Annotated in this window: 47 protein-coding genes and 1 other annotated feature (2 of these 48 running past the window's edge); of the genes, 40 read left to right on the top strand and 7 right to left on the bottom strand. The window is 29.0% G+C overall.

Annotated features, from left to right (window positions below; genetic code table 11):
* The 33 genes from ACK2WO_RS10100 to ACK2WO_RS09940 form a co-directional block, all read left to right on the top strand.
* On the top strand, window positions 1-515 hold the 3' portion of the coding sequence (locus tag ACK2WO_RS10100) for a purine-nucleoside phosphorylase (protein ID WP_414697743.1). Its footprint begins 298 nt before the window's first position; 515 of the gene's 813 nt are visible here — the last part of the coding sequence; its start codon lies off the left edge, out of view; its stop codon occupies window positions 513-515.
* A gap of 288 nt (window positions 516-803) precedes the next feature.
* A complete protein-coding gene (locus ACK2WO_RS10095; RefSeq protein ID WP_118548410.1) occupies window positions 804-1346 on the top strand; it encodes an NADH peroxidase in 543 nt (180 codons plus the stop codon).
* A 535-nt stretch (window positions 1347-1881) separates the two neighbouring features.
* Entirely contained in the window at window positions 1882-3282 is a 1401-nt protein-coding gene (locus tag ACK2WO_RS10090) for a peptide MFS transporter (RefSeq protein WP_329999495.1), read from the top strand.
* A 154-nt stretch (window positions 3283-3436) separates the two neighbouring features.
* A complete protein-coding gene (locus ACK2WO_RS10085; RefSeq protein WP_414697742.1) occupies window positions 3437-4141 on the top strand; it encodes an ABC transporter ATP-binding protein in 705 nt (234 codons plus the stop codon).
* Window positions 4141-7392 (top strand): FtsX-like permease family protein, encoded by a 3252-nt coding sequence (locus ACK2WO_RS10080; RefSeq protein ID WP_414697741.1) that lies wholly within the window; start codon window positions 4141-4143, stop codon window positions 7390-7392. Before ACK2WO_RS10085 ends, ACK2WO_RS10080 begins: the two co-directional genes overlap by 1 nt.
* A 174-nt stretch (window positions 7393-7566) precedes the next feature.
* Window positions 7567-7917 carry a DUF6483 family protein gene (locus ACK2WO_RS10075; protein WP_414697740.1) on the top strand — a complete coding sequence of 117 codons (351 nt, stop codon included), beginning with the start codon at window positions 7567-7569 and terminating at the stop codon, window positions 7915-7917.
* Window positions 7918-7938: 21 nt separating this feature from the next.
* Window positions 7939-9627, top strand: coding sequence for a phospho-sugar mutase (locus ACK2WO_RS10070; protein WP_414697739.1), 1689 nt, complete (start codon window positions 7939-7941; stop codon window positions 9625-9627).
* Between the two features lie 49 nt (window positions 9628-9676).
* Window positions 9677-10516 carry a YihY/virulence factor BrkB family protein gene (locus tag ACK2WO_RS10065; protein ID WP_414697738.1) on the top strand — a complete coding sequence of 280 codons (840 nt, stop codon included), beginning with the start codon at window positions 9677-9679 and terminating at the stop codon, window positions 10514-10516.
* A gap of 390 nt (window positions 10517-10906) precedes the next feature.
* On the top strand, window positions 10907-11548 hold the full coding sequence (locus ACK2WO_RS10060) for a YitT family protein (RefSeq protein ID WP_414697737.1): 642 nt from the start codon (window positions 10907-10909) through the stop codon (window positions 11546-11548).
* Between the two features lie 380 nt (window positions 11549-11928).
* On the top strand, window positions 11929-12942 hold the full coding sequence (gene gap, locus ACK2WO_RS10055) for a type I glyceraldehyde-3-phosphate dehydrogenase (protein WP_414697736.1): 1014 nt from the start codon (window positions 11929-11931) through the stop codon (window positions 12940-12942).
* A gap of 756 nt (window positions 12943-13698) precedes the next feature.
* A complete protein-coding gene (locus ACK2WO_RS10050; RefSeq protein ID WP_414697735.1) occupies window positions 13699-14850 on the top strand; it encodes a hypothetical protein in 1152 nt (383 codons plus the stop codon).
* Between the two features lie 285 nt (window positions 14851-15135).
* Window positions 15136-19392 carry an acyl-CoA dehydratase activase-related protein gene (locus ACK2WO_RS10045; RefSeq protein WP_414697734.1) on the top strand — a complete coding sequence of 1419 codons (4257 nt, stop codon included), beginning with the start codon at window positions 15136-15138 and terminating at the stop codon, window positions 19390-19392.
* Between the two features lie 75 nt (window positions 19393-19467).
* Window positions 19468-19836 (top strand): C-GCAxxG-C-C family (seleno)protein, encoded by a 369-nt coding sequence (locus tag ACK2WO_RS10040; RefSeq protein ID WP_040410213.1) that lies wholly within the window; start codon window positions 19468-19470, stop codon window positions 19834-19836.
* Between the two features lie 136 nt (window positions 19837-19972).
* A complete protein-coding gene (locus tag ACK2WO_RS10035) occupies window positions 19973-20689 on the top strand; it encodes a LytTR family DNA-binding domain-containing protein (RefSeq protein WP_330000287.1) in 717 nt (238 codons plus the stop codon).
* A complete protein-coding gene (locus ACK2WO_RS10030; RefSeq protein WP_414697733.1) occupies window positions 20689-21012 on the top strand; it encodes a hypothetical protein in 324 nt (107 codons plus the stop codon). The genes ACK2WO_RS10035 and ACK2WO_RS10030 overlap by 1 nt, the downstream gene beginning before the upstream one ends.
* Window positions 21013-21340: 328 nt before the next feature.
* Entirely contained in the window at window positions 21341-22135 is a 795-nt protein-coding gene (locus tag ACK2WO_RS10025) for an ATP-binding protein (protein ID WP_414697732.1), read from the top strand.
* Between the two features lie 237 nt (window positions 22136-22372).
* Window positions 22373-24976: an FtsX-like permease family protein gene (locus ACK2WO_RS10020; protein WP_414697731.1), complete on the top strand. Its 2604-nt coding sequence runs from the start codon at window positions 22373-22375 to the stop codon at window positions 24974-24976.
* A 13-nt stretch (window positions 24977-24989) separates the two neighbouring features.
* Complete coding sequence (locus tag ACK2WO_RS10015; protein ID WP_201416990.1) at window positions 24990-26234, top strand: radical SAM/SPASM domain-containing protein; 1245 nt, start codon at window positions 24990-24992, stop codon at window positions 26232-26234.
* A 276-nt stretch (window positions 26235-26510) separates the two neighbouring features.
* Window positions 26511-26687 carry a hypothetical protein gene (locus ACK2WO_RS10010; RefSeq protein ID WP_006439175.1) on the top strand — a complete coding sequence of 59 codons (177 nt, stop codon included), beginning with the start codon at window positions 26511-26513 and terminating at the stop codon, window positions 26685-26687.
* A gap of 100 nt (window positions 26688-26787) precedes the next feature.
* The gene (locus ACK2WO_RS10005) at window positions 26788-29397 is read left to right on the top strand and encodes an FtsX-like permease family protein (protein WP_414697730.1); all 2610 of its coding nucleotides are present in this window, start codon (window positions 26788-26790) and stop codon (window positions 29395-29397) included.
* An 86-nt stretch (window positions 29398-29483) separates the two neighbouring features.
* Window positions 29484-30779, top strand: coding sequence for a radical SAM protein (locus ACK2WO_RS10000; RefSeq protein ID WP_414697729.1), 1296 nt, complete (start codon window positions 29484-29486; stop codon window positions 30777-30779).
* A 4-nt stretch (window positions 30780-30783) separates the two neighbouring features.
* Entirely contained in the window at window positions 30784-31830 is a 1047-nt protein-coding gene (locus ACK2WO_RS09995; RefSeq protein ID WP_006439178.1) for a radical SAM/SPASM domain-containing protein, read from the top strand.
* Window positions 31831-33588, top strand: a complete 1758-nt coding sequence (locus ACK2WO_RS09990) for an ABC transporter ATP-binding protein (protein ID WP_414697728.1) — start codon at window positions 31831-31833, stop codon at window positions 33586-33588.
* A 12-nt stretch (window positions 33589-33600) separates the two neighbouring features.
* Window positions 33601-34578, top strand: coding sequence for a S8 family serine peptidase (locus ACK2WO_RS09985; protein WP_414697727.1), 978 nt, complete (start codon window positions 33601-33603; stop codon window positions 34576-34578).
* 88 nt (window positions 34579-34666) lie between these two features.
* On the top strand, window positions 34667-35383 hold the full coding sequence (locus ACK2WO_RS09980; protein WP_118548395.1) for a LytR/AlgR family response regulator transcription factor: 717 nt from the start codon (window positions 34667-34669) through the stop codon (window positions 35381-35383).
* Window positions 35383-36816, top strand: coding sequence for a GHKL domain-containing protein (locus ACK2WO_RS09975; RefSeq protein ID WP_414697726.1), 1434 nt, complete (start codon window positions 35383-35385; stop codon window positions 36814-36816). The genes ACK2WO_RS09980 and ACK2WO_RS09975 overlap by 1 nt, the downstream gene beginning before the upstream one ends.
* A gap of 186 nt (window positions 36817-37002) precedes the next feature.
* The gene (locus ACK2WO_RS09970; protein WP_414697725.1) at window positions 37003-39612 is read left to right on the top strand and encodes an ABC transporter permease; all 2610 of its coding nucleotides are present in this window, start codon (window positions 37003-37005) and stop codon (window positions 39610-39612) included.
* A gap of 125 nt (window positions 39613-39737) precedes the next feature.
* A complete protein-coding gene (locus ACK2WO_RS09965; protein WP_006439186.1) occupies window positions 39738-40448 on the top strand; it encodes an ABC transporter ATP-binding protein in 711 nt (236 codons plus the stop codon).
* 224 nt (window positions 40449-40672) lie between these two features.
* Window positions 40673-41977: a hypothetical protein gene (locus ACK2WO_RS09960; RefSeq protein ID WP_414697724.1), complete on the top strand. Its 1305-nt coding sequence runs from the start codon at window positions 40673-40675 to the stop codon at window positions 41975-41977.
* A gap of 133 nt (window positions 41978-42110) precedes the next feature.
* Window positions 42111-42367 (top strand) — a binding site (T-box leader).
* A 150-nt stretch (window positions 42368-42517) separates the two neighbouring features.
* Window positions 42518-43297: an amino acid ABC transporter substrate-binding protein gene (locus ACK2WO_RS09955; RefSeq protein ID WP_414697723.1), complete on the top strand. Its 780-nt coding sequence runs from the start codon at window positions 42518-42520 to the stop codon at window positions 43295-43297.
* A gap of 106 nt (window positions 43298-43403) precedes the next feature.
* On the top strand, window positions 43404-44015 hold the full coding sequence (locus tag ACK2WO_RS09950) for an amino acid ABC transporter permease (protein WP_040410219.1): 612 nt from the start codon (window positions 43404-43406) through the stop codon (window positions 44013-44015).
* Between the two features lie 57 nt (window positions 44016-44072).
* Entirely contained in the window at window positions 44073-44735 is a 663-nt protein-coding gene (locus ACK2WO_RS09945) for an amino acid ABC transporter ATP-binding protein (RefSeq protein ID WP_414697722.1), read from the top strand.
* Window positions 44736-44936: 201 nt separating this feature from the next.
* Window positions 44937-45794, top strand: a complete 858-nt coding sequence (locus tag ACK2WO_RS09940; protein WP_178411291.1) for a DegV family protein — start codon at window positions 44937-44939, stop codon at window positions 45792-45794.
* Between the two features lie 419 nt (window positions 45795-46213).
* Here ACK2WO_RS09940 and ACK2WO_RS09935 read toward each other — a convergent pair whose 3' ends face one another.
* From ACK2WO_RS09935 to ACK2WO_RS09925, 3 genes are all read right to left on the bottom strand, one after another.
* Window positions 46214-46996, bottom strand: a complete 783-nt coding sequence (locus ACK2WO_RS09935; RefSeq protein ID WP_414697721.1) for a peptidylprolyl isomerase — start codon at window positions 46994-46996, stop codon at window positions 46214-46216.
* 93 nt (window positions 46997-47089) lie between these two features.
* Complete coding sequence (locus ACK2WO_RS09930; protein WP_414697720.1) at window positions 47090-47524, bottom strand: hypothetical protein; 435 nt, start codon at window positions 47522-47524, stop codon at window positions 47090-47092.
* Window positions 47525-47616: 92 nt separating this feature from the next.
* On the bottom strand, window positions 47617-48078 hold the full coding sequence (locus ACK2WO_RS09925; protein ID WP_414697719.1) for a hypothetical protein: 462 nt from the start codon (window positions 48076-48078) through the stop codon (window positions 47617-47619).
* A 265-nt stretch (window positions 48079-48343) separates the two neighbouring features.
* Here ACK2WO_RS09925 and ACK2WO_RS09920 point away from each other — a divergent pair, with 265 nt between their 5' ends.
* The 7 genes from ACK2WO_RS09920 to ACK2WO_RS09890 all read left to right on the top strand — a co-directional run bounded on the left by ACK2WO_RS09920 (window position 48344) and on the right by ACK2WO_RS09890 (window position 56363).
* On the top strand, window positions 48344-48910 hold the full coding sequence (locus ACK2WO_RS09920) for a beta-class carbonic anhydrase (RefSeq protein ID WP_414697718.1): 567 nt from the start codon (window positions 48344-48346) through the stop codon (window positions 48908-48910).
* Between the two features lie 21 nt (window positions 48911-48931).
* A complete protein-coding gene (locus ACK2WO_RS09915; protein WP_414697717.1) occupies window positions 48932-49285 on the top strand; it encodes a PTS lactose/cellobiose transporter subunit IIA in 354 nt (117 codons plus the stop codon).
* Between the two features lie 67 nt (window positions 49286-49352).
* Window positions 49353-49970, top strand: coding sequence for a GNAT family N-acetyltransferase (locus tag ACK2WO_RS09910; RefSeq protein ID WP_414697716.1), 618 nt, complete (start codon window positions 49353-49355; stop codon window positions 49968-49970).
* A 304-nt stretch (window positions 49971-50274) separates the two neighbouring features.
* Window positions 50275-50730 carry a MarR family transcriptional regulator gene (locus ACK2WO_RS09905; protein ID WP_178412975.1) on the top strand — a complete coding sequence of 152 codons (456 nt, stop codon included), beginning with the start codon at window positions 50275-50277 and terminating at the stop codon, window positions 50728-50730.
* Window positions 50731-50832: 102 nt separating this feature from the next.
* A complete protein-coding gene (locus tag ACK2WO_RS09900) occupies window positions 50833-53091 on the top strand; it encodes an ATP-binding cassette domain-containing protein (protein WP_178412974.1) in 2259 nt (752 codons plus the stop codon).
* On the top strand, window positions 53084-54952 hold the full coding sequence (locus ACK2WO_RS09895) for an ABC transporter ATP-binding protein (protein WP_414697715.1): 1869 nt from the start codon (window positions 53084-53086) through the stop codon (window positions 54950-54952). Before ACK2WO_RS09900 ends, ACK2WO_RS09895 begins: the two co-directional genes overlap by 8 nt.
* A 247-nt stretch (window positions 54953-55199) precedes the next feature.
* A complete protein-coding gene (locus ACK2WO_RS09890; RefSeq protein ID WP_414697714.1) occupies window positions 55200-56363 on the top strand; it encodes an AI-2E family transporter in 1164 nt (387 codons plus the stop codon).
* Window positions 56364-56513: 150 nt separating this feature from the next.
* Here the strand turns inward: ACK2WO_RS09890 and ACK2WO_RS09885 are convergent, their stop codons facing one another.
* The 4 genes from ACK2WO_RS09885 to ACK2WO_RS09870 form a co-directional block, all read right to left on the bottom strand.
* On the bottom strand, window positions 56514-56750 hold the full coding sequence (locus ACK2WO_RS09885) for a DUF3343 domain-containing protein (protein ID WP_414697713.1): 237 nt from the start codon (window positions 56748-56750) through the stop codon (window positions 56514-56516).
* Between the two features lies 1 nt (window position 56751).
* A complete protein-coding gene (locus ACK2WO_RS09880; RefSeq protein ID WP_006439202.1) occupies window positions 56752-56958 on the bottom strand; it encodes a sulfurtransferase TusA family protein in 207 nt (68 codons plus the stop codon).
* Window positions 56959-57037: 79 nt separating this feature from the next.
* The gene (locus ACK2WO_RS09875) at window positions 57038-57196 is read right to left on the bottom strand and encodes a hypothetical protein (RefSeq protein WP_414697712.1); all 159 of its coding nucleotides are present in this window, start codon (window positions 57194-57196) and stop codon (window positions 57038-57040) included.
* On the bottom strand, window positions 57197-57671 hold the final stretch of the coding sequence (locus tag ACK2WO_RS09870) for a recombinase family protein (protein ID WP_414697711.1). Its footprint extends 899 nt past the window's final position; 475 of the gene's 1374 nt are visible here — the last part of the coding sequence; the start codon falls outside the window, past its right edge; it ends in the stop codon at window positions 57197-57199. It lies immediately after the preceding gene.

Genomic DNA, 57671 nt, shown 5'->3' with positions numbered 1-57671 from the left:
TGTTAGGTGCAAAGACTCTTATTGTAACAAATGCAGCTGGAGGGGCAAATAAAGATTTTAATGCAGGTGATTTAATGATTATAAAAGATCATATAAATCTAAGTGGCTCAAATCCACTTATAGGCAAAAATGACGATAGAATAGGTCCTAGATTCCCTGACATGTCAGATGCATACAATAAAGAATATAGAGACTTAGTAAAAAAATCTGCAAAAGAAGAGGGAATAGAAGTAAGAGAGGGTGTTTATACATTCTTCTCAGGACCAAACTATGAAACACCTGCTGAAATAAGAATGGTTCAAGTATTAGGTGGGGATGCTGTTGGAATGTCTACAGTTCCAGAAGTTATAGCAGCGGCTCATTGTGGAATGAAAGTAATAGGTGTTTCTTGCATAACAAATATGGCAGCTGGAATATCAGAAACTAAGCTAAATCATAAGGAAGTAATAGAGACAACTGAAAGAGTAAAAGTTAATTTTTCTAAGCTAATAAGTAGGGTTATAAAAAATCTTTAGTAGTAAGTATTTAGAGAAAATATCCGATATACAGATATAAATTTATAAAACTCATAAAAACGGAATATAATTAAGTAATATAATCCAATATAAAGACTAATTTAAAAATACGATTAATAGAGAAAATCTTCAATAAAAAAATATTTGAAAAAAATGAAAAAATTTTAAAAAAATGTGTTTAAGCTATTTATCGCAGGGTATATAAATACCATAAGAGATAAGACAAAACTCTTTAAAAAGAATTTGAATATAATGATTAAAAAGTAAAGATTATGGAGGATTAAGATTATGAAAAAATGGGTTTGTACAGTATGCGGATATATACATGAAGGAGAAACTGCACCAGCAGAATGTCCAGTTTGTAAAGTAGGTCCAGAAAAATTCGAAGAAATGGGCGGAGAAAGAGTATGGGCTGACGAACATAGAATAGGTGTTGCTAAAGGTGTAGATGAAGAAGTTGTTGAAGGATTAAGAGCTAACTTCACTGGTGAATGTACAGAAGTTGGTATGTACTTAGCAATGTCAAGACAGGCTGATAGAGAAGGATATCCAGAAGTAGCAGAAGCTTACAAAAGAATAGCTTTCGAAGAAGCAGAACACGCTGCTAAATTCGCTGAATTATTAGGAGAAGTAGTTGAAACTTCAACTAAGAAAAACTTAGAATTAAGAGTTGACGCTGAATACGGAGCAACTGATGGTAAATTAAAATTAGCTAAGAGAGCTAAAGAATTAGGATTAGATGCTATACATGATACAGTTCATGAAATGTGTAAAGATGAAGCTAGACATGGTAAAGCATTCTTAGGATTATTAAACAGATATTTCAAATAAGATTGATAAATATTATATAAAGAAACTGGTGTAACTAATTTGTTGCACCAGTTTTTTGTTTTTTTATACTATATTTAATTATTTGTATATAGAAAATTTTAATAATAATTAATATTTTTAAAAGTATATTTTGAAATAATAACAAAAAATTATAGGAAAAATTTTCTTAAAAAATAAAAGAAGTTTATATTTTTTTAATGATATTAAATTAATTTTTAAATGATAATTTTCGAAAAAATTTAAAATATTAGAAAAAATATCAGCATTTTAACTTAGAACATAATTAAAATGTTGGAATAGAGTAGATTTATAATAAAAAAATATTAAATAAAACAAATAAAAATATAGACATAGTTTCACAAGAATGATATTATTATAACGATGAAAGAAAACATTTTCTTTTCAGTATTTAATGAAAATTATGCATAATTATGAAATACAATTGAATAAATTTTAAGAAGAGTTTTGCTTAATCATCAAATAGGGTTTTTGTAATCGAAATAAAAAGAAAATTTGGAAAATGTGAGGGGTTAATATGGAAAATGCAGGAAAACAGAAACATCCAAAAGGATTGTGGTTAGTAAATACAGCAATGACATTGCAGGGATATTGTGGATACGCATTTGGATCTATATTCATACTATTTTTAACTGCGGATGTATCACAAAATGGGCTTGGTCTTAGTGTTGCTAAGGCATCATCTATGATAGCTATATACAGTTCTATTTGTTATTTAAGTTCAATAGTTGGTGGTTGGATAACAGATAATTATTTAGGTATTCAAAAGTCTTTAATATTAGCATGTTTTGTAAATGCAATAGGTGATATTGCCTTATTCGTTGTTAAACCATCTGTACCTAATTTATGGGGATGTTTTTCAATACTTGTTATATCAAGTGCATTCTTTAAAAGTCAGATAAGTCAGCTAGTAGGTTCGTTATATGATAAAGACGACTTAACAAGAAAAGATGCGGCTTATGCGTTATTCTATAGTGCTATAAATATAGGTGCATTCTTTGGTCCAATAATGGCGGGTCTTATAACTGATAAATGGTGTGCTGAAATATCAGCATCAGGACAGATATTATCTTATGGATATAGATATATATTCCTTATAAATGCGGTTGTAATAGGAATTGTAGGATTAATAGTTTTATTCGGTTCTCCTAAATTATTAGGAGATGTTGGAAAATATCCTGTAAATGATAGAAGAAAAAAAGCTAAAGAGAAAAAATCAGAAAAATTAGCTCATCAGCCATTAACAAAATTAGAAAAAAACAGAATATTTGCTATGGCTATATTATTTGTATTTGTTGTTTTATTCTGGGCTGCATGGTTCCAAACTCAGATGTCATTCTCTATACTTATGAAGGACTTAGTTAATAGAACAGTTGGTGGATTTACAATACCTGTTCCTTGGTTTGTAGCATACAACTCTATCCTTTGTGTAGTATTCGGTCCTATAATGGCAAAACTTTGGATAAAATTAGGAAATAGAAAACAAGGAGACCTTTCTATACCTACAAAAATGGCTTTAGGTATGATATTAACAGCATCTGCATTTATACTATTAATAGTAGGATTAAAAACTCTTAATGGTGTATTTGATGGAAGTGCTAAAATGAATATAGTATTCGTATTAATAGCTTATATAGCACTTACAGTTGGAGAACTTTGTATATCTCCAATAGGTATGGCTATGTTTAATAAATTAGCTCCTGTAAGATACGGATCACTTGCAATGGGTGCTTGGTATTTAAGCAACTGCTTTGCAAACTTAATATCTGGTAAAATAGCAGGTCTTACTGAAAGTATGGGATATATTCAGATATTCGCAACAATATCAATAGTATTAATAGTATTCGCTTTAATGTTATTCGTATTAAGAAAAGGTATTGTTAAATTAATGGCTCTTGATGAAATAGGAGAAGCCTAAAATATAAATAGTTTATATAAAGTTTATTAATAGAAGGAATTACAGAATCAATGTGTAATTCCTTCTATTTTTTTGTAAAGTAACGTTGTATTATTTATATTTGCTTTATGATATAATTATTTTAAAGGTAAATTTTATAAAAGAGGTATTAATTATGAGTAAATATATAGAATTTAAAGACGTTAAAAAAATATATAAAATGGGTGAAGTTGAGATTGCAGCTCTAAATGGTGTAAATTTCTCTGTTGATAAAGGGGAATGCGTTATAATTGTTGGAGCAAGTGGAGCTGGTAAAAGTACAATTTTAAATATTTTAGGTGGTATGGACACAGCTACATCGGGTCAAATTATTGTAGATGGTAAAAGAATAGATAATTACAATGATAGAGATTTAATAACATACAGAAGATATGACATTGGCTTTGTTTTTCAGTTTTATAATTTAGTACAGAATCTTACAGCTAAAGAAAATGTTGAACTTGCTACTCAAATATGTAAAAATCCTCTTGATATAGACGAAATAATGAAAGAAGTTGGGCTTGAAGATAGAAAAGCAAACTTTCCAGCACAATTATCAGGTGGAGAGCAGCAGAGGGTTGCAATAGCTAGAGCACTTGCAAAAAATCCTAAGCTACTACTTTGCGATGAACCTACTGGAGCTCTAGACTATAACACAGGTAAAGCAATATTGAAACTATTACAGAGAACTTGCAGAGAAATGGGGATGACAGTTATTATTATTACTCACAACTCGGCGATAACTCCTATGGGGGATAAAGTAATAAAAGTTAAAAATGGAATGATTGAAAGTATTACTACAAATGAAAATCCTGTTCCAATAGAAAGGATTGAATGGTAATGAAAAAGGCACTTAATAAAGATACGCTAAGAGATATTTTAAAATCTAAGGGAAGATATTTTTCAATAATGCTGATAGTAGCTTTAGGTGTTGCATTCTTCTCTGGGATAAAGGTATCCCCAATGGTAATGAGAAATACAGTTGATGATTATTATGATAAGTATAATTTTATGGATGTAGAAATTATATCTACATTAGGATTAACTGATGATGATGTAAAAGCTATAAAAAATTTGGATAATGTAGAAGGTGTGTTTCCGACATATTCTATGGATGTTATAACAAATGTAAAAGATCAGGATAGAGTATTAAAAGTACATGCATTGCCAACAGATGATTTATCAGATAACAATAAAGACTATGTAAATAGAGTAAAACTTATAAAAGGTAGATTACCTAAAAACTCTGGTGAATGTGTTGTATTAAAGCCGAAATACGACCATCTTAACTTAAAAATAGGAAAAACTTTAAAAATAGAATCTGGAACTGACGAAAAGTTAAGTGATGATTTAAAAACAGATAGCTACAAGATAGTTGGTTTGGTAGATACACCTTATTATCTATCTTATGAATTTGGAAACTCATCAATAGGTTCTGGTAGTGTCGATGGAGTGATGATGATTCCTCAAAAGGACTTCAAAACAGAAGCATATACAGAAATGTATATAACAGCGAAGGGAGCAAAGGAAAAAACATCATTCTATCAAGATTATAAAGATACTGTCAAAAAAGCAGAGGATCAAATTGATGATATAACAGATGAAAGAATTGAGCATAGATATGATGAAGTTGTTGGAGAAGCAACAGATGAATTAAATGATGCTAAAAAAGAATATAATAATAAGAAAAAAGAAACAGAAGATAAAATAAAAAAGGCTGAAAAAGAATTAAAAGATGGTAAACAAAAGATAAAAGACGGAAAAGAAGAATTAAAAGATAATAAAATAAAAGTTAGAAAACAGATAAAAGATGGATTTAAACAATTAGACAATGCAGAAGCTACATTAAAAAAAGGAAGAAAACAATACGAAGTTGCGAAAAGAGATTTTGAATCAAAAAAACAGCAGGCAAACTCACAAATAAATGCTGCTGAGAATAAACTAGAACCATTAAAAAGCAATATAAATTCATTGAAATCAAGTATTTCTGGATTAGAAAGTCAGTTGAGTAATCCAGAATTATCAGAAGATGAAAAAGCTAGTTTAAAACGGAACATTTCAAAGTATAAAGAAAATTTATCTGCATTAGAGTCTCAATATAATGCTGGATATGCTCAGATTCAGAGTATAAAAAATCAGTTAAGTTCTGCAGAAAAAAAATTAGCTCGGACAAAATCAGAATTAGATAGAAATCAGAGAAAAATAAAAACTGAAAGGTCTAAACTATATACTATGGAAGAAAAGGCCGAAAAAGAATTTAAAAAGGCTGAAAATGAAATAGTTAAAAATGAAAAGAAATTAAAAGATAGTGAAAAAGACCTAGAAAAAGCAAAAAATGAGGCAAAAGATGAATTTAAAAAAGCTGAAAAGGATTTAAAAGAAGCTGAAGATGAAATAAAGAAAATTGAAAAGCCAGAATGGTATGTTTTAAATAGAGATAAACAGTATTCTTCTGCTGAATATGCAGGTTGTGCGGATAGTATAGATGCATTGGCGGGGATATTCCCAGTATTCTTTGTACTAGTTGCAGCTCTTGTGGCTCTTACAACTATGACAAGAATGGTAGATGAGCAGAGAATAAACATTGGTACATTAAAGGCATTAGGATATACTCCTGGAATGATTGCCAAGAAGTACATAGTTTATGCTATGTCTGCTAGTGCAATAGGATCGGTAATAGGATTGATAGTTGGATATACTGCATTCCCTACAATAATATATAATGCCTATGCAATTATGTACACAGTGCCTAAAGTTGAGCTAAGAACAAACTTATTTATAACAGTTTTATCTATTGCTGCATCTATATTTGTAACATCGTTTACAGCATTTGCAGCTTGTAGAAAAGAATTAATAGAGGCACCAGCTATATTAATGAGACCTAAAGCACCTAAAAATGGTAAGAGAATTTTATTAGAAAGATTTGGATTTATCTGGAATAAGATAGGATTTATTTGGAAAGTAACTCTTAGAAATATATTCAGATATAAGAAGAGATTCTTGATGACAGTTTTAGGTATATCAGGATGTACATCTCTTTTACTTACAGGATTTGGAATAAGAGATTCAATACAGATGATAGTCGATGTACAGTTTGGAGAATTAAACAAATACAGTATGACTGTAAGCTATAATTCTGATGAAAAAACAGAAGAAATAAACAAGCTAAAATCATTTGTTTCTGCTGAAAAGGGCGTTAAGGAAATAGCTATGTTCAATAATCAGAATGCAAAAGTAATGATAAATAATAAAGAAAAGGAAGTTACAGTTGTAATTCCAGAAAATAAAAATACATTTAAAGAATTTATGAATTTAAGAGATAGAAAAACTCATGAGCCTATTAATTTAGGTGATAATGGAATTGTTATCTCAGAAAAAGCAGCTAGAAATATAGGTGCAAAAGTAGGAGATAAAGTAAAAATATTAAACGAAAATGATGTAAGTGCAGAGGCGGTTATTTCTGGAATAACTGAAAATTATGTAAATCATTATATCTATATGACTAATGACTATTACGAAAAATTATTCAATAGAAGAGCAGAAAGTAATAGAATATACGGTATATTAGACGATAGCATAACAGTAGGCGTAGAAGAAAAAATGGCAAGTAAAATAATAGATAATACTTGTGCTAATGGAACTGTATTTACAACAGGAATCAAAGATGGATTCTCAGATACTATAAAATCATTAAATTATGTAGTTCTTCTTATGATAGTATCTGCGGGGTCATTGGCTTTTGTAGTACTTTACAATTTAAGTAATGTAAATATTTCAGAAAGAATAAGAGAAATAGCTACTATAAAAGTATTAGGATTCTACGATAAAGAGGTTTCAGCTTATATTTATAGAGAAAATGTTATATTAACACTGATTGGAGCATTTGTAGGACTTGGATTAGGTACTATTTTACACCAGTTTATAATGGTAACAGTCGAGGTGGAAAATATGATGTTTGGACGACTTATAAACCCACTTAGTTATGTAGCATCATTTATTCTTACTATAGTTATGGGTGTAATAGTAAACTTAGTAATGAACAAAAAATTAAAGAAGGTTGAAATGGTTGAATCTTTAAAATCAGTTGACTAAAATGTCTCAATAACTTAAAGAATAAGTATTATAAAATTAGCTGTACTAGTCAAAATTAAAAAATATATAGACTAAGGAACAGATAAAAGTTACAATATAATAAAAAGAAGAAAAAAGTTGATTGCGTTATGTAGTCAACTTTATCTTTTATAATAGAAAAATGAGGTGATAAAAATGCCGATAATAGATGAAGTTATAAATACTATAAAAAAACAGATAGCAAAAATGTTGCTTGGTAAAAAGTATAGTGATTATGTAGATATGGATGTTGTATATAATCCAGATGAGGAGATTTTCCTTATAACTTTAAAAAGATTGGTTTTTGAAAATAAAATAAATGAAGCTGAGGAGTTTCTTTTTGATAGGGCAGAAAATAACCCTACAGAAAATTTACAGTATATAGCTATAGAGTTTTATACTATGGTTATGGAAAAATCTGATGATGAGTTAAAAGAAGCAGATTTTGATAGAAGTGAAGTAACGACAGGTATAATGGACTTTAGAGAAATAATGGGTATAAAATAGAAATTTATTTTGGAGGCGATTATGAAGTATAATGAAGTTTATGAGAATTGGCTGGGAAATAAATACTTTGATGATTTTACAAAGGCCGAACTTATAAATATAAAAGATGATGAAAAAGAAATAGAGGATAGATTTTATAAAGATTTAGAATTTGGAACAGCGGGACTAAGAGGTATTATAGCAGCTGGGACAAATAGAATGAATATATATACTGTTAGAAGGGCTACATTTGGATTAGCTAGATATATTCTAAAAAATGTAGAAAATGCAGCTAAAAGAGGCGTTGTAATTGCTCATGATAATAGACACAAATCTAGAGAATTCTGTCTAGAAACAGCTAAAACACTTGCAGCATGTGATATAAAAGCATATATATTTGAAGATTTAAGAACAACACCAGAGTTATCTTTTGCTGTTAGAAGTCTAAATTGTGCAGCAGGAGTTGTTATTACAGCTAGCCACAATCCATCTGAATATAATGGATACAAGGTATATGGAGAAGATGGCGCTCAGTTTATGCCTAAATATGCCGATATGATAACAGAAGAAGTAAATTCTGTTGAAGATTATAACATTATTCCTGAATATACAGATGAAAAATCTAATTTGATTGAAATATTAACGGATAAACAGGATAGAGATTTTATAGAAACTATAAAAAATATGACTGTAAGACAGGATGTTATCGATGAGGTAGGAAAAGATTTTAAAATAATATACACGCCTCTTTGTGGAACAGGTTCTAGGGTTGTAAAAGCAGTTTTAAATGAAGTTGGATTTGAAAATGTTGAGATAGTTCCTGAGGAAGAAAAACCAGATCCAGATTTTGCTGGTATAGAATACCCAAATCCTGAAGAAAAAAAGGCACTTAATAGAGGAATAGAGCTTGCTAGAAAAAGGGGAGCTGATTTACTAATTGCAACAGATCCAGACTGTGATAGAGTAGGAGTTGCTGTAAAAGATGTAAACGGAGATTATAAACTGCTTACTGGAAATCAGATTGGTGGTTTATTAGTGCAGTACGTTATAGAGTCTAGAAAAGAGAAGGGGATTTTAAAGGATAATTCTGCAATAATAAAATCAATAGTTACTTCTGAATTTGGTGCTGATATAGCTAGAAAAAACGGTGTTGAGGTAATAAACGTATTAACAGGATTTAAATTTATAGGTGATAAGATAAAATCCTTTGAAGAAGGTGTTGATAAAGAATACATATTTGGATATGAAGAAAGTTATGGATATTTGCCAGGAACACATGTTAGAGATAAGGATGGGGTATCGACATCTCTTTTAATAGCGGAAATGGCTGCATACTATAATAAGAATGGAATAAGCTTATACGAAGCCCTACAAAATACATATAAAAAATATGGATACTACATTGAAGAAAATGTATCTATGACTCTTAAGGGCAAAGATGGCTTAGAAAAAATACAGAGAATAATAAATAAATTTAGATATGAAAACACAATAGAAGGATTAGATATAAAAGAAAAACTAGATTTTGCAAAGGGTGTAGAGGAATATCCAAAAGCTAATGTACTGAAATATATATTCGAAGATGGCGATTGGCTTGCGATAAGACCTTCTGGAACAGAGCCTAAATTAAAATTCTATTTTGCTGTTTCTGATTGTACAGAAGAAAAAGCAACAGAAAAATTAGAAAAAATAAAAAAAGTTGTTTTAAATATACGGGAATCTGTGAAGTAGATGTATATTTATTACAAATTTAGTTTAAAACTGAATGGAGAGAGCATCTATGTTAGATAGAAAGAAAATAAATCATCTGTTTGGAAAAATAAATTACAGTAGACTGAGTTCAAAGGCTGCTGAGGTTGCATTTTTCCTTACGATGTCGATATTTCCATTTTTAATGTTTACAGTATCTATAGTAGCCTATGTTCCTATTCTGCAGATTACAAAATATGTCGATATGATAGAGCAGGTTGTGCCTGTTAAAGCTATCGGATTTGTTGACTTGGTTATAAAATCTGCTGTAGAAAAGAGAAACACACATTACATGATAGTCAGCTTTGGTTTGACAATGTGGACATTTTCTAGAGCAGTAAAGGCTCTTATAAAGGGCATGAATACAGCATTTTATTCACCAGAAACGAGATCTTTCTTAAAAGTAATGATGATATCTATGATATTTACTCTTATGCTTTTAGTACTTATATTTACATCTATGATATTACTGGTTTATGGTGAAAAGATAGGTATTGTAATATTTGGCTATTTGGGATTTGATAAGGTGTTCTTTAACCTCTGGAACATAACCAGATATGCTGTTGGTACAATTACAACAATAATAGTGTTTACTTTATTATATAAGTATACACCTAATATAAATCTATCTTCAAAAAGAGTAGCACCTGGAGCAATCTTTGCAACTTTTGGATGGTTCCTTATGTCTTATTTATATTCATACTATACTAATAACTTTTCTAACTATAGTGCCATATATGGAAGCTTCCGGGAGATAATAGTACTACTTACATGGCTGTATTTCAGTAGTTGGGTGATTGTTATAGGATACGAAATAAATGCAAGGCTATACAGAAGACGGAAGAGAAGATTAGAAATAGCCTCTGAGTAAGTAATTTCAATGCTTTGAAGGTGTTTTAGGGTATTTTTTATAAAAATAACTTAAGTTAATATAAAGATAAAAGTCAGTATAACTAAACAAAATACAAAAAATAGCGATTGGTTAGTATTTCTAAACTGAAAAAAAATTAATAAAAACTCTTCGTTTATTAATACTAAGAAAATACATAATTAATAAAAACAAAATGAAAGATTGAAAACGTTGCATATATTGAAATCACTATATTTTTGCTAAGGTATTAAAAAAATAAATAAAAAAATCGAAAAAGAGCTGCTTGAAATTTAACAAGTAGCTCTAAAATTTTAATTCGAAAAATTAAGCTTTACTTTACTTTTTTTATTGTTTATAATTGTGGTAACAAAAAGAAAAGGAAGGGATATTATGTACGACAGGCGATCTTTAAAGGACATATCTTTAATACTAATAGGATCGACAATATTAGCATTTGGAGTTTACAACTTCTATTATTTAAACAGTATTACAGAAGGAGGAGTATTAGGAATAATTTTACTATTAAAAAACATATTTGGATTTGATGTTTCTATAGCAGGAGCAATCCTTGATATAGCTTTACTAATAATGGGATTTAAAATGTTTGGTAAAAAATTCTTTGTATACTCAGTAGGCGCATCTGTAGGATTCTCAGTTTTATACGACATATTTGAAACTGTTGGGCCGTTAGTTCCACAGATGGGTATGTTTACATCTGCTGTTTTAGGAGGTTTATCAGTAGGTATAGGCTGCGGAATTATGATGAGAGTGGGTTGTGCTTCAGGAGGCGATGATGCCTTAGCAATGATAATTTCAAAAGTAACATCTTTAAAATTAAGTACAGTATACTTAATAACAGACGGTGTAGTACTTTTACTTTCAGTAAGTTATATACCAGCAGTTAAGCTAGTGTACTCTATAGTAGCTGTTCTAATAAGTGGTAAAACTATCGACTTTATATATGGATTAGGTAGAACTAATAGAGTTGAAGTTGAAAAAACAAAAGTACCAGCGGGAGTGCATGCTGTTTAAAGTACGAGTAATTAAGCTACTAAAACAAATTAAACGGATATAGTTTAATAGATTAAATATATATGAATTATAATACAAAAGAGGTTTTATTATAAAATAAAATCTCTTTTTTTGTTTCTAAATTAAAAATATTAAAAAATTATTGAGTATTTCTATAAAAAGTGTGGTATTTTTTGTAAAAATATATGTAATAATGCCTTTTATAAAGCAAAAATGTACATTAATATACAATAAATAAAACAATAGGACATAAATAATAAATTAACATTAAAAAATATTGAATAAATAGGATAAATAGTGTATACTAATTAATGTAATAAGACATAATAATTCAACATATTAAATTAAAAACTTTTATTGTATATAGGGAGGACGTATAAATGTCAATTAAAGTAGGTTTAAATGGATTTGGAAGAATAGGGAGAGCTGTTTTAAGATTAGCTCAGACTGAATTTGGGGACGATATAGAAGTAGTAGCATTAAATGCTAGAGCAAACACAGAAACATTAGTTCATTTATTTAAATACGATTCATGCTACGGTAAGTTTAATGGGGAAGCTTCTGTAGCTGGGGAAAACGTTATGAATGTAAATGGTAAGGAAATAAAAATATTTAGATGCAATGATCCAGAAGATATACCTTGGGGGGAATTAGGAGTTGATATAGTAGTAGAATCAACTGGTATATTTAGAGATAGAGAAAAAGCATCTAAACATATAAAAGCTGGAGCTAAAAAAGTAATAATAACTGCACCTGGTAAAAATGAAGATGTTACAATAGTTATGGGTGTTAATGAAGAAGATTACGACCCAGCAAATCATCACATAATATCTAATGCATCATGTACTACTAACTGCTTAGCACCATTTGCTAAAGTTCTTGATGACAAATTTGGTATAGAAAAAGGATTAATGACAACTGTACATGCTTACACAAATGACCAGAGAATATTAGATAAATCTCACAAAGACTTAAGAAGAGCAAGAGCAGCTGGAGAATCTATAATACCTACTACAACAGGAGCAGCTAAAGCTGTATCTAAAGTTTTACCACAGTTAGAAGGTAAATTAAACGGATTCGCACTTAGAGTGCCCACTCCAACAGTATCACTTGTAGATTTAGTTTGTGAGCTTAAAAAACCAGCTACAGTAGAAGAAATAAATGCAGCATTTAAAGAAGCTTCTGAAGGCTCTATGAAGGGCATATTAGGATACAGTGAAGAGCCACTAGTATCTGTAGACTATAAAGGTGATGAAAGATCTTCTATAGTAGATGGATTATCTACATTATCTATGGGAGATAAAATGTTTAAAATACTTTCTTGGTATGATAATGAATGGGGATATTCAGCAAGAATAGTAGATTTAGTAAAATATGTAGCTAAATCATTATAAGATTAATAACAAGTTTTATATTATAAAGTATAGTTTTATATCATAAATTAAAATTGTAAAAAAAATATCACATTATTTATAGATTGTGTTAAATAGGGGTTTAAAAAAATAACGAAACTTTGCAAGTTTCGTTATTTTTTATTTTTTTGTGAATAATTGAGAAAAAATTATTCAAATTATTTTTTTGTACTTGAAAAAGTATTAATAAAAAGTTAAATAATGAGAAATATGCTCTTAAAATAAGTTGTTGGTGTAGTTGTTAGTGTTTAATTATAAATTATAAGAAAAACATATAACAGAAAATAGTAAAATATGTTTAAAAATATCTTATAAAATAGTGAATAAAAGCTATATTAAAGATTAAAATAGTAAAAATATGAAATAAATATAGTGAATGAATATGAGAAAACATTTTCTGATGTTAAAAAATGAAAAAAAGATTAATATATTTTTTTTATAGATAAAAAGCGAAAAATGCATGATAAGGCACCAAAATCTTAAAAAATATACAAAAAAGTAACAACTTGAAACAATGTAAAAAGTCGCTTGTTGTAGGCAATTCAAGGATTTTATGTATATATGAAAAATGCATGAAGTTGTATGTTACGAGTTAAAAACTTGCAGTTGTCTAAAAAGACAGAATTTTACAATGATAAAAGTTAAACAATTTCTGTTGCAAAATATACAAAATGAAAGTATAATATATTTAAGAAATAAATAAAAATTTATATGGATTATCAGAAAGGAAGAGACAAAATGGAAGCAGCAGAAGGCAAAAAAAGAGTAAAAGCAGTCAGCACTGAAACATTTGTATTCTTAGCAGTTCTACTAATCGTATTTGGTGGAATTGGTAGAGTAATGGGAGTTGGGCTAATGTTCAAAACAATGATGGCAACAGCTCATGACTTATTACTACAGACAGTATTCTTAATAATGGCACTAGCAGTTTTAGCAGGAGCTCTAAGTGCATTATTATCAGAATTCGGTGTTATATCATTAATAAACAAGATATTCGCACCAATAATGAAACCAGTTTATGGTTTACCTGGAGCAAGTATAACTGGAGCAGTAGCTACTTATCTATCAGATAACCCAGCTATAATATCTTTCGCAAAAGATAAATCATTCACTCAGTACTTCAAAAAATATCAGACACCAGCTCTTTGTAACTTAGGTACAGCATTTGGTATGGGTCTTATAGTTACTACATTCATGATGGCACAGGGTGACGAATATATGTTACCAGCATTAATAGGTAACTTAGGAGCTATAATAGGATCTATAATATCTGTTAGACTTATGTTAATACAGACTAAAAAATATTATGGTGAACATGCAAATGACAGAGTTGGAGAAGCTTCAGATGATGAAGGTGAATTCAGAGAAATAAGAGAAGGTAACTTATTCCAGAGAGTATTAGACGCAATGCTTGAAGGTGGTAAACTTGGTGTTGATTTAGGTTTAGCTATAATACCAGGGGTATTAATAGTTTGTACAGGTGTTATGATGTTAACATTCGGACCATCAGCTGATGGTACTTACACAGGTGCAGCTTATGAAGGTATACGGTTATTACCATTAATAGGTGAAAAAATCAAATTCATAATAGAACCTCTATTTGGATTTAAATCAGCAGAAGCTATAGCATTCCCTATAACTTCATTAGGAGCAGTTGGTGCAGCAATGTCACTAGTTCCAGAATTTATAAAAACTGGTGTTGTAACACCTAACGATATAGCAGTATTCACAGCAATGGGTATGTGCTGGTCAGGATACTTAAGTACTCATATAGGTATGATGGATGCACTAGATGCTAGACCATTAGCAAGTAAAGCGATATTATCACATACAATCGGTGGTCTTTGCGCAGGTATATCTGCACATCTAATCTTCATGCTAGTAGGATAGTACAAGATTGATAAGTAAATAAAAGTTTATACTTTAATAGATAGAGCCTTAGATTTCTAAGGTTCTATCTTATTTTTTTAACAAAAATGCCTCCATTTACGGAGGCTATTTTTATAAAATAGTATAAAATAGATAGATTAAAAAATAAGAAAAATTATTGAGAATTGTAATTAATTTAACGTGATAAAATTTTTTTAATGTGTTAAAATGTAAAGCATAGTAAAAGTTTAGTTTTCAATATTTTAGAGTATGTTGATGAGTAATTTTAAACAAGGAGGAAGAGCAATGGATAGTGAATATAAGGTTGGTGTTGATGTTGGCTCGACAACAGTTAAAATTGTTCTCCTTGACGGGGAAAACAATATACTATTTAAAAAATATCAGAGACATTATTCAGATGTCAAAAAATCTATAGTAGAGGTTTTAAACGATGTATATGAAATAATAGGAGATGCATTTGTAAAAATAATAATAACTGGTTCAGGTGGAATCGGAGTATCTAAAAAATTAGGTGTTAAATTTGTTCAAGAGGTTATATCTAGTACAAAATCTATAGAATACTACCATCCAGAAACAGATGTTGTAATCGAGCTAGGTGGAGAGGATGCCAAGGTTACATACATAACAGGGGGAATAGATCAGAGGATGAATGGTATCTGTGCAGGTGGTACTGGAGCGTTTATAGACCAGATGGCAACTCTTTTAAAAACTGATGCAGCAGGTCTAAATGAACTTGCTAAGGATTATGATACTATATATCCTATTGCATCGAGATGTGGTGTCTTTGCTAAAACAGATATACAGCCGCTTATAAACGATGGAGCTAAAAAAACTAACATAGCAATGAGTATATTTAACGCTGTAGTTGTTCAGACGGTAAGTGTACTATCTTGTGGTAGAAAAATAGAAGGGAATGTAGCTTTTTTAGGAGGGCCATTATACTTCCTATCAGAGTTAAGACAGGCATTTAAAAATGTATTAAACTTAGATGACGAAAATATAATATTCCCAGAAAATGCTCAGCTTTATATAGCTATAGGGGCTGCACTATTAGCAGAGGAAGAGAAAGAAGTATCTTTAAAATCAATATTAGATAAATTAAATTCAATAAAAACAATAGACGATGGGAATGTAAATTTATTAGAGCCTTTATTTAAAGATGAAGAGGATTATAATGAATTTTTAAAAAGACATAATATAAATAACGTTGAAAAATACGATATAAATAAATACAGTGGAAACTGTTTCCTTGGGATAGATGCAGGTTCTACAACTACAAAGGCTACCCTTATAGGAGAAAATGGTGAATTGTTATATTCATACTACTCTAGTAATGAAGGAAACCCTTTAAAAACAACTGTAAAAATAGTTAAAGAAATATACAGCTTATTACCAGAGAACTGCAAAATAGTAGCATCTACTTCGACGGGATACGGAGAAGCGCTTATAAAAAGAGCATTAAAACTAGATTTTGGTGAAATAGAAACTATAGCGCACTACAAAGCAGCTAAATTCTTTAATAAAGATGTAGACTTCATACTTGATATCGGTGGTCAGGATATGAAATGTCTAAAAATAAAAAATGGAGTAATAGAAAGTATAATATTAAATGAAGCTTGTTCTTCTGGATGTGGATCATTCCTAGAAACATTCGCAAAATCACTATCAATGGATATAAAAGAATTTGCGAAAGAGGGAATATATTCTAAAAAACCAGTAGACTTAGGTTCAAGATGTACAGTATTTATGAACTCTAGAGTAAAACAGGCTCAAAAAGAAGGTGCTGAGGTAGCCGATATATCTGCAGGACTTTCTTATTCAGTAATAAAAAATGCACTATTTAAAGTTATAAAAATGAAAGACCTAAATGAAATAGGAGAACACATAGTAGTACAGGGTGGAACATTCTACAATGACTTAGTGCTTAGAGCATTTGAAAAGATGATTGGCAAGGAAGTAATAAGACCAAACATTGCGGGGCTAATGGGAGCTTTTGGTGCAGCATTAGTTGCTAAAGAAAAATACAACCCAGAAAAACCTACAAAAATGCTTAAAGCAGATGAATTAGACTTACTTCACGTTCAGGCTGAAGTAACTAGATGTAAAGGATGCTCAAACCATTGCCTACTTACAATAAACAGATTCTCAGAAGATGAAGCATTTGTATCTGGAAATAGATGTGAAAGAGGAGAAGCTCTTTACAGCGGAGTACAAAATGACGCAGAAAAAGAATCTATAAACCTATATAAATATAAATACGATAGAGTATTCAACTACAAGCCTTTATCAGAAGAAGAAGCAAAACGTGGAGAAATAGGTATACCTAGAGTACTTAATATGTACGAAGATTACCCATTTTGGTTTACATTCTTCAATAATCTAGGATTTAGAGTTGTACTATCACCTAGATCATCTAAAAAGCTATACGAAAGAGGGATAACTAGTATAGCATCTGATACAGTTTGCTACCCAGCAAAACTAGTACATGGACATATAGAGTCTTTAATAGATAAGGGAATAAAAACAATATTCTATCCATGTGTAACAAATGAAAATAAAGAAGATAACACAGCAGACAACTACTACAACTGTCCTGTTGTCGTATCTTACTCAGAAGTAATAAAAAACAACGTCGATAGTATAAGAGAAAACAACATAACATACATAAAACCATTTATAAGCATAAACGACAAAGAAAAACTTAAAAAGAGAATGTATGAAGTATTATCTAAATACTACAGCGATATAACAGTTAAAGAAATAAATGAAGCTGTGGATAAAGCTACATCAGAAGAAAAATCATTCAAAGATGAAATGAGAGAACATGGTGAAAAGGCATTAGAATACCTTGATAGAACTGGCAAAAAGGGAATAGTACTATCAGGTAGACCATACCACATAGATCCTGAAATAAATCATGGTATGCCAGAACTAATAAACTCTCTAAACATGGCTGTTTTAACAGAGGATTCAATATCTCACCTAGCTAAAGTTGAAAGACCGTTAAGAGTAGTAGACCAGTGGGTTTACCATTCAAGACTTTACAAAGCTGCTACATTTGTAAGAGAGCATGACAACCTTGAACTTGTACAGTTAAACTCATTTGGATGTGGACTTGATGCTGTAACAACAGACCAGGTAAAAGAAATACTAGATGAAAAAGATAAGATATACACTCTTCTAAAAATCGACGAGGGTAATAACTTAGGTGCAGCAAAAATAAGAATAAGATCTCTAAAAGCTGCGATGGAAGAAAGAGAAGCAAATGGAATAAAATCTAGTGAAATAGAACCAAAGAAAATACAATACGCTAAAAATAATAAAATAACTAAAGAAAGAACAATACTAGCTCCTCAAATGGCTCCAATGCAGTTTGACTTTATTGAAGCTGCTATGAACCAGAGTGGTATAAAAGTAGAAATACTAAAAGACTACAGTCAAGATATCATAGAAGAAGGGCTTAAATATGTAAACAACGATGCTTGTTTCCCTGCGATAATAGTTGTAGGTCAGCTTATACACGCATTAAAATCTGGAAAATATGATTTAGAAAACACATCTGTCGCAATTACTCAAACAGGTGGTGGATGTAGAGCGACAAATTACATAGGATTTTTAAGAAAAGGACTTCATGATGCAGGATTTGGAAATATACCAGTTATTGCACTTAGTGTAAACGGTATAGAACGGAGCGGTATCAAAGAAAGCATGAGTATAGCTATGGGACTAAGACTTCTAATGGGAGTTGTCTATGGTGACTTACTTATGAAAGTTGTTACAAGAGTTAGACCTTACGAAAAAGTAAAAGGAAGCACAAATGCACTTCATGAAAAATGGAAAAATAAATGTATAGAAGCTCTTAAAAAACCTAAGTTTAAAGAATTTAAACAGAATGTATACGATATAGTAGATGAATTTGATAATTTAGAGATAGTGGATGTTAAAAAGCCTAGAGTTGGATTAGTTGGGGAAATATTGGTTAAATTCCACCCTATAGCTAACAACGACTTAATAGGAATTCTTGAAAGAGAAGGAGCAGAAGCAGTAGTACCAGAACTTATGAACTTCTTCATGGCTTGTGCTCAGAACACTATATATAAACATAAAAACTTAGAAGGTAAAAAATCTACTGAATTTATGGGGAAATTATTCATAAAAATTGTAGAAAGATATCAGAGAGTTTACAATGATGCACTTACAAAGAGCAAAAGATTTAGTGGAATAAAACCGATTGGCGAAATGGCTAAGGACGTAGAAAGAGTAGTATCATCTGGAAATCAGACTGGAGAAGGTTGGCTACTACCTGCAGAAATGCTAGAGCTTATAGAAAATGGAGTAGACAATATAATCTGTATGCAGCCTTTTGGATGCTTACCTAACCACATAATAGGAAAGGGAGTTATAAAAGAAATGAAAAGACAATTCCCTAAGGCAAATATAATTCCAATAGACTACGATCCATCTGCAAGTGCTGTAAATCAGCTAAACAGAATAAAACTTATGCTTTCAAAAGCATTTACTGAAATCAAGCAGAGTAAATAAAACACACTTGATACTTACCTTTCCTTATAATATAATAAACTTTGGAAAAATTAAATTAGGGGAGAGGAAAGATAAATGAAACCATCAGAAATATATAAACAGGGATACAACTGTGCTGAATCACTTATAATAGCATATAACGAAGAATTTAACGCATCTATACCAGTAAGATTATGTACTGCTCTTGGCGGTGGATGTGGTGTTGGAAGCATATGTGGTGCTGTAAATGCAGCTGCTATAATAATCGGTGAAGTAAAAGGTAGAGATGACTCTACTGGGGATAAAATGATAGCAAAGAGATACGTTCAGGCATTTATGAAAGAAATAAATGGTAGATACGGAACACATATGTGCAAAGAATTAAAAGCAAACAAAGTTACTTGTGCTGAAATAATGGATGTAAGCTACGAAGTTGTTAAAGAAGTTTTAAAACAGGATTTATAAAATCGAATAAAGAATTGAGGGACTATTGCAATGATTTGCGGTAGTCCCTTTTTAAATAGTCTTTTACAAAAATAGTTTTATGTTACAATAGTAATGTAATTAAATAAGTATTAAAGGTTATGTGTGAGGTAATGAAATGGTAACAATTGGAATTTGTGATGATGAGTTAGATGTTAGAGATGCGATAAGAGAGTCTGTGATAGAAAGTATGAAGGAAGATAGTACAGAGTATGAGATAAGAGAGTTTTGTAAGGGTGAGGATGTTATAAAATATATATCATCTGATAATGAGATAGATATACTGTTTTTAGATATACAGATGGATGGATTAGATGGTATGGAAACAGCTCGTAAGCTTAGAGAGTATGATAGAACGACAGAGATACTTTTTGTAACGTCTATCGAAAATAAGATAAGTGAAGCTTTTGAAGTGAGGGCGTTTAGATTTATTAAAAAGCCCGTGCAGCATGAGGTTATAGAAAAGAATCTAAAAGAATGTGTAATAGAAATAGCGAGAAAGAGGGGTTGTTTCTTAAAGATAAAAACAGAAACAGGATTTAGAAAAATATATAGTAGAGATATTGTGTATATAGAGGTTCTCAATAGAATGGTAAAAATATACTCAAAAGAGGGCAATTTTGAATATAGAGGAACTTTAAAAGAAATAATGGATAATCTTGAAAAGCAGCTATTTGTACAATGCCATAGAAGCTATGTTGTAAATATAATATACATAAAAGAAATAGGAAACAAGGATATTATTATGAAGGATGGATCTATTGTTCCAATAAGTAGAAGCAAGTATAAAGAAGTGATGAATAGATACTTCTGGTCAGTAGGTGAGGATGTATAATGAGTGATATATTATTAGCGGAAATTATAAGATTGGTGAGTATAGTTTTATCTATCAGTATAGTTAATTTTGTAGTTGGATATAGGAAAAACTGTGATATAGATAAATGGAAGAACATAGCTATTCAATCAGTTATAGTAGTGATTATATTTATCATATCAAAATACATTGATGTAATGAATTTATCTATCATATATAACGAAAAAACAAATTATATAGAGAATTACTTTAGTCTATTTTCTATTATCAAAAATTTTGATTTTTCAATAATAAACTTAATCTGGATTACAGTAAACATAGTTATAATAGTTAGTATGAGTTAGTATGACCTTGATATACAATAAAATATATAAAGTTGAATGGAATAAATTTATATTTTTATATATTCTATCTGGACAATATACAAGTATATTTGCAGATATTATTATACCAAGAATATTATTTGCAATTCAAACTGGTAAAAGTTTATCAGATAATATAGTTCATAATTTAAATATACACGATTGGAATATATTTAATATAGAGGTATTAGCAATCTTATTTTTAGTATGTATATTAATTATTATTTTTATTAAGATTATAAATAAAATTTTAAAAAATAAAATATATGTATACGCATCATACATTATTCTTGTAAATAGTGTATTTATAATGCTAAAAATATTAGTAAGATTTGCAGAAATGCACGGTCCATTTCAAATTGAACAATATTTAATTATTATGGAAGTAGTACCACAATTAGCAATAATAGCCATTACAGTAACTATTTATATAGTTATTGAGATCAAAAAAGAAAACGAGGAAAGAATAAAAGAAAAACAGGCATACAATAGACTAGAAACTAAAAATGATTATTATGAAAAAGTTGAAGAATCTCAAAATCAAATAAGAAGATTATACCATGATATGAATAATCATCTATACAATATACAGATGATGAATAAAAGCTCAGAAGATGCGTCAGATTATATAGTAAGCTTACAAAATGAGCTAAAAGAAGCTCGTAAAACTAGAGTAAGCGGAAACTCTCTTTTTGATATAATTGTAGACGAAAAAATGAATATTTGCAAAAATAAAGGGATAGAGTTTGATATTGATGTTGACTCTAAAAACACAGGATTTATTAAAAATATGGATATGTCTAGTATATTAGCAAATATATTGGATAATGCTATAGAAGCCTGTGATAAAATGACAAGCAATAAAAAATATATAAAACTAACTTCTATGTGGGCAGATGATATGTTTGTAATAATCTGTGAAAATAGCAAAGAAAATGAGGTTAAAAAGATTGGAGATAGATTTATAACTGATAAGCTTAATAAATCTGAGCATGGAATAGGAATAAAAAGCGTCGAAAAATCTGTAAAAAATTATGATGGGAATATGATGATATTCTGCGACGATAATTTGTTTAAAGTTAAAATAATGATTCCTAAGAGATAAAATTTAATATAGAGTTTATAAATTTGAGAGTGTATACATTATGAAAATGATGTATACGCTCTTATTTTTTTGTTTGTAAAGATAAATTTTTACCGTTAAGGACGTTTTTTCTACCACTCGGGACAAATTGAGTATTTTTCAGATAAAAAATGTTATTCTATAAGCAAGAAAAAGTAATTACTTAAATAAAAAGATAATAATTATTATTTTGATTAATCAGGATAAAGGGGTGATATTATGAAAAAAATATATAGAAAACTTTCTTTACAATATATAAAAAAGAATAAATCAAGAAGTCTTATGATGCTTATTATGATAATAGCTACAGTAGCATTTATGATTTCTATAGACATGATAGATATATCTAGAGCATATGATAAAGCAGAAGTATATAAAAGAACGTATGGAGATTATCATTGTGAGTATGTAGATATAAGTAAAGAAAAAATGCAAAAAGTTGCTAAAGATAAAAGAGTAGGATATAACGATAATGTACAAAACTTAGGATATTTAATAAATAATAATAATGGAACTAGAGTTGAATTAAAATCATTTAATGGAGAAAATGATAATTCAATGAAATATTTCGATAGAAAAGGTCAAATTCTTAAAGGCAAAATACCTAAAAATAACAACGAAATAATAATAGATGAAATAAGTGTTAAAAACTTAGGTATAGAAGGAAATCCAATAGGAAAGAAAATATCTTTTGAACTTAGAAAAAGCTATAATCTTCCTAATGGAGAGGAAAAATTATATTCTGAAAGGAAAACTTTCAAAGTAGTTGGTGTGGTAAAAAGAGTATATTCAGGACTTAATTCAGAAATAACAGGTGCAGAACAAGAAAGAGGGATTAGTTATACATATGGAGATTTTAATGGACAAAACATAATACCACAGGAAGCATTAACATATGACATAATATTAAGATATGCTAATGTAAAAGAAGAAAAAGCCTCAAGTTTAGTGGAAAAGGTATCCGCTACTTATAATCTTGGAAGAATGGCATTTTACCCAAATGGAAATTATTTAGCAGCTTTAAGTGATGTTACATTTGCAAGAGAAATATCAAATACAAGAACAAGTAATTTAGTATTAATATTAACTGTTATACTTTTAGTATTTAATATGCTAAATATAATTTGGAGTGAATACTTAAAAGAAATAAGTATGTTAAGACTTATTGGAGCAAGAAAAAGGGATATAAGATTTATGGTAATATATCAATCTTTGCTACTTGCTGTAATAGGAATAGCTATAGGAGTTATAGTTGGAATTGGTATAACAGGAATAGGTGTTAATATACTTAAAGATAGTACTTTGGAAATAGCAAAAGTAAAACCAAAAATCCACATAGATTCAGGTGTAATGATAAAAACAATTATAATATCTGTTGTATCTATAGCATTAGCTACAATAGTTCCAGTTATAAAAATAGGAAGAGTAGGATGTATGGAAAGTATATCAAGTTCTTCAAAACATAAAAACAAAACTAAACAATCAAAAATAGGTAAATTTATACAGGATAAATTTGGTATTTACAGATATATGGGAGTAAGAAATCTTTGGCTTAAAAAAACTAGAACATTAATATCAATACTTACTGTTACACTTTGTGGATATTTAATTATGTACACATTTTCAGATATGGAAAATGAAGTAAATGATAAAATAAGGAGAATATACTATAAATATGATATAGAATCATCAATGGGTATAGCAAATGATCCAGAAACATATAAAATACCAGAAAATAAAATAGAAAAAATAAAAAATATGGATGCTGTGAAATGTGCAAATGCTAGATTCAATGGTGATGCAACCTTTATTGAAGATAAAAATAAAATAAATGACTACTATATAAAATACTTTGGAATAGATGGCAGTGAAAAAGTTGAATATCAAAATCATCTTAGATTTTTTGAAAATGATGATATAAAGAAAGTCGTAGAGCCATATATGTTAGATAATAAGACTACAAAAGATATAGAACAAAAAACAAATGGTTATATAAATGTAGCTGTATTTAATAGCTTTTATGATCCTACGACAACAGATACATATCATAAAATATATAAAAATCTAAAAGTAGGAGATATAATTACTCTTGGTGTAAAATGCCATAATGGAGATAAGATAGAAAAAAGAAATATAAAAGTTAGAGTAGGAGCTATTCTTAAAGATGATTGGCAGTCTTATGGAGATGCTCTTCAACCTTCAGGATTAGAGATAATAACATCTGATGATAATATGAAAGAATTGCTAGGATTTAAAGCATATAATAATCTAATTGTAGATTATAAGGATATAAATAATGTAGAAGAAAATAGAAAAGTAGAAAAATATGTTAAAGAAAATATACCTGCATCATTGAGTATAAAACAAGGATTTTATAATCAACAAAAGGAAGCAATGTCGCAAATATACAGAGAAAGCATTATAAATATAACTTTAGTACTTATGATTGCAGCTATAAGTATATTCTGTACAGTTAAATCTAATATTATGGAAAGAAGAAAAGAAATATTTACAATGAGAGCATTGGGAATGTCTGCTAAGGATATGAATAGTATGAATATGTATGAAGCTGTAACATACGCAGTATTAAGTATAATATCTGGAATAGCATTGGCAACATACAAACTTGTAAAATATGTTGAGTGGAACAATAATACTTATACAGATTTTGGAATAGAACATTTTATGGACTTTAGATTCCCTTATCCACAGGCGATAATATTCACTGTTGTTACACTAGCGACTTGTATAATAGCAGTAAAATTAGCAAACAGAGATTTTAAGAATAAAGAAATATCAGATGGTATGAGAGATATAGACTAGAGGAGGAAGTGTTATGAGTGGTTATTTTTATAATAAAAAAGCAAATATAATGAAAAAAGACAACGCTGTTATAATATCCAACCAATATAGTGGAAAATGGATAAAAATTCCTCTTGTATGTTATGAAGTGATAGAAGAGTCAGTTGAAAAACAACTGGCTCTTGAAAAAATGATTGATTTATTTAGTGAAGATGACAAAGACTACTTTAGAAAAATAATAAAATCATTAGAAGATTTAGATCTAGTAACAGATAATCCAAATGAAGAAATATATTATGGAATGGTTCCAAAAGTTTCAATAGCGATAACTAATAAATGTAACCTAAATTGTTGCTATTGTTGCAAAGAATCAAACATAAATCGGGAAGAAAGAATGAATTTGGAAGAACTAAAAAAAGTTGTAGACAATGTATTAAAATTAAACCCAATCAATCTTACAATATCAGGGGGAGAGCCACTTGTAAGAAAAGACTTTGTTGAGTTTATAGAATATATAAAATCAAAATACGACGAAAAGCTCATACTAAGCACAAATGCTACGCTAATAGATGAAAAAATGGCTAAATTTATAAGTGATAATTTTTACGCAGTAGAGATTAGCCTTGATGGATATGACGAAGAAACTTGTTCAGAAATAAGGGGAAAAGGTGTATTCAACAAGGTTATGAAGGCTATTGGATATCTTAAAGATAATGGTTGCGATAAGATAAGTATATCTATGGTAATGGGAAAATACAACGAAGGATATAAACAAAAGTTTGAAGAATTAAATGAAAAAATAGGTACAAAAGCGAGAATAAGATACTTCTGTAAATTTGGAAGAGGATTTAGTGGATGTGAAAAGTATGTTGAAAATGATGAGGTATTCTACACTCCTCAAGATTTATATACTTTAGATGAAAATAGCTATGACAATATAAATACAGGACATTGTAATGCTGGAAGAAATAGTATATTTATAGCAGACGATGGATATGTGTACTCTTGTCCAAATATAACAGATGATAAATTTAAGACATTTAATATATTAGATATGGACTTAGAAACAGAGGAAAAATTATATAAAAAGGATTTTGAAGGATTTAAAAACTTTGAAAACTTAGATCTAAAAAATCAGACTCGTTGCAGAGATTGTTCAGTAAATGCTTTTTGTAATACTTGCCCAGCGAAAAATCGGTTACTATATGAAAATGAAAAAGCATTTGAAAAATACTGTGAATTTAATAAAAAGCATTTGGAAAATATATTGTGGAAGTAGAATTTTACCATTCAGGTCATTTTTTCTACCATTCACACCAAATCTATTGTTTTTAATAATTAAAAATGTTATTTTAAAGACAAGAAGAGATAAGAAATTTAAATAAAAATTTCTTAAATTCGATATATTAGCTGAATTAAAGAAAATTGAAAATAGCAGCCTGTACACAGAATAAAATGAAAAAAGATAATAATAGAGTTTGGCAGAGGATACTATTTGAGACTCTACTTTAGTTTGGTTTTATATATAAATATTAAAACTTAGGAGGAACAAAAAATGTCTGAAGCAAAAGAAATTAAAAAAATAAAAATACAGGAAAAAATAGAATTAAAAGAGATAGAAGTGCAAGGAGATCAGTGTAAAAATAATGCTGGTGTATCTTGTAAGTATGACTGCTGTGAAGATTGTAAAACTAATGGTAAACCATCTTCATATCAATCATCAAAATATTAGATAGTAGAATATTGAAAAATAAAAATTAAATAAAAAAATTATATAAAAGGGAGATTTAATTTAATCTCCCTTTTGTATAAAAAGAAGGGAGGAAAATATTGTGAAAATATATAGAAAACTATCAGCTCTATATATGAAAAAGAATAAATCAAGAACGTTAATGATGTTCATAATGGTGATAGCTACAGTTGCATTTATGATTTCTATAGATATGATTAAAGTTTCTCAAACATATAATAGAATGGAAGCCTTTAAACTAGCTTATGGCGATTATCATAGTGAGTATGTAGATATTAGCAAAGAAAAATTGGAAAAAGTAGCAAATGATAATAGAGTGGAGTACAGGGATACTGTACAAAACTTAGGTTTTTTAATAAATAAAGATAATGGAACAATAGGAGAATTAAAATCATTTGATGGAGAAAATGATAATTCTAAAAATTATTTTGATAGAAAAGCACAGGTTCTCAAAGGAGAAGAACCTAAAAATAATAATGAAATAGTATTAGATGAAGAATGTATAAAAAATTTTGGAATAGTTGGAAGTCCAATAGGGCAGACAGTATCTTTAGAGCTTAGAAAAGAATATACTCTACCTAGTGGTGAGAAAAAATTATACTTAGAAAATAAGAAGTTTAAGGTAGTTGGAATAGTAAAAAGAACTTACAAAGATATAAAAAATATGAGTAGTAGTACAAATGTTGGAGCTGAACAAAAGAGAGGTATAGCTTATACATATGGAGATTTTAATGGACAGAGCATAATACCAAAAGAAGCATTGACATATGATATAATACTTAGATTTAAAGGAAATGAACTAGTTGCTAGCAATAAAATGGAGCAATTAGTAAATGATTATAGCTTAGGAAGAATGACTATAAATCCAAATTCAAATTATTTATCAGAATTACTTTCTATAAAAGATTTAAAAAGTGTAAAAGAGATAAATCCAAATAATATAGTTTTAATAATAACAGTTATACTTTTAGTATTTAACATGATGAATATAATCTGGAGTGAGTATCTTAGAGAGATAAGTATGCTAAGACTTATTGGAGCAAGAAAGAGAGATATAAGATTTATGGTTGTTTATCAATCTGTACTTCTTGCTGCATTTGGAACAATTATAGGAATTGTATTGGGACTTGGTATAACAAAATTAGGATTAGTTTCGTTTAAAGATGAAGTATTAGATGCAGTAGGAATTAGTCCTAGTATACATATTGATCAAGATGTAATTATGAAAACTATAAAGGTAGCGGTGTCAGCTATAGTATTAGCTACAATAGTTCCAGTTATAAAAATTGGTAAAATAGGTTGTATGGAAGCTATATCTAATGCTACAAAGCACAAAAAAAGAGAAAAACAATCTAAAATAGGTAAGCTTATTCAAGATAAATTTGGAATATTTAGATATATGGGAATTAGAAATCTTTGGATTAAAAAGACTAGAACTTTTGTATCAATACTTACAATAACACTTTGTGGATATTTAATAATATATACTTTTTCTGGTATGCAAAATGAAGTAAATGATAAAATAAGAAGAATATACTATAAGAATGATATAACAGTATGTGGTGGAATTGCAAACGATGAAGAAATATTTAAAATAGATGATAATAAAATAGATAAAATAAAAAATATGCAAGGTGTAAAATCAGTTAAAAGCACATATGAAGATACATCAACATTTGTGACAGATAAGAAAAATATTGAAAAAGCATTTATAGGCTATTACGGTTTAGAAGGTGATGGAAAAATAGAAACTGAAAATTATCTTAGATTTTATGATAATGAAGATTTAAAAAAATATGTTGAACCATATATGCTAGATGGAAAAACTTCTAAAGAGTTAGAAACAAAAACTGATGGATATATAAATGTGGCTGTGTACAATAGTTTTTATGATATGATGAAAACTCATACTCAGAAAAAGATATTTAAAGATTTAAAACAAGGGGATATAATCAACCTAAATGTAAAGTATCATAATGGTGATAAAATAGAAAAAAGAAGTGTAAAGGTTAGAGTGGCAGCTATTATCAAGGCAGATTGGCAAGCTTACGGAGATATAATAAGACCATACAAGTTTGAGGTTATAACATCTGAAGATAATATGAAAGAACTTTTAGGATTTAAGGCATATAATAATCTTGCTGTAGACTATAAAGATATGGAGAATATAGAAGCAAATAGCAAAGTAGAAGAATATGTAACACAAAATATACCTGGAAGCATAACTTTAAAAACAGGTTTTGTAAATACTCAAAATCAAGAAATGAAAAATATATTCAGAGAAAGTGTTATAAATATAACGTTAGTGCTTATGATTGCAGCGATAAGTATATTCTGTACAGTTAAATCTAACTTAATGGAAAGAAGAAAAGAAATGTTTACAATGAGAGCATTGGGAATGTCTGCTAAGGATATGAATAGTATGAATATGTGGGAATCAATGACGTATGCTTTTTTAAGTGTAATATCTGGAATAGCATTAGCTACATATGAACTTTTCAAATTTGTTGAGTGGAATAATAACGCATATACAAACTTTGGAATAGAGCATTTTATGGACTTTACGTTCCCGTACCCACAAGTGGCGATATTTGCTATAGTTACTTTGGTTACTTGTATAATAGCAGTAAAACTAGCAAACAGAGATTTCAAGAATAGAGAAATATCAGATGGTATGAGAGATATAGATTAGATAGTAAAGAATAAAAATAATTAATATGTGGGATAGTTTTTGCTATCCCCATATATTAAATAAAAATCATAAAGAAGGTGATTACTTTGAAGTTTAGAGAAGAAATAATTAAATTTAAAGACAAAGAATTGATAATAAAAGAAAGAAACAACAGAGTACTTATGTACAACACAAGATTTAAAAGACATATAATTCAAAGTAAAGAAGTATACTCATATATAAAAAAGGCAGAAGAAATGGGACTTACAGTAGAAGAATTTGTCAATATGTTTGAAGGTTCAGACAAGGAATATATAAAAGACCTTATGATAAACATGGGAAAAGCAGGTATACTTGAATCATCAATAAGTGAAGATTTTTATAAAAATATGAATAATAGATTTAAAGCTATATATTTGGCAGCAACGCATAAGTGTAATTTAGCTTGTAGACATTGTTGTACAAATTGCAACTCTACAGAAAAAGATATACTAACTACAGAAGATGTAAAATCCATTATGGATTTTGTAGCTGAACTAGAACCGTATGAGTTTATAATAACAGGTGGAGAGCCTATGATAAGAAGCGATTTTGAAGAGTGTGTTCATTACTTTAAAGAAAAAGACTGTAAAACAGAACTAGTTCTTTCTACAAATGCAACTCTTATAGATGAATCTAATGTAGACTTTATAGTAAATCATTTTAATAGAGTAGAAATAAGTATAGATGGAGTAGATGAAGAAACTTGTGGATTAGTTAGGGGAAGAGGAGTATTCAATAAAATAATGAGATCTATAGTATTACTTCATACTAGAGGATTTAGAAATATAAGAACGTCTATGGTTGTTGGAGATAAGAATAAACACCTTGAAGAAAAATTTTATGCTTTAAACGAAAGAATAGGAACAAAAGGAATGGTTAGATGCTTTGAGCCAGAAGGTAGGGGAGTAGAAAATGCTTCATACTTTATATCGGAGGAAACTATACTTCCATTTGGACTTACAGAATTAGATAAATTAAGTTTTGAAAAAGATAAAGATAATCTAAAATCATGTTCTTGTGATATGTATAAGTCAAAAATGTTTATAGATTATGATGGAAATATGTATCCATGTCAATCTTTGATAAAACCAGAGTATTCTTATGGAAGTGCATTAGATAAAGATACTAGAATGAGTGTGCTTGATTTTGATTATGATTTATCTGATAGTAAACTAGCAGCTAGACTACAAAATATAATGCCGTATAATTTTGAAAAATGTAAGGATTGTGATGTAAATGTGTTTTGCTTTTTCTGTCCTGCACTAGTAGATAAGTTGTTAGATAATGAAGATTGTCCTGACTATGAAAAATGGTGTTCTATAATGAAACCACAATTAAATAGAATAGTATGGGGGGAATAAAAATATGAAATTTACAATAGTAATGACTGATGATTGTAACCTTAGATGTAGCTACTGTTATGAAGGTGGTTGTAAACCTAAAAAATATATGAACAAAGAAACAGCAGATAAATGTATAGAGTTTATAAAAGAAAAACTAAAAGAAGAAAAGGATGATAAAAGACCATTATGGATAACACTTCATGGTGGAGAACCTCTTCTAAATTTTGATATAGTAAAATATATTAAAAATAAATTGGATGATGAAATAGTAGATAGAAAAATAATATATGATATGACTACAAATGGAACAATAATGAACGATGAAATATTAGAGTTTATAAAAAATGATTTAACAGAGGTATCTATAAGTTTAGATGGTACTAAAGAATCACATAATGCAAATAGAGTATTTCCAGACGGAAGTGGATCATATGATATAGTTATGAAAAATATAAAAAAACTACAAGATGAAAATATACCTATTAGATGTAGGATGACATTTAACCAATATAATGTAGATAAAATGTATGAAAGTATTGAAAGTGTGTCAAAACTTGGCTTTAGATATCTTGCAACTGCTGTAGATATTATGTCTGAGTGGAGCGAGGAAAAAGTTGAAGTATATAAAGAACAGAGAATGAAGCTTATAGACTTTCATTTAAAAAATCCAGAAGTAAATTTAGGTATGACAGATTTAAGACTTTTAAATGTTAAGCGAGGGGATTGTTTTGGTGGTATATGCACATTTTGCATAGATACAGATGGAACAATTTATCCGTGTACATTTGCAATAGGTAAAAAAGACTATGAAATAGGAAATATATATAATGAAAACCCTTTAGATAAAGATAAATTAAAAGAAGTTGTTAATGAGAATTTTAGAGATTTTGAAGAATGTTCAGGTTGTACAAGAAAAGAATACTGTACTGCTGTAAGATGTAGAATAGTTAACAAACTTAGTACAGGTAGTTATTCAGAAGTGCCATATATGGCTTGTGTTGATGAACATATGAACTTTAAAACAACTAAAAAACTTTTGGAACTTGGTGAAAGAGGTAGGGATTTATAAATGGAAAAGTCAAATATATCCAAAAGAAAAAGTCCTATAAAAAGGTTTATAAAATTTGTAGTAAATCATAATAAGATGAGTATTTTTACTGCAATGATAATGGTGATATTTATAACATCAATAGACCTTGTTCTGCCTATGATGACAAAAAATATGGTAGATAAAGGTATAACAGGAAAAAATCTTGAATTACTATTAAAAATAATTGTAGCTTATTCTGTAATGTCAGTTTTAGCTAGAGTTTTAAATTTGGCACTAGGCTATATATATGCAACTATGAGAAATAGGGTGGCTGTAAAGTTTAGATTGAAGGTATTAGATCATTTATCGAAGTTATCTGGGAAGTTCTATACAGAGAATAAAACTGGAAATCTTATGTCTATAGTACAATCTGATATAGATATAATAGAAAATATAGATGCGGAACTTGTATTTTCTATTATTAAAAATTCAATAACAGCGATTATTTCTCTCTACTTAATGTTCAGACTACAGTCTGTTCTTTTTGTAGTTGTTGTGTTTATACAAATATTACTTGTTACAACGCAGAGATACTTTACAAAAAATATACATTCTAATGTGAGTATGTTTAGAGATGAATATGGTGATACAAGCAATGTAGTTCAAGAATATGTTTATAATATAATGAATGTTATAATATCTAAGTCAAAGAGATTTTTTATATCGCAATTTATAAAAGGTCAGAGAGGACTTATAAATAAGGATATAAAAATAGATGTTCTTATGAGTGGGAATATGTGTGTTGCAAATATATTTAATCTTATGATGAGTATGGCTATATATGGATATGGTGGATATATGATAATAAATGGAGATTTTACATTAGGTTCATTAATAGCATTTCAAAACTATGCAGGAATGTTAATAGGTCCATGTATAAGTATTGTAAATGCAAATAATAGAATACAACAAGCTAAAGTTTCTATAGAAAGAGTATATTCTATATTAGATGAAGAGCCTGTTATAGATGAAGATCAAAATATGCTAGAAGGACTAAGAGCAGATAATATTAAAGAAATATCTGTTGAAAATGTAAAGTTTGGATATGAAAATGATGAATCGGAAAAGAAATATATCTTAAATAATGTATCTATGAAATTTAAAAGAGGAGATATTTCAGCTATTGTTGGAGAGAGTGGATGTGGAAAGTCAACTCTTTCAAAGCTTATGTATAGACTATGGGATGTTGATGATGGAAGGATTAAAATTGATGGAAGAGATATAAGAAATATAAAACTTATGTCTTTGAGAAAATGTATTTCTGTAGTTAGTCAAGAGATAGTTATATTTGATAGTACAATAAGAAATAATATATCATTAGGCAAAAAAATACCAGATGATGATATATTGAGAGTATGTAGCTTAGCTGGTTTGGATGATTTTATTTCTTCTCTTGAAGCTGGTTTAGATACAGAGATAGGGGAAAAAGGAATAAAAATATCTGGAGGACAAAAGCAAAGAATTTCTATAGCCAGAGCTATGTTATGTGATAGTCCAATTATTATATTTGATGAAGCTACATCAGCATTAGATAATGTATCTCAAGATATAATAATGGATAGTATAAAGAAGAACTTAGAAGATAGAATAGTAATAGTGATAGCACACAGATTATCTACTATAAAAGATGTAGACAAAATATTTGTAATGTCAAATGGAAAAATAGCAGAATCAGGAAATCACGAAGAACTTATATCTAAAAAGGGAATATACTATAAATTGTATAGAAATGAATAAAGAGGTAGTTCTATGAAAAATATAAAAATTGCTGTATTAGATACAGGAATAGATACGGAAGATAAAGATATCAAAGATAGATATGTATATGATAAAGAATTGCAAGTTGAAGGTATAGATAATATAGAAGATGTAATAGGACATGGAACATTATGTGCAAAGACTATACTAGAAAGATGCCCAGAAGCGATAATATATCCTATTAAGATATTTAATGATGAAGGAGTGACTGAAGTATCAAAGCTTATAGTAGCATTAGCAAATCTGATTGGTAAAAATATAGATATAATAAATATATCAGCATCTATGATAAAAGAAAATAGACTTGAAGATTTGAGAACAGTATGCAATATTCTTAGAAGTGAAGGAAAGATACTAGTAGCTTCTAAACATAAGAAAGCAAAAAATATAAAAAGTTATCCAGCTTCATTTGACTCTGTAATTGGTGTGAAAGGATATAAGAGAATTTGCAAAGATAATGATTATACATATGATAGTAAAAGAGAAAACCAAATGTATGCAAATGGAAGAGATAGATTGTATAAATTTAAAGATAGTGTAACTGCATTTGGAAAGCATAGTAGATCATCTGCATTAGCTGCGGGGATAATAGCAGAGATAATGTATAAAGAGAATACAAAAGATATTTATAAAATAGAGCAAATTTTAAAAAGTAAATCAAACATATCTGAAACATATAAAGAAAGAAGATACAAATATAAAAAAGAATATGTGTATGATACTATTGTTAGAAAGATTGTTGATATTTTGAATGAAAATTTTGCAGATGGACGAATAAATATAGAGTTTCTTGAAAAAAATAGTTTGATTAATAATATGACAGGGTTGTATGGAGATAATGCGTATGATTTTGTTTGTATGCTAAATAAAGAATTTGGCATAGATATAAATTATGAGAATTTGTACTTGTACGAAATAGAAAATTTGTACATTTTGAGCCATATTGTTCATAAAGAACTAGATAAATAATAGTAAAGAAGGGAGAGAGTATTTATGTCAAAAATTATAAAGCATAGATACTCTCTTTTTAATTAGTTGATATAAAGAGAGGTAAAAAATGATAACAATAGGAATATGTGATGATGAGTTAGACGTTAGAATGGATATAAAAAACGCTATACTAAATACAATGATAGATAAAGACATAGAGTATCAAGTTAAAGAATTTAGCAATGGTGAAGATGTTATAAAATATATAGAATTAGATAATGAAATAGATATACTTTTTTTAGATATACAAATGGATGGGTTGGATGGTATGGAAACTGCTCGTAAACTAAGAGAATATGATAGAACAACTGAGATAATATTTGTAACATCAATAGGAGAAAAAATAAGTGAAGCTTTTGAGGTAAGAGCATTTAGATTTATAAAAAAGCCAATACAACATGAAGTTATAGAAAAAAATCTAAAAGAGTGTGTGGTAGAAGTAGCTAAAAAAAGAGGCTGCTTTTTAAAAATAAAGACCGATAATGGATTTAAGAAAGTATATAGTAGAGATCTAATATATATAGAAGCAATTAATAAAAAAATAAAACTATGCACAAAAGAGGGAGATTTAGAATGTAGAGGTAACTTAAATGATATTGTATCTAACTTTGAAAAACAATTATTTATACAATGTCATAGGAGTTATATTGTAAATATGATATATATTGAAGAGATTTACAATAGGGATATAATTATGGAAAATGGAGCGAGAATACCTATTAGCAGAAATAAATATAAAGAAGTAGTGGATAAATACTTCTGGTCAATAGGAGAGGATATATAATGGATGTATTAATTGGTGAGTGTATTAATTTGATTTGTATAATATTCTCGATATCTATATTAAACTGGGTAGTTGGATATAGGAAATATAGCGATATAGATTTTTTGAAAAATATAGTTATTCAGGCGACTATAATAATAGTCTTATATGTAGCATCAAGGTATATCAGCATATGGAATATAGCTATTTTAGATAATAATATAAGCCAACATTCTGCATTATCGCTTGATTTAATAGAGATTATCAAGAGTATGAGAATATCTAAGGAAAAAGCGATTTGGATTATAAGTAATATAGTTATAATGATAGGAATTATTTATATATATTCAAAAGTATATAAATTAGAATGGAAAAAGTTTACTTTTTTATATATACTAACAGGACAATATATAAGTATGATTGAGAATTATTTTTTATCAAGATTTTTATTTACATTTGAAAATGGAGTAAGCATGTCAAGTCCACTTTCTTTAAAATTTGAATTGCATGACTGGAATATATTTAATATAAAAATAATAATTATAGCAATAATAATTTGGATAAGTGTAATAATATTAGACAAATTAATAGATAGACTTTTAAAGAATAAAATTTATAGGTATTCAATAAATATAATTATGCTAAATTTTGTTTACATAGTATTAATGCAATATGTAATAAAGACAGAAAAATATGGAATAAATCGTTCAGAATTGTATATTATTATTACAAAAATAATACCTATGTTTACTATAATATCTACAGTAATAATTCTTTATATAATTCTTGAGATAAAAAAACAAAGTGAAGAAAAAGTAAAAGAAAAAGAAATGTATACTAGACTTGAATCTAAAAATGATTACTATGAAAAATTAGAAAAATCTCAAGAAGATATTAGACGCTTATATCATGATATGAACAATCATCTTTATGCTATAAAAAATATGAATAAAAATAAATCGGATTCTCTAGAGTATATAGAAAGTATACAAAATGAATTAAATAAAGCTAACCAAATTAAAGCAAGTGGAAATGCTATTTTTGATATAATTGTAGACGAAAAAATGAAGATTTGTGAGAATAAAGGGATAGAGTTCATTTTAGATTTAGATTCTAAAAATACAGGATTTATAGAAAATATAGATATGTCTAGTATTTTAGGAAATATACTGGATAATGCAATAGAAGCCTGTGATAAAATTGAAAATAGTAGAAAGTATATAAATTTAAAATCTATGTGGGCTAAAAATATGTTTGTTTTTATTTGTGAAAATAGTAAAGAAAATGATGTTAAAAAAGTAGAAGGACGATATATTACAAGTAAAAATGATAAATCAAAACATGGTATAGGGATAAAAAGTGTTGAAGCTTCTGTAAAGAAATATAATGGAAAAATGAATATATTTTGTGATGAAAATACATTTAGAATAAAGGTGGTTATCCCCAAAAATTAGGTTTATAAGCTCTGTAAATAAAAAGAGTATTTGTATCAAATTATTGATACGGATGCTCTTATTTTTTTGTTTTAATCTTGTAAAGATAAAAAGATTGCCATTCACTCCATATTTAATACCACTCGTCAAAATCTATTGTTTATGAATTTTAAAAATGTTATTTTATAAAAAAGGAGAGTGATTGTTATGAAAATATATAGAAAGTTATCTTCTTTATATATGAAGAAGAATAAATCAAGGACTTTGATGATGTTTATCATGGTAATAGCTACAGTAGCATTTATGATTTCTATGGATATGCTTGAAGTATCTCAAAAATATAATAGAATGGAAGCATTTAAAAAGTCTTATGGAGATTATCATTGTGAGTATGTAGATATTAGCAAAGAAAAGTTAGAAAAGGTAGAAAATGATAATAGAGTAGGATACAGGGACAATGTACAAAACTTAGGATTTTTAATAAATAAAGAAAATGGAACAAGAGTAGAATTAAAATCATTTAATGGAGAGAATGATAATCCTATGAATTTCTTTGATAGAAAGGCACAAGTGCTGGAAGGAAGAAAACCTAAAAATAACGACGAAATAGTATTAGATGAAGAAAGTGCTAAAAATTTAGGAGTATCAGGTAACCCAATAGGAAAGACAATATCTTTTGAGCTTAGAAAAGAATACACTCTACCAAGTGGTGAGAAAAAGTTATATTCAGAAAATAAGAGTTTTAAAGTAGTTGGAACAGTAAAAAGGACGTATAAAGAAGCAAGGACTATAAGTAGTTCAAGTACAGGTGCTGAGCAAAAAAGAGGAATTTCTTATACATACGGAGATTTTGAAGGGCAAAGTATAATACCACAGGAAGCATTAACATATGATATCATACTTAGATTTAAAGGAAATGAATTGGTTGCTACTAATAAAGCAGAAGAATTGTTAAAAGATTACAATCTTGGAAGATTAACAATAAATCCAAATTCAAATTATTTATCAGAATGTTTTTCAGTGTATCTATTAAAGGATATGAAAGAAATTAATTCAAATAATATAGTTTTGATAATAACAGTTATACTTTTAGTATTTAATATGATGAATATAATATGGAGTGAATATCTTAGAGAAATAAGTATGCTAAGACTTATTGGAGCAAGGAAAAGAGATATAAGATTTATGGTAGTATATCAATCTATACTTCTTGCAGTATTTGGAACAATTATAGGAATTGTATTAGGGCTTGGTATAACAAAATTAGGATTAATTATTTTTAAAGATCCTTTATTGAACGAGATAGGAATTAGCCCTAATCTACACATTGATAAAGATGTAATTATGAAAACAGCAAATATATCTATATTGGCAATAGTTTTAGCTACAATAATTCCAGTTATTAGAATTGGTAGAGTAGGATGTATGGAAGCTATATCTAACTCTACAAAACACAAAAAAAGAGAAAAGCAATCTAAAATAGGAAAGTTTATTCAAGATAAATTCGGAATATTTAGATATATGGGAATTAGAAATCTTTGGATTAAAAAGACTAGAACTCTTGTATCAATACTTACAATAACACTTTGTGGATATTTAATAATGTATACTTTTTCTAGTATAGAAGAAGAGGTAAATGATAAGATAAGAACAATATATTATAAATATGATGTAGAAACTTCTATAGGTATAGCAAATGACCCAGAAACATACAAAATACCAGATGAAAAAATAGAAAAAATAAGAAATATGGATGGAGTAAAAGTAGTAAATCCATCATATAATGGAACATCTACATTTGTAGCAGATAAGAAAAATGTTGAAAAAGCATTTATAGATTATTACGGTTTAGAAGGTGACAAAAAAGTAGAATGTGAAAATCATCTTAGATTTTATAGTAATCAAGGATTAAAGAAATATGTTGAACCATATATGCTAGATGGAAAGACTGCTGAAGAATTAGAAACAAAAACTGATGGATATATAAATGTGGCTGTGTACAATAGTTTTTATGATATGATAAAAACTAGTACTCAGAAAAAGATATTTAAAGATTTAAAACAAGGGGATATAATCGATATTGGTGTAAAATACCATAATGGAGATAAAATAGAAAAGAAAAATGTAAAAGTAAGAGTAGCAGCTATTTTAAAACCTGATTGGATGTCTTATGGTGATGCACTAATGCCATATAAATTTGAGGTTATAACATCTGAAGATAATATGAAAGAACTTTTAGGATTTAAAGCATATAATAACTTGACTGTAGATTATGAAAGCTTTGAAAATGAAAAAGCAAATCGTAAAGTAGAAGAATATATAACACAAAATATACCAGGAAGTATAGCTTTAAAAGTAGGTTTTGCCAATATTCAGAATAATTCTAAAAAAGAAGTGTTCAGAAAAAGCATGATAAACATAACTTTAGTACTTATGATTGCAGCAATAAGTATATTCTGTACAGTTAAATCTAACTTAATGGAAAGAAGAAAAGAGATATTTACAATGAGAGCTTTAGGAATGTCTGCTAAGGATATGAATAGAATGAATATGTTCGAAGCAATAACATATGCAGTATTAAGTATAGTATCTGGAATAGCATTAGCTACATATAAACTTGTGAAATATGTGGAATGGAACAATAATGCATATACAAACTTTGGAATAGAACATTTTATGGACTTTACATTCCCATATCCACAAGCGATAATATTTGCTGTTGTTACATTAGCTACTTGTATAATAGCAGTAAAATTAGCAAACAGAGATTTTAAAAACAAAGAAATATCAGATGGTATGAGAGATATAGATTCATAAACTTACCATTCGGGACGTTTTTCCTACCGTTCAGACCAAATCTATTGTTTTTAAATATTTAAAGTGATAATTTAAATATATAGATATATATATCAACAATACTTATATAGAAAGGAAAATCCGTTATGAAAGATTTAAATTTAGTAGAAAGCTTAGAAGTTTGTAATTTGAAAAAATACTATGGTAAAGATGAAAGTCTTGTTAGAGCTGTAGACGGAATTGATTTAAAAATAGAAAAAGGGAAATTTACTTCTATAATCGGAGCTTCTGGTTCTGGAAAGAGTACATTACTTCATTGTATGGCAGGGTTAGACAAACCAACAAGTGGAGAAGTAAAGCTTGGAACAAAAAGTCTATATGATTACAATGATAACGAACTATCAAAAATAAGACGTAAAAAATTTGGATTTATATTCCAGAGTTTCAACCTTATACCAGTAATAAATGTATACGATAATATTGTACTGCCAATACTTTTAGATGGTGGAAAAGAAGATAAAGTATATATAGATAGAATAATAAAAGCTGTGGGACTTACAGATCAGATAAAAAAATTCCCAAATGAGCTATCAGGAGGACAGCAGCAGAGGGTTGCAATAGCTAGAGCACTTTCAAACAAACCTGCGATAATATTTGCCGATGAGCCAACTGGTAATCTGGATTCAAAGACTACTCAAGAGGTTATGGATCTTTTAAGTGATACAGTAAAGGAATTTAAACGGACATTGGTTATGATAACACACAACCAAGAAATAGCTGAAACTGCAGATAGAATAATAACTATAAGCGATGGAAAGATAATAAAGGATACAAATGATTTAAAGGAAAATAAATAGTATTCAAAACATCGAAATAATGTCAAATGGGACTGTTGTATAAATTGCAACAGTCCCATTTTTTAGTTTGAAATCTCTATCAGAGAGTATAAGTCAGTAATTATTAAGTAGCTTAAATTAGTTTAACGACTTTAAAAAAAATAAGTGATAATATATAATTAAATATATATGAAATAAAGAAAAAGTAAGGGTGTAATCCTTAATTTAAACATATTATACGAGGAGTGATAAATTTGAAATCAGTAAATGATGCGATATTGTCCCCTAATATGGAATATGGAATCAATGAAGATATCGTAGTCTATGATGGAAGATTTTGTGTATATTTAGATAAAAAATATAAATGCAATGGAAAGATATTTTTAAAACCATCTTCTCCATCAGCGATAACATTTAAAGCTAGAATAGTATCGACAGCAGATGATAGTTTAGAAGAGTGCAGTTTGGACGATGCTGTTTTAGAGATACATGGATACAAACTTTCATCGGCGACAATAAGAAGAATAAACGAAACATCAGTAGAGGGATATATTAACAATGATTGTATAAAGTCTAAAAACTCTTATGTAAGCTATGTAGATTTTGATTTATTAAATATAGATAAGATACCTGGAAAACTTATAAAGACAAAAGAAAAAGTATTTGCAGGGAGATTAGAGTTTGAGCTAAATGGATATTTAATAACGATTGATAAAAGGTACGACTACAGAAGAGAGTTTTACGAAGAGCTTATCGAAAAATCAGGTACAGTTACAACTCATGTAGGTAGGATAAGAAAGAAAGACGGTACATTGTTTAAGACAAATAATATAATGGGGCTTTTAGATAGGATTTGTACAGCCTTTAGTTTTGCTTGTGGAAGATATGTATCTTTTTCAGGTATAAGGGGATATCAGGATGAAAACGAGGTTTACAGAGCTTGGAATAGTGGAATGGTAACGCCGTTTACATTTTTACCTACTTGGACAGATACGCTTACAAATTATAGAAATTATGAAAAGTATTTATCTCTTATGTGCAGGAGATTGGAGGATTTCTACTATGGTCCAGCTATTAAAAACGCTGTGGATTGGTATATAGAGTCTTTAAATAACTTAACTATGGATAATGATATAATATCTGTTCAAATAGCATTGGAGTCGCTATCTTATGTAGTACTAGTAGAAAAAACTAAGACGCTTACAGATACAGAGTTTGATAAGAATTCAGCTTCTAAAAATATAAGAATGTTACTTCAAATCTGCAATATTCCATTTGGAGGAGATGAGATGGAGATTTTCTCAGATGAAATAAGAGAAGAGTTTGCAGATGGTATAGATCTTATAAGTTATTACAGAAATAAGATTGTCCATCCAAGTAAGAGAAGAAACAAAGTATTTTTATCTGCTGAAGATATTTGGAATATACTTGTAATAGGTATTCATTATATAGAATTGGCGATATTATATATAATTGGGTACAAGGGAGAATATTCAAACAGACTAAAAGAAAGGTCTTTTGGAGAAGTAGAAGTTGTTCCGTGGAATTAAATTTACAAAAAGATTTAAAAATGAAAGATGATGCAAAAATAAAGTCAATTATTTTAAAAGTTCAAAAAATATGTTGACTTTATTTTTATTCTGGTATAGAATAATAAACATAACAAAGCAGAGTAAATAATCAGATAAAGCGAAGAAGAGAAATAGTAGATAGTAAAGTCTTTTCAGAGAGATTTCGGTTGGTGTGAGAAATCAAGAACTAATTATCGAACACATCTCAGAGCATAGCACCGAGAAAGAAAGTTCATGTAGGCTGCTACGGTAGTACCCGTTATCGTACAAGGGTATCGTCTTTTAATAAGACTGTACTCTATGAGGCTAGTATCGTGAGGTACTAGTGAAGAGAGGTGGAACCACGGAATTAATACTCCCGTCCTCTAGCTTAGCTAGAGTGCGGGAGTTTTTATTTACCTAAAAATAGAAACTGCTTGAATGAAAGTGGAGTTAAATCTGAGAATTATCACAAGAAAGGTTTTCTGAATATTTGCATAACTGCAAGAATAAAAAATATAATTACAGGAGGAAACGAAAATGAAAAAATTATTAAGAAAAGTGATGGTAGTATTTGCAGCAATGGTAATGGTATTAGGGATGACAGCTTGTTCATCAAAAGATAGTGGAAGTGCAGATAACAAGGTAATCGTAGGATTTGACAACACATTTGTACCTATGGGATTTTTAGATGAAGATGGAAATACAGTAGGATTTGACGTTGATTTAGCAAAAGAAACATTTAAAAGATTGGGAATGGAAGTAGAGTTCCAGCCAATAGATTGGTCAATGAAAGAAACAGAGTTAAACAGTGGTAACGTGGATGTTTTATGGAATGGATATTCATTAAGCCCAGAAAGAAAGAAAATAGTTTCTTATTCAGATCCATATCTTCAGAACAAACAGATAATAATTACAATGGCAGATTCAAATATAAATAAGAAAGCTGATTTAGCAGGAAAAGAAGTAGGAACTCAGCAGGAATCAACAGCTCAGGCTGCAGTAGAAGCAGATACAGAGTTTGTAAGTTCATTAAAAGGTGGAGCACCAGTTCTTTACGATACTTATGATAAAGCTCTTAGAGATTTAGAGATAGGAAGAACTTCAGCAGTAGCAGGAGATGAAGTTTTAATAAGATACTATATGTCACAGAAAGGTGAAGATAAATATAAAGTACTAGAAGAAAACTTCGGATTAGAAGATTATGTAGTAGCATTTGCAAAAGACAACACAGAATTAAGAGATAAGGTAAATGATACATTAAAAGAAATAAAAGATGATGGAACATTTGACGAAATATATGCAAAATGGTTCAAATAAGATACATTTAAGGGAATAGTTAAATATAGAAGCAAATTATATAAAATAAAGGGAATAGATTTATTGATTAATTAAGGAAATAAAGCAGTGAAGGAGAATGAGAATTATGATAGAAGGTATAAAAATAGTCGTAGCGCTATTTGCAATAACATTAGTACTTTCAATTCCAGCTGGGATTGGAGTAGCTCTTTTAAGAATTTCAAAAAACGTAATAATAAGAAAGGTGACATCTTTTTATATACTTATAATGAGAGGTACTCCACTTCTTCTTCAGATGATAGTTATATTCTATGGGCTTCCACTTATAGGAATAACATTTGATAGATTTACAGCAGGAGCGGTTGCATTCTTCTTCAATTATACAGCATATTTTGCAGAGATATTTAGAGGGGGAATACAATCAATAGACAAAGGACAGTACGAAGCAGCTTATGTTTTAGGATTTGATAAAGTTTCAATGTATAAAAGAATAATACTTCCTCAAGTTGTAAAAAGAGTATTAGCGCCTGTATCAAATGAAGTAATAACACTTGTAAAAGATACTTCTCTTGTATACATATTAGGTCTAAACGATATATTAAGAATATCTCAGATAGCTATGAACAGAGAAGGAAGCTTGATGCCACTTGCATGGGCAGGTTTAATCTACTTAGTATTCATAGCAATTCTTACAAAAGTATTTGAAAAACTTGAAAAGAGATATTCTTACTATAATTAAGAGTTTTGATATTGAACTTACGGTTTAGAGCTTAATTTCAACTAGGAGGAATGCGAAATGATAGAGGTTATAAATTTAAAGAAAAAATTTAAAGATACAGAAGTTTTAAAAGATATTTCATTTGATGTAAAGGACGGAGAGATAGCTGTTGTAGTTGGAAAATCTGGAGCAGGTAAAACAACTCTTATGAGATGTATAAATGGATTAGAAGAGTTTAATTCTGGAGAGCTTGTGTTAAATGGAGAGTCTATTAAAAATAACAACGATATGAAGAAGGTAAGAGGTAAGATTGGAATGGTATTTCAAAACTTCAACCTATTCCCTCATATGACAGTTATAGAAAATATAATAGAAGCGCCTGTAAATGTATTTGGAGAGAATAAAGAAGAGGCATTAAAAAAGGCAAATGAGCTTTTAAAAATGGTAGACTTAGCAGACAAAGGCGAGAATTATCCTTTCCAGTTGTCAGGTGGTCAACAGCAGAGAGTTGCAATAGCTAGAGCTTGTGCGTTAAAACCAGATGTAATATGTTTTGATGAGCCGACTTCTGCACTAGATCCAGAGTCTATACAAAATGTAATCGATGTTATAAAGAAATTAAAAGAGAATGGAATGGCTATAATAATAGTTACTCACGATATAGGATTCTGTGATGTAATAGCTGATAAAATAATCAGATTAGAATCTGGAATTATAAAAGAAGTGAAAAATAATAATTAAGTTACAATTTAGAGATAATTGATACATGTATAATAAATAATATTTACAATAAAAAGCAAAAACCTACACAAAGTTTGAGTTATTTTATCGGTTGAACGGCTTAAATTTAACATTTGAAGCTAAAAAGAATTGAATAAAATATTCATTTCCTATAAAATTAGATATGGACTATAAAAATAGACTATATAATGGGAGGACGTAATGGAAGGAATAAAAATATTTTCAGATAGTACTTGCGACTTACCTATAGAAGAGGTAAATAGAATGAATATAGGTATAATTCCTCTAACAATAAACTTTGGTGAGGAAGTATACAAAGAAGGTATAGATATAACTACAAAAGAAATATTAGAAATAGTGAAGAAGACAGGAGAACTACCTAAGACAGCATCTCCTTCTCCAGCAGAATTCTACGCAGCATTTGAGCCGTATGTAGAAAAAGGAGATACTATAATATACATAGGACTTTCTTCAAAATTATCTTCTACAGTTGCAAATGCTATGATAGCAAAGAATATGTTTGACAATAATGAAAACATACATATAATAGACTCTTTAAATTTATGTGGAGCAATAGGTGGATTAGTTAGAAACACTTATAATTTATTAGAAGAAGGAAATTCTGTTGAAGACACAATAGCTGAGATAGAAAAAGTTCTTCATCACTACAAATTATTCTTCACAATGGATAAGTTAGATTACCTTTATAAAGGTGGAAGATGTAGTGGAATGCAGTTTATATTAGGTAGTACTTTTGGAGTTAAACCTATAATAGAAATGACTACAGAAGGTCTTGATGTTTGGAAAAAGACTAGAGGTAAGAAAAAAGCAATAGAAATGATGCTTGAAGAAGCTGAAAGAGATAAAGATAGAATATACAATGATGAGATTCATGTAGCTGCTATAACAGGTAGTGAAAAGGAATTAGAAGGTATAAAAGAACAGCTTACAAAAAGAACAGGAATAACTAAATTCCATGAATACAGCGTTGGATGCACGATAGCTAGTCACTGTGGAGATGGGACAGTAGGATTTGGATATTTTTTAAAAGAAAATTAAATATGATTATATAGGGATGTCTTGAATTTTAAAGGCATCTCTTTTTTTGCTTATCATCATATCAATCCCCCTCGCCAGGCTTCGACGATTTCCTTATCTTGTTCTCGCTCCGCTCGAAACAAGGATGAAATCGTCTGTAGATTGTTGAGTTAGGATTGATATGGGACAAGCAAAAGAGATAGTCTTTAAAATTTAGGACATCCCATTACACATAATAAATTTTCTTTCGAGAAATATCAAATTAGCACATCTTGAAAATAGTTTATTACAAAATAAAGAGATGTTGACAATTATTTTGCAATAATTCTATTTTTAAAATCTAATATAAATTTTGATTTATCCAATCTAACAAGTCTGTAATTTTATAATAGATAATAAAAAAGACTGTTGCAATTTTGCAACAGTCTTTGTGTTTTTAATTAGTCATTTAAAGTGTATGCACTAGAGTATTTTTCTCTTAATTCAGCAACTTTGTCTTCGTAAGCTTTTAGCTGTTTTAACTGAGCTAATTTACCTAGTATTTCGTCTTTTACTTCTTCGAATTTAGATACACCAGCTTCGTGACGTTCTTCAACTTTTATTAAGTGATATCCGAATGAAGTTTTAACTGGTTCTGATAATTCACCTTCGTTCATGCTGAATACTGCTTCTTCGAATTCAGGAACCATCTGTCCTTTTCCGAATAAACCAAGATCTCCACCCTGCATGTTAGATGGGCAATCAGAGTAGTCCATAGCAGCCTGTTCAAATGTTTTTTCTCCAGCTTTTATTTCTTCAGCTATTTCTTTAGCTCTTTTTTCTGCTATATCGAATTCATCTTCGTGGTTAGCTTTTATAAGTATATGTCTAGCTTTAGCCATTTCGTCAACTTTGAATTCATCCTGATGTTCATCGTAGTAAGCTTTAGCTTCTTCTTCTGTTGGCATAGCAGCCATGAATAACTGATTTAAAGCATGCTGTTTTAACATGTTTACAGTAACCTGTTCCATTAAAGCTTTGAATTCTTCAGTTTCATCAACTTTGTTGTCTTTAGCTTCTAAGTAGAATAATTCCTGGTTTACAAGGTCATCTAATAATCTTTTTTTACCTTCTTCACTCTGGAACCGCATCTGCTGCTGTGGATGCATTGATTTTACAGCGTTATCTAAGTCTATGTTAGATATTTCTCTACCATTTATAGTGGCTAATACTTTTCTTTCCATGATAAATTTTCCTTCTTTCTTTAAATAAAATTTATTTCTATATCTAATGATAACAGAAAAAAATGATTTTGTCTAACTAATAAACAAAAATTGTTAGTAGAATATAGTGAGTGCTAACAATAGTAAAAATGACATAATTCCTACAACACCTTCATCGTTCTTTTTCTTGAAAACTTCTCTATAAGAAAAGTATAAATAGACAGATATAGAGAATAGCTTAAAGTAGAAAAGAGGTATATTTTTAGGGAATAATACAAAACTAAATAGCGAAACGACAAAAGCCACAACAGTACTAGCTCTGTAGTAAAACATCATTGATTCCTTTTTTTCTTCATCAGCTTTAAAAAATCTAATTGTAAAAAGTATAAAATATATTCCTGCAAAAGCAGAGTAGGTTAAAAATAGAATATATTCTAATTTTCTGCTAGATATAACATTCCATTTGTACCACATTATAGGCCAAAATGTTAATGTTAAAAGACGGAAATATCTTTCAAAAAAATTGTCTGATTCTAAAATTTTATTCATATAAAACAATCCTCTCATAAAAAGTAAAAAGAGAAATGGCAATTATTATAACAAAAAAGCTTCTGCTAAAAGCAGAAGCCTAGATTTTAAAACTATCTGTTGTTATTTGTAACTACTATTGCCATTTTTGATTCTGCATTATAGCTTATCTGTATTAGCTGATTTCTTCTTATACGTTCAAGATCATCTCCACCGTAACGTATTTCTAATTTGATAGGTTTTTTACCCTGTTTTATTATCGCTACGTAGTTGTTTTTATCTCTTTTTTCTAGAGAAACTAAAGTACCAACATATGGTGTGAAGTTCTGGTATTTTTCAGCCTGTTTTCTAATAACAAAGAATGATATTATCGCTATTACTATGTTTATTCCGAATGTTACCCAACCATTTATGTGAAGATATATACCTCCAAATAATACTATAAGCATTATTACTACAGGTACTATAGCTTTCTTTAATATTATTTTACCTAGTATCTCGTTGGCTTTTTTTTCTGGGCCAGACATAGTTTTAGATCTTGCGAATGATTCTGCAAATCTCTGTTTTAAGCTCATATTTTCCCTCCTATAAAATTATAATTAATTGATAATAACAATATTCTGCTTGTGCTTTAATTCTTATTTATAATATAAATCGTTACATTTCTGTCATTTCATACAATAAAGCAAAATACACTTATAATTCTAACATAAAGTTTAAAAAAAATAAATAAATAGAAAAGAAAAAAAGCTATAAATTTATAAAGATTGAAAAAATTTTTAGAGGGTATTAAAATTAAAAGAAAATAGCTAAAAAACTAATAGAATTGGAGAGATATAAATGACAAAATTAGAGGAAATATTAAAAGATAATAAGGAGTTTGTAGAATCGAAAGGGTATGAAAACTTTTCTACATCTAAAAAACCTAATAGAAAGATAGTTATACTTTCTTGTATGGATACAAGACTTACTTCACTTTTACCAAGTGCAATGAATATAAAAAATGGAGATGTTAAGCTTATAAAAAATGCAGGAGCAGTTGTAACACATCCTTTTGGAAGTACAATGAGAAGTATAATTGTATCTATATGTGAGTTTGATGTAGATGAGGTAATGGTTGTAGGACATTACGAATGTGGTATGTGCAATGAAAATACAGATGAAATGATTGAAAAGATAAAAGAAAAAGGAATATCTGAAGAAGTAATAAATACTTTAGAAAAAGCTGGAATAGATTTAAAAAAATGGCTACATGGATTTGATTCTGTTGAGCAGTCTATAGTGGACACAGTAAAAACTATAAAAGAACATCCATTAATGCCAAAAGATATAAAGGTTCATGGTCTTGCTATGGACCCATCTACAGGTAAGATAGATGTAATTGTAAACGGATACGAAGATAGATAATATATTTAGGGGTGATTATTGATGAAGAAGGATCCATTAGAGGAGTATATTTTTAATATAATTGGATTTTCTGGAATGGCTAAGTATTATGCATCAGAGGCAATAAAAAATGCTAGAGAAGGAAATTTTAAGGAATCAGAAGAATTATTTAAAAAATCAGATGAAGAATTTTCAAAGGCACAGGATGCAGAAGGGGCACTAGCTAAAAATAGAAATGAGGTATCCAAAGAGTGTGATGAACTTATATTAATACATTCTCAGGATCATTTTATGGGAACTATGACATATAGAGAATTAGCTAAAGAAATGATAGAAATGAGTAAAAAAATTAATGAATTAGAAAAAAGCTTAAACGAAAAAATTGATAAAATATAGTAATCTGTATATAGTAGAATTAATAGATTATGAAAATAATATTAATTTAATTTTGTTTGGGGGAGTTATGGAATTACGAATAACTGAAAATATTAGAAAAAAAGACCATAAAAAAGCTATACAATTTGCAATAGACGGAATGCATTTTCATTGGTATTTTAATAATAACTTTTTCTTAAATCTATATGGGAAGTACTTTTGGTATTCTGAAATGCTAAAGGCAACACAGATATTGGCTGTTTATGCAGATGAAGAATTTGCTGGAGTTCTTTTGGCAGGTGTAAAAGGTGAGAAGAGAAAGTATCATTCATTTTGGAAAAGCTTATATGTTAAAGCTTTTGAGGCAATGCAGCATTTATTAGCTAAAGACAGTGCAGGTGAGTATGAAAGAGTAAATAATGAGATGTTTGAGGATTATTGCAAGAAAAATAATCCAGATGGAGAGATAGTCTTTTTAGCAGCTAATCCCGATATAAAGATAAAAGGGATAGGCACAATGCTTCTTGAAGAATTTGAAAGAAGAGAAAAAGGAAAAAAAGTGTATCTTTATACTGATGATGCATGTACATATCAATTTTATGACCATAGAGGATTTGAAAGAGCAGGAGAAAAGGATATTGTCATGGATTTAGGATATAAGAAGATGAATTTAAAATGCTTTTTATATAGCAAAGAAATAAAGTAATGTATATAAGTTATAAAATATAAAATAGCGGTTATGCAAAATGCATAGCTGCTTTTTTATTGGAATTTTTACAAAAAATATAATTAGTTAGCTAAATATATTTTATCTCTAAAAAAATATTTAAGTTTATTTATATATTATATATATTTTATATTTATTTTTATAAAGAAAGGTTTTCATAAATTTAATATAATAAAAAAGGTGAAATTAATATGAAAAGTTACAAAAAATCATTGTATATTAAAATGAATTAGTCTAAAATAATAGTTAGCCAACTAATTAAATTATTTAAGGAGGTGTAGTAATGAAAGAAGAATGTCAATTTCATTCTAAAGATTTTGAGGATAAGCTTACTACTACATTGATGAGGCTTTTTAGAGCTCATTTTAATATTACAGATGAGTATCTAAAGAAAGAAGGGCTTTATCATGGACAGCCGTATATAATAATTTCTCTATATCATAATGATGGACAAAGTTTGAAAGAACTTACAGCTTGTAGAAATGTAAAGGCATCTACAACGACGACTATGGTATCGAGAATGGAAAAACTAGGCCTTGTAAAAAAGGTTGCAGATGAAAAAGACCGGAGAAAGACAAGAGTTTATTTAACGGATAAGGGAAGAGAAAAGTACAAATCAATAATAAAGGTAAATAACGAATTAGATGAGATATGCTTTGAAAGATTTTCTGATGAGCAAAAGTTATTAACAAAAATGCTTTTAAAAAAAATAATTGAAAATATAAACAAACACAGCTAAAAAAATATGAAAACTAAACTAATAATAAACTAAAATATTTAAACAAACTAAACTAAAAAATATAACAACTCTAAAATAAAGAAAATCGAAAGGAAAATGATTATGCTGAAAATAATGAAATACTTAAGAAAATCAGCAGTATCAGTGTTAGCAATAGTAATTTTACTTTTAGTACAAGCACTATGTGATATATCACTACCAGACTATACATCAAAAATAGTTAATATAGGTATACAGCAAGGTGGTATAGAAAATGCTGTACCAGAGGTAATTAAAGAAAATGAATTAAAAAGATTACTAATGTTTGTCGATGACGATAAAAAAGATACTGTTGAAAATGCATATACTTTAGTTGAATCAGGAAATACAAGCGATGAAAAATACGATGAGTATGTTGAAAAATATCCAAAGTTAGAAACAGAAAATGTATATGTACTTAATAAAATTGATAAATATAAAAAAGAAGAATTAAATGAAATACTTGGTAAGCCAGAAATGGCACTTCTTGCCATAGAAAAAGATGGGGAAGAGAGTAAAAAAATAAAAGAAAGTATTTTAAAAATGATGCCTCCACAGGTTGCAATGGCAATGAAGGATAAATCTCTTATGGAAATCATAGAAACTATGCCTAAGGAACAGTTGGATTCTATGAAAAAAGAGATGTTTAAAAAATTCGATTCAATGCCTGACAGTATAATAACTCAAAGTGCAATAGCATATGTAAATAATGAGTATAAGAGTATAGGAATTGACATGGACAACCTTCAGAGTAAATATATACTAAAATCTGGGGGACAGATGCTAGGAATAGCTATTTTAAGTATGTTCGTAACAATAATAGTTACATTCTTAGCAGCCAAGGTAGCAGCTACATTAGGAAAAACTCTTAGAAATAATGTATATGAAAAGGTAATGTCGTTCTCAAATGAAGAAATGAAAAAATTCTCGACAGCTTCTTTAATAACTAGAAGTACAAATGATATACAGCAGATACAGATGATGATGGTTATGATTCTTAGATTTATATTCTACGCTCCAATGATGGCGATGATGGGGATATTCAAAGTTATAAATACAAATGTATCTATGAGTTGGATAATAGCTGTTGCTGTAATTTGTATAGTATTCTTACTAGGAATAATATTCACATTTGTAATGCCTAAGTTTAAACTAGTACAGAAACTAGTAGATAAATTAAACCTAGTTTCTAGGGAAATAATTACAGGGATAATGCCTATAAGAGCTTTTAGTAATCAGAAGCACGAGGAAGAAAGATTTGAAAAAGCAAATGGAGATCTTACTAAGGTAAATATATTTGTAAATAGAATAATGTCTTGCATGATGCCAGCTATGATGCTTGTAATGAACTTAATAGCAGTTCTTATCGTTTACAAAGGTACTTATAGTATAGACGCAGGTACTATGCAGGTAGGGGATATGATGGCATTTATTCAGTATACAATGCAGATTATAATGTCATTCCTTGTAATAGGTATGATGTCAGTTATGATACCTAGAGCTTCAGTTTCTGCAGGACGTATATGTGAAGTAATAGAAACAGAACCTACAATAGAAGATCCTGAGAGTGCAAAAGAATTCTCTGGAAATAAAAAAGGTGTTGTTGAATTTAAAAATGTTTCATTCAAATACCCAGATGCAGAAGAAGAAATTTTATCTGATATATCATTTACTGCTAAACCTGGAGAAACTACAGCATTTATAGGAAGTACAGGTAGTGGTAAATCTACATTGATAAATCTAATTCCTAGGTTCTTTGATGTAACAGAAGGACAAATTTTAGTCGATGGTGCTGACATTAGAGAAGTAACACAGAAGGATTTAAGAGATAAGATAGGTTATGTTCCACAGAAGGGAATATTATTTACTGGAACAATAGCATCTAACTTAAGATATGGAAATACAAATGCAACAGATGAACAGATTAGAGAAGCAGCAGAAATAGCTCAGGCTACAGAATTTATAGATTCAAAACCTGAAGGATTTGATACAGAAATAGCTCAGGGAGGTACAAATGTATCTGGTGGACAGAAACAGAGACTTTCAATAGCTAGAGCAATAGCTAAAAACCCTGAAATTTATATATTTGACGACAGTTTCTCAGCACTAGATTTAAAAACTGATGCAGCTTTAAGAAAAGCACTTAAAAAGAAAACTGGGGATAGTACAGTTTTAATAGTTGCTCAGAGAATAAGTACAATTCTTCATGCAGAACAGATAATTGTACTAGATGAAGGTAGAATAGTAGGAAAAGGAACACATGAAGAGCTTCTTAAAAATTGTGAAGTATACAAACAGATAGCTCTATCACAACTTTCAAAGGAGGAGCTAGGAGATGAGTAATAGTAATATGAAAAGAATGCCAGGCGGTCCGATGAAAGGTGGGCCAATGGGGCACGGACACGGAAGAGCTGCCATGGGAGAGAGAGCAAATGACTTTAAAGGCACTATGAAGCAGCTTATAAAATATATATCAAAATACAAAGTTTCTATTATAGCAGTACTTTTATTTGCTATAGGTAGTACAGTATTTTCAATAGTTGGACCTAAGATACTTGGTAAAGCGACTACAAAAATATTTGAAGGCTTAATGGCCAAAGTATCTGGAACAGGTGGAATAGATTTTGGTGCTATAGAAAAGATACTTTTATTACTAGTAGGTTTATATATAGTAAGTGCATTATTCTCATTTGTTCAAGGTTATATTATGAGTGGAATATCTCAGAAAATATCTTATGAAATGAGGAACCAGATTTCTGAAAAAATAAACAGAATGCCTATGAAGTACTTCGATACTAAGACTCATGGGGAAATACTTTCAAGAATAACAAACGACGTTGATACACTTGGTATGAGTTTAAACCAGAGTATAACACAGCTTATTACATCTGTAACAACTATGGTCGGAGTTTTAATAATGATGATTTCTATAAGTTGGATAATGACTTTAGCTGCACTTGTTATAATTCCACTGTCACTATTTGCAGTTAGAAAAGTTGTTGGAAGATCACAGAAATATTTCAAAAAACAGCAGAGATTCTTAGGACATGTAAATGGTCTTGTTGAGGAAAATTACGGTGGACACCGGATAGTAAGAGTATTTAACAAAGAAAAAGAAGTAACAGAAGAATTTAACAAGTTAAATGATGAGCTTTATGACTCAGCATGGAAGTCTCAGTTCTTATCTGGTATGATGCAACCTATGATGGCATTTATAGGGAATTTAGGATATGTTATGGTTTCTATACTTGGTGGATGGTTAGCTATAAAGAAAACAATAGAAGTTGGGGATATACAGTCATTCATTCAGTATGTTAGAAACTTTACTCAGCCTATAAATCAGCTTGCACAGGTAGCAAACCAGTTACAGTCTACTGCTGCAGCTGCTGAAAGAGTATTTGAATTCTTAGACGAAGAAGAAGAGGATCAAACAGTTGTAAATCCAGTGGATATTAATTCAATAGAAGGTAATATAGAGTTTGAACATGTAAACTTTGGATATAAAGAAAATAAAACTATAATAAATGATTTCTCTGTAAATGTAAGAAAAGGTCAGAAGATAGCAATAGTTGGGCCAACTGGAGCAGGAAAAACAACAATAGTAAAACTTCTTATGAGATTCTATGATGTAAACAGTGGCTCTATAAAAATAGACGGACACGATATAAGAAACTTCAACCGCTCAGAGCTTAGAGAAGCTTTTGGTATGGTTTTACAGGATACGTGGTTATTTAATGGAAGTATAAAAGAAAATATAAGATACGGAAAATTAGATGCTACAGATGAGGAAGTCATAGCAGCTGCAAAATCAGCTAATGTTCATCACTTTATAAAAACTTTAAATGATGGATATGATATGGTTTTAGATGAAGAGGCAAGCAATGTTTCACAAGGGCAGAAACAGCTTCTTACAATAGCTAGAGCTATTCTTGCGGATCCTAAAATACTAATACTTGATGAGGCAACTAGTTCAGTCGATACAAGAACAGAGATTCTTATACAGAAGGCTATGGACAACTTAATGGAAGGTAGAACAAGTTTTGTAATTGCACATAGATTATCTACAATAAAAGATGCAGATATTATTCTTGTAATGAATGAAGGGGATATAGTTGAACAGGGAAGCCACGAAGAATTATTAGAAAAAGGTGGATTCTATGCAAAATTATATAATTCTCAGTTTGAAGAGGATAAAGCTATGTAATTTTGCTTTAATGAATAATTAAAGATTTAGATATAGTTAAATTGGTTGAGATAGATAAAAAAATAAGCTAAATATTTATAAAATAAAACTAAATATAGCTAAAAAATATAAAACGCTATAAGTAGATGTAGTATAATTTACTTATGGCGTTTTTTTAAATGTAAAATTTTTTTAACAATGTAATGAGTAGGTTAAAAAAAGTCTGTTTTTATGATAGAATCTAGTTATTGAGAAGAGGAGGGGAAATATGAAAATAGACTGGAATAGAAAATATACGACGGTCGCGGTGTATTCATTTATAGTGATTGCCTGCAGTATAGTATTTTACTTGATAAGTTCTCAAGTAAAATTATTCTCAAATAAAATCAGTGATTTTATAGCTATTTTATATCCATTTATAATAGGTTTTGCAATAGCTTATCTACTGAATTTTATCTTGAAATTTATCGAAAATAGAATTATATCTGAAAAAATGAAAGGGAAAAGCCCTTCTAAAGTAAGAGCAATATCAATGCTATTAACTTATCTTGTGGCTGGAACATTATGTTATCTATTTATACATTTTGTGTGGCCAGAACTTTTAGAAAGTATAATAGGATTATTTAACGATATTCCTAATTATGTAAATAATGCTACAATAATGATAAATAAGTTAATAGAGGAGTTTAATCTTACTCCAGCTAGTATGGAAATACTAGAATCTAAGTGGAAAGAACTAACAGACTTTATAATGAACTTTATGACAGATGTAATACCTGTAATAGGTAATACAATAATGGTTGTTATTTCTAGTTTATGGAATATAGTTTTAGGAGTAATTGTTTCTATATACCTACTAAAAGATAAAGAAAAATTCTTTGCTATATCAAAAAAGATAACTTATGCAGTTTTTAATAGAGAACATTCTTATAAAATATTAGAGTTAACTCACAGAGCAAATAAAATATTTGGTAAGTTCTTAGGTGGAAAGATATTAGACTCATTTATAATAGCGATAATAACATTTGTAGTTTTGACTATATTCAAGATGCCTTATACATTACTTGTAACGGTGATAGTAGGTGTAACAAACGTAATACCATTCTTTGGTCCGTTCTTTGGAGCAATACCATCAGTTATACTTGTCCGGTTTGTAAGTCCTATAAAGGCGTTTTGGTTACTTATAATAATACTTATAATACAGCAGCTTGATGGAAATGTAATAGGTCCAAAGATACTTGGAGATTCAATAGGTGTATCTGCATTCTGGATACTATTTGCACTGCTTATAGCAGGTAAATTCTTAGGATTAGTTGGAATGTTACTTGGAGTTCCACTATTTGCATTTATCTACTCAATAATAAAAGATGTAACAGAAGAAAGATTGGATAAAAAGGGATTACCTGTAAATACAGACGATTATATGAATTAAGTAATTAGTCAAATCATAATAAAAAGCTCTTAGAAAAGATCTAGGAGCTTTTTTAAAATGTGAATTTTAAATATTAAAAAGGAATTACACAGTAAAACCTAATTTTCTACATACAAAAAGCCCTCAGCTTAAAAGCTAAGGGCTAAATTTTTAGTCATAATCTGCTATTAAAGTATAGACATTATTTTCAAGAGTGTACACTCTTTCCATATCATCTGTGTATAAATCTTCATGTGGTCCATCGTATTCAAATTTAACACCTATTCCACAGTTAGAACTTAACTTTCTAGGAACTGGACCTGAATCACAAGGTATCCCCTTATCTATACAAAGTTTAGAGAATTTTATAGCTCCAGAGTGAGTGAAAAATGTTGAAAAATAAGTCATACTATTTTGAAGAAGAGATTAAGAACTCTTCATCTCCTACTTCTTCAACTGTAACGTTGAAGCCTGCATTTTTTAAGAATTTTTTTACGTTGTTGCAAGCAGTCATGTTGTCTACTAATACTTCAACACCATTTGGACTTTCAGCAACACCTTTTTTAGTCATTAAAACTGGCTGTGGGCAAGATAAGCCTCTAGCATCTATTCTCATTACAAAACATCTCCTTTATAAAAAATTTAGAGCTATATTATATAGTTTATATCTATTCCGAAAAATTAAAACTATTTTATTAAGCTTCTACTTTAACATTTGTTTTTGGAGCAGCCTTTTTTTCATTAGCAGCTTTACATCCAAAGTAAGATATTATAAGAAGAACAACTACACATATTCCTATAGCTATCATTCCGTTTGGAGTAGGTCCTTCTGGTGATAACCAAAAATAATACAACTACTTGAAAATGAGATTATAGCTTGTTTCTGAAACTTCTATATACTCAACAATAGATGCCCAAAAGGTATGTTTTTTAGAATTATCTAATGAATAGTAAAGAGTTTTAAAATCAGATGTATTTATAAACTCCACAAAATCTTGGTCTATTGAAGCGAATCTAGTTTTATTATTTTCGGCTATCAAAGTGTTGTAGTATTCAAGTTCAGACTTGCAATCGTTATATTGTTTTTTATATTTATCCTTGCTTATTAAATCGTCTAGATACATATCTTCTAATTTACTCATTTTTCTTTTTATTTTTCTAACTTTTTTCTCATAACTAGCATTAGCATAGTTATTAGTTTTGATGTGGTTTTCTAGTTTATATTCTTTTGTAAGCTGGCTAACTAATAAATCTACTAAATCTTTTTCTAGCTTATCAACTCTCATACCTGGAAGTCTTTTTTCACATTCCCCATTTTTATAATAAGGG

The organism is Peptacetobacter sp. AB845 (assembly GCF_047528295.1).
Classification (GTDB): Bacteria; Bacillota; Clostridia; order Peptostreptococcales; family Peptostreptococcaceae; genus Peptacetobacter.
The sequence above is the reverse complement of the archived record's forward strand: the minus strand, read 5'-3'. Positions and strand labels throughout refer to the sequence as shown.

Coding starts and splice junctions, on each gene's coding strand:
- ACK2WO_RS10095 (WP_118548410.1), top strand. CDS start 804: ATGAAAAAATGGGTTTGTACAGTATGCGGATATATACATGAAGGAGAA.
- ACK2WO_RS10090 (WP_329999495.1), top strand. CDS start 1,882: ATGGAAAATGCAGGAAAACAGAAACATCCAAAAGGATTGTGGTTAGTA.
- ACK2WO_RS10085 (WP_414697742.1), top strand. CDS start 3,437: ATGAGTAAATATATAGAATTTAAAGACGTTAAAAAAATATATAAAATG.
- ACK2WO_RS10080 (WP_414697741.1), top strand. CDS start 4,141: ATGAAAAAGGCACTTAATAAAGATACGCTAAGAGATATTTTAAAATCT.
- ACK2WO_RS10075 (WP_414697740.1), top strand. CDS start 7,567: ATGCCGATAATAGATGAAGTTATAAATACTATAAAAAAACAGATAGCA.
- ACK2WO_RS10070 (WP_414697739.1), top strand. CDS start 7,939: ATGAAGTATAATGAAGTTTATGAGAATTGGCTGGGAAATAAATACTTT.
- ACK2WO_RS10065 (WP_414697738.1), top strand. CDS start 9,677: ATGTTAGATAGAAAGAAAATAAATCATCTGTTTGGAAAAATAAATTAC.
- ACK2WO_RS10060 (WP_414697737.1), top strand. CDS start 10,907: ATGTACGACAGGCGATCTTTAAAGGACATATCTTTAATACTAATAGGA.
- gap (WP_414697736.1), top strand. CDS start 11,929: ATGTCAATTAAAGTAGGTTTAAATGGATTTGGAAGAATAGGGAGAGCT.
- ACK2WO_RS10050 (WP_414697735.1), top strand. CDS start 13,699: ATGGAAGCAGCAGAAGGCAAAAAAAGAGTAAAAGCAGTCAGCACTGAA.
- ACK2WO_RS10045 (WP_414697734.1), top strand. CDS start 15,136: ATGGATAGTGAATATAAGGTTGGTGTTGATGTTGGCTCGACAACAGTT.
- ACK2WO_RS10040 (WP_040410213.1), top strand. CDS start 19,468: ATGAAACCATCAGAAATATATAAACAGGGATACAACTGTGCTGAATCA.
- ACK2WO_RS10035 (WP_330000287.1), top strand. CDS start 19,973: ATGGTAACAATTGGAATTTGTGATGATGAGTTAGATGTTAGAGATGCG.
- ACK2WO_RS10030 (WP_414697733.1), top strand. CDS start 20,689: ATGAGTGATATATTATTAGCGGAAATTATAAGATTGGTGAGTATAGTT.
- ACK2WO_RS10025 (WP_414697732.1), top strand. CDS start 21,341: ATGCTAAAAATATTAGTAAGATTTGCAGAAATGCACGGTCCATTTCAA.
- ACK2WO_RS10020 (WP_414697731.1), top strand. CDS start 22,373: ATGAAAAAAATATATAGAAAACTTTCTTTACAATATATAAAAAAGAAT.
- ACK2WO_RS10015 (WP_201416990.1), top strand. CDS start 24,990: ATGAGTGGTTATTTTTATAATAAAAAAGCAAATATAATGAAAAAAGAC.
- ACK2WO_RS10010 (WP_006439175.1), top strand. CDS start 26,511: ATGTCTGAAGCAAAAGAAATTAAAAAAATAAAAATACAGGAAAAAATA.
- ACK2WO_RS09995 (WP_006439178.1), top strand. CDS start 30,784: ATGAAATTTACAATAGTAATGACTGATGATTGTAACCTTAGATGTAGC.
- ACK2WO_RS09990 (WP_414697728.1), top strand. CDS start 31,831: ATGGAAAAGTCAAATATATCCAAAAGAAAAAGTCCTATAAAAAGGTTT.
- ACK2WO_RS09985 (WP_414697727.1), top strand. CDS start 33,601: ATGAAAAATATAAAAATTGCTGTATTAGATACAGGAATAGATACGGAA.
- ACK2WO_RS09980 (WP_118548395.1), top strand. CDS start 34,667: ATGATAACAATAGGAATATGTGATGATGAGTTAGACGTTAGAATGGAT.
- ACK2WO_RS09975 (WP_414697726.1), top strand. CDS start 35,383: ATGGATGTATTAATTGGTGAGTGTATTAATTTGATTTGTATAATATTC.
- ACK2WO_RS09970 (WP_414697725.1), top strand. CDS start 37,003: ATGAAAATATATAGAAAGTTATCTTCTTTATATATGAAGAAGAATAAA.
- ACK2WO_RS09965 (WP_006439186.1), top strand. CDS start 39,738: ATGAAAGATTTAAATTTAGTAGAAAGCTTAGAAGTTTGTAATTTGAAA.
- ACK2WO_RS09955 (WP_414697723.1), top strand. CDS start 42,518: ATGAAAAAATTATTAAGAAAAGTGATGGTAGTATTTGCAGCAATGGTA.
- ACK2WO_RS09950 (WP_040410219.1), top strand. CDS start 43,404: ATGATAGAAGGTATAAAAATAGTCGTAGCGCTATTTGCAATAACATTA.
- ACK2WO_RS09945 (WP_414697722.1), top strand. CDS start 44,073: ATGATAGAGGTTATAAATTTAAAGAAAAAATTTAAAGATACAGAAGTT.
- ACK2WO_RS09940 (WP_178411291.1), top strand. CDS start 44,937: ATGGAAGGAATAAAAATATTTTCAGATAGTACTTGCGACTTACCTATA.
- ACK2WO_RS09935 (WP_414697721.1), bottom strand. CDS start 46,996: ATGGAAAGAAAAGTATTAGCCACTATAAATGGTAGAGAAATATCTAAC.
- ACK2WO_RS09930 (WP_414697720.1), bottom strand. CDS start 47,524: ATGAATAAAATTTTAGAATCAGACAATTTTTTTGAAAGATATTTCCGT.
- ACK2WO_RS09925 (WP_414697719.1), bottom strand. CDS start 48,078: ATGAGCTTAAAACAGAGATTTGCAGAATCATTCGCAAGATCTAAAACT.
- ACK2WO_RS09920 (WP_414697718.1), top strand. CDS start 48,344: ATGACAAAATTAGAGGAAATATTAAAAGATAATAAGGAGTTTGTAGAA.
- ACK2WO_RS09915 (WP_414697717.1), top strand. CDS start 48,932: ATGAAGAAGGATCCATTAGAGGAGTATATTTTTAATATAATTGGATTT.
- ACK2WO_RS09910 (WP_414697716.1), top strand. CDS start 49,353: ATGGAATTACGAATAACTGAAAATATTAGAAAAAAAGACCATAAAAAA.
- ACK2WO_RS09905 (WP_178412975.1), top strand. CDS start 50,275: ATGAAAGAAGAATGTCAATTTCATTCTAAAGATTTTGAGGATAAGCTT.
- ACK2WO_RS09900 (WP_178412974.1), top strand. CDS start 50,833: ATGCTGAAAATAATGAAATACTTAAGAAAATCAGCAGTATCAGTGTTA.
- ACK2WO_RS09895 (WP_414697715.1), top strand. CDS start 53,084: ATGAGTAATAGTAATATGAAAAGAATGCCAGGCGGTCCGATGAAAGGT.
- ACK2WO_RS09890 (WP_414697714.1), top strand. CDS start 55,200: ATGAAAATAGACTGGAATAGAAAATATACGACGGTCGCGGTGTATTCA.
- ACK2WO_RS09885 (WP_414697713.1), bottom strand. CDS start 56,750: ATGACTTATTTTTCAACATTTTTCACTCACTCTGGAGCTATAAAATTC.
- ACK2WO_RS09880 (WP_006439202.1), bottom strand. CDS start 56,958: ATGAGAATAGATGCTAGAGGCTTATCTTGCCCACAGCCAGTTTTAATG.